At 73.9% G+C, this 57,671-nt stretch carries 39 protein-coding genes and 1 pseudogene (1 of these 40 running past the window's edge); 20 read left to right on the forward strand and 20 right to left on the reverse strand.

The features are described 5' to 3' along the window. Positions 1-113: 113 nt before the first annotated feature. Entirely contained in the window at positions 114-1,307 is a 1,194-nt protein-coding gene (locus ABZY91_RS09655; RefSeq protein WP_355401129.1) for a glycine C-acetyltransferase, read from the reverse strand. Between the two features lie 80 nt (positions 1,308-1,387). Next, positions 1,388-2,416 carry an L-threonine 3-dehydrogenase gene (tdh, locus tag ABZY91_RS09660; protein WP_355401131.1) on the reverse strand — a complete coding sequence of 343 codons (1,029 nt, stop codon included), beginning with the start codon at positions 2,414-2,416 and terminating at the stop codon, positions 1,388-1,390. Positions 2,417-2,978: 562 nt separating this feature from the next. Between tdh and ABZY91_RS09665 the strand changes: the two genes are divergently transcribed. Further along, a complete protein-coding gene (locus ABZY91_RS09665; RefSeq protein WP_355401133.1) occupies positions 2,979-4,415 on the forward strand; it encodes a serine hydrolase domain-containing protein in 1,437 nt (478 codons plus the stop codon). A gap of 109 nt (positions 4,416-4,524) precedes the next feature. Here ABZY91_RS09665 and ABZY91_RS09670 read toward each other — a convergent pair whose 3' ends face one another. Then, on the reverse strand, positions 4,525-5,586 hold the full coding sequence (locus tag ABZY91_RS09670) for an ATP-dependent DNA ligase (RefSeq protein WP_355401135.1): 1,062 nt from the start codon (positions 5,584-5,586) through the stop codon (positions 4,525-4,527). A gap of 148 nt (positions 5,587-5,734) precedes the next feature. On the opposite strand from ABZY91_RS09670, the gene ligD reads away from it, so the two are divergent. Both ligD and ABZY91_RS09680 read left to right on the forward strand, forming a co-directional pair. Next, on the forward strand, positions 5,735-6,751 hold the full coding sequence (gene ligD / locus ABZY91_RS09675; RefSeq protein ID WP_329884150.1) for a non-homologous end-joining DNA ligase: 1,017 nt from the start codon (positions 5,735-5,737) through the stop codon (positions 6,749-6,751). Positions 6,752-7,061: 310 nt separating this feature from the next. Continuing rightward, positions 7,062-7,925: an aminoglycoside phosphotransferase family protein gene (locus ABZY91_RS09680; protein ID WP_355401137.1), complete on the forward strand. Its 864-nt coding sequence runs from the start codon at positions 7,062-7,064 to the stop codon at positions 7,923-7,925. Positions 7,926-8,087: 162 nt separating this feature from the next. On the opposite strand, the gene ABZY91_RS09685 is transcribed toward ABZY91_RS09680, so the two are convergent. Together ABZY91_RS09685 and ABZY91_RS09690 are read right to left on the reverse strand one after the other, a co-directional pair. Further along, positions 8,088-8,762, reverse strand: coding sequence for a hypothetical protein (locus tag ABZY91_RS09685; RefSeq protein ID WP_355401139.1), 675 nt, complete (start codon positions 8,760-8,762; stop codon positions 8,088-8,090). Between the two features lie 133 nt (positions 8,763-8,895). After that, positions 8,896-10,092 carry an 8-amino-7-oxononanoate synthase gene (locus tag ABZY91_RS09690; protein WP_355401141.1) on the reverse strand — a complete coding sequence of 399 codons (1,197 nt, stop codon included), beginning with the start codon at positions 10,090-10,092 and terminating at the stop codon, positions 8,896-8,898. A 387-nt stretch (positions 10,093-10,479) separates the two neighbouring features. Between ABZY91_RS09690 and ABZY91_RS09695 the strand changes: the two genes are divergently transcribed. Continuing rightward, entirely contained in the window at positions 10,480-12,990 is a 2,511-nt protein-coding gene (locus tag ABZY91_RS09695; RefSeq protein WP_355401143.1) for a DUF3516 domain-containing protein, read from the forward strand. 151 nt (positions 12,991-13,141) lie between these two features. On the opposite strand, the gene ABZY91_RS09700 is transcribed toward ABZY91_RS09695, so the two are convergent. Beyond that, positions 13,142-13,978 (reverse strand): hypothetical protein, encoded by an 837-nt coding sequence (locus tag ABZY91_RS09700; RefSeq protein ID WP_355401145.1) that lies wholly within the window; start codon positions 13,976-13,978, stop codon positions 13,142-13,144. Between the two features lie 210 nt (positions 13,979-14,188). On the opposite strand from ABZY91_RS09700, the gene bioB reads away from it, so the two are divergent. The 5 genes from bioB to ABZY91_RS09725 all read left to right on the forward strand — a co-directional run bounded on the left by bioB (position 14,189) and on the right by ABZY91_RS09725 (position 19,008). Beyond that, positions 14,189-15,538 carry a biotin synthase BioB gene (bioB, locus tag ABZY91_RS09705; protein ID WP_355401147.1) on the forward strand — a complete coding sequence of 450 codons (1,350 nt, stop codon included), beginning with the start codon at positions 14,189-14,191 and terminating at the stop codon, positions 15,536-15,538. A 43-nt stretch (positions 15,539-15,581) separates the two neighbouring features. Then, positions 15,582-16,886 carry an adenosylmethionine--8-amino-7-oxononanoate transaminase gene (locus ABZY91_RS09710; RefSeq protein WP_329884094.1) on the forward strand — a complete coding sequence of 435 codons (1,305 nt, stop codon included), beginning with the start codon at positions 15,582-15,584 and terminating at the stop codon, positions 16,884-16,886. After that, positions 16,883-17,620: a dethiobiotin synthase gene (bioD, locus tag ABZY91_RS09715; RefSeq protein ID WP_355401149.1), complete on the forward strand. Its 738-nt coding sequence runs from the start codon at positions 16,883-16,885 to the stop codon at positions 17,618-17,620. The genes ABZY91_RS09710 and bioD overlap by 4 nt, the downstream gene beginning before the upstream one ends. Positions 17,621-17,808: 188 nt before the next feature. Next, entirely contained in the window at positions 17,809-18,252 is a 444-nt protein-coding gene (locus ABZY91_RS09720) for a hypothetical protein (RefSeq protein WP_329884096.1), read from the forward strand. A gap of 141 nt (positions 18,253-18,393) precedes the next feature. After that, positions 18,394-19,008, forward strand: a complete 615-nt coding sequence (locus tag ABZY91_RS09725; RefSeq protein WP_355401151.1) for a hypothetical protein — start codon at positions 18,394-18,396, stop codon at positions 19,006-19,008. 61 nt (positions 19,009-19,069) lie between these two features. Here ABZY91_RS09725 and ABZY91_RS09730 read toward each other — a convergent pair whose 3' ends face one another. Both ABZY91_RS09730 and ABZY91_RS09735 read right to left on the reverse strand, forming a co-directional pair. Then, positions 19,070-20,008: an aldo/keto reductase gene (locus ABZY91_RS09730; RefSeq protein ID WP_355401153.1), complete on the reverse strand. Its 939-nt coding sequence runs from the start codon at positions 20,006-20,008 to the stop codon at positions 19,070-19,072. A 161-nt stretch (positions 20,009-20,169) separates the two neighbouring features. Further along, positions 20,170-20,511, reverse strand: a complete 342-nt coding sequence (locus ABZY91_RS09735) for a deoxyxylulose-5-phosphate synthase (RefSeq protein WP_355401155.1) — start codon at positions 20,509-20,511, stop codon at positions 20,170-20,172. Between the two features lie 304 nt (positions 20,512-20,815). On the opposite strand from ABZY91_RS09735, the gene ABZY91_RS09740 reads away from it, so the two are divergent. After that, positions 20,816-21,976: a N(5)-(carboxyethyl)ornithine synthase gene (locus ABZY91_RS09740; RefSeq protein ID WP_355401157.1), complete on the forward strand. Its 1,161-nt coding sequence runs from the start codon at positions 20,816-20,818 to the stop codon at positions 21,974-21,976. Positions 21,977-22,097: 121 nt separating this feature from the next. On the opposite strand, the gene ABZY91_RS09745 is transcribed toward ABZY91_RS09740, so the two are convergent. The 3 genes from ABZY91_RS09745 to ABZY91_RS09755 all read right to left on the reverse strand — a co-directional run bounded on the left by ABZY91_RS09745 (position 22,098) and on the right by ABZY91_RS09755 (position 25,019). Further along, a complete protein-coding gene (locus ABZY91_RS09745) occupies positions 22,098-23,531 on the reverse strand; it encodes a pyridoxal phosphate-dependent aminotransferase (RefSeq protein WP_355401159.1) in 1,434 nt (477 codons plus the stop codon). A gap of 234 nt (positions 23,532-23,765) precedes the next feature. Further along, on the reverse strand, positions 23,766-24,203 hold the full coding sequence (locus ABZY91_RS09750) for a GNAT family N-acetyltransferase (RefSeq protein WP_329884107.1): 438 nt from the start codon (positions 24,201-24,203) through the stop codon (positions 23,766-23,768). A 126-nt stretch (positions 24,204-24,329) separates the two neighbouring features. Then, a complete protein-coding gene (locus tag ABZY91_RS09755) occupies positions 24,330-25,019 on the reverse strand; it encodes a 50S ribosomal protein L11 methyltransferase (protein ID WP_355401161.1) in 690 nt (229 codons plus the stop codon). 244 nt (positions 25,020-25,263) lie between these two features. Here ABZY91_RS09755 and ABZY91_RS09760 point away from each other — a divergent pair, with 244 nt between their 5' ends. Next, positions 25,264-26,046: an SDR family oxidoreductase gene (locus tag ABZY91_RS09760; RefSeq protein WP_355401163.1), complete on the forward strand. Its 783-nt coding sequence runs from the start codon at positions 25,264-25,266 to the stop codon at positions 26,044-26,046. A 415-nt stretch (positions 26,047-26,461) separates the two neighbouring features. Next, positions 26,462-27,649, forward strand: coding sequence for an ROK family protein (locus ABZY91_RS09765; protein WP_329884113.1), 1,188 nt, complete (start codon positions 26,462-26,464; stop codon positions 27,647-27,649). A gap of 95 nt (positions 27,650-27,744) precedes the next feature. Here the strand turns inward: ABZY91_RS09765 and ABZY91_RS09770 are convergent, their stop codons facing one another. The 3 genes from ABZY91_RS09770 to ABZY91_RS09780 all read right to left on the reverse strand — a co-directional run bounded on the left by ABZY91_RS09770 (position 27,745) and on the right by ABZY91_RS09780 (position 37,018). Further along, the gene (locus ABZY91_RS09770; protein ID WP_329884115.1) at positions 27,745-28,344 is read right to left on the reverse strand and encodes a hypothetical protein; all 600 of its coding nucleotides are present in this window, start codon (positions 28,342-28,344) and stop codon (positions 27,745-27,747) included. After that, the gene (locus ABZY91_RS09775) at positions 28,331-35,944 is read right to left on the reverse strand and encodes an RHS repeat-associated core domain-containing protein (RefSeq protein ID WP_355401165.1); all 7,614 of its coding nucleotides are present in this window, start codon (positions 35,942-35,944) and stop codon (positions 28,331-28,333) included. Before ABZY91_RS09775 ends, ABZY91_RS09770 begins: the two co-directional genes overlap by 14 nt. Positions 35,945-36,244: 300 nt before the next feature. Then, complete coding sequence (locus ABZY91_RS09780) at positions 36,245-37,018, reverse strand: GntR family transcriptional regulator (protein ID WP_329884152.1); 774 nt, start codon at positions 37,016-37,018, stop codon at positions 36,245-36,247. A gap of 273 nt (positions 37,019-37,291) precedes the next feature. Here ABZY91_RS09780 and ABZY91_RS09785 point away from each other — a divergent pair, with 273 nt between their 5' ends. Continuing rightward, positions 37,292-38,095 (forward strand): exodeoxyribonuclease III, encoded by an 804-nt coding sequence (locus tag ABZY91_RS09785; protein WP_355401167.1) that lies wholly within the window; start codon positions 37,292-37,294, stop codon positions 38,093-38,095. A gap of 432 nt (positions 38,096-38,527) precedes the next feature. Here the strand turns inward: ABZY91_RS09785 and ABZY91_RS09790 are convergent, their stop codons facing one another. Continuing rightward, complete coding sequence (locus tag ABZY91_RS09790; protein WP_329884121.1) at positions 38,528-38,707, reverse strand: hypothetical protein; 180 nt, start codon at positions 38,705-38,707, stop codon at positions 38,528-38,530. A 149-nt stretch (positions 38,708-38,856) separates the two neighbouring features. After that, on the reverse strand, positions 38,857-39,207 hold the full coding sequence (locus ABZY91_RS09795) for a hypothetical protein (RefSeq protein WP_329884123.1): 351 nt from the start codon (positions 39,205-39,207) through the stop codon (positions 38,857-38,859). Positions 39,208-39,369: 162 nt separating this feature from the next. On the opposite strand from ABZY91_RS09795, the gene ABZY91_RS09800 reads away from it, so the two are divergent. After that, positions 39,370-40,368 carry a LuxR C-terminal-related transcriptional regulator gene (locus ABZY91_RS09800; RefSeq protein WP_355401240.1) on the forward strand — a complete coding sequence of 333 codons (999 nt, stop codon included), beginning with the start codon at positions 39,370-39,372 and terminating at the stop codon, positions 40,366-40,368. A gap of 167 nt (positions 40,369-40,535) precedes the next feature. Here the strand turns inward: ABZY91_RS09800 and ABZY91_RS09805 are convergent, their stop codons facing one another. The 3 genes from ABZY91_RS09805 to ABZY91_RS09815 all read right to left on the reverse strand — a co-directional run bounded on the left by ABZY91_RS09805 (position 40,536) and on the right by ABZY91_RS09815 (position 44,701). Beyond that, entirely contained in the window at positions 40,536-41,876 is a 1,341-nt protein-coding gene (locus tag ABZY91_RS09805) for a VCBS repeat-containing protein (RefSeq protein ID WP_355401170.1), read from the reverse strand. 57 nt (positions 41,877-41,933) lie between these two features. After that, positions 41,934-43,244: a VCBS repeat domain-containing M23 family metallopeptidase gene (locus ABZY91_RS09810; RefSeq protein ID WP_355401171.1), complete on the reverse strand. Its 1,311-nt coding sequence runs from the start codon at positions 43,242-43,244 to the stop codon at positions 41,934-41,936. A gap of 113 nt (positions 43,245-43,357) precedes the next feature. Further along, positions 43,358-44,701, reverse strand: coding sequence for a VCBS repeat-containing protein (locus ABZY91_RS09815; protein WP_355401173.1), 1,344 nt, complete (start codon positions 44,699-44,701; stop codon positions 43,358-43,360). Between the two features lie 885 nt (positions 44,702-45,586). On the opposite strand from ABZY91_RS09815, the pseudogene ABZY91_RS09820 reads away from it, so the two are divergent. After that, positions 45,587-46,054 (forward strand): annotated as a pseudogene (locus tag ABZY91_RS09820) (DUF4157 domain-containing protein); the annotation flags it as partial. Between the two features lie 1,575 nt (positions 46,055-47,629). Here ABZY91_RS09820 and ABZY91_RS09825 read toward each other — a convergent pair. Then, the gene (locus tag ABZY91_RS09825) at positions 47,630-49,000 is read right to left on the reverse strand and encodes a hydrolytic protein (protein WP_355401175.1); all 1,371 of its coding nucleotides are present in this window, start codon (positions 48,998-49,000) and stop codon (positions 47,630-47,632) included. Between the two features lie 149 nt (positions 49,001-49,149). On the opposite strand from ABZY91_RS09825, the gene ABZY91_RS09830 reads away from it, so the two are divergent. The 5 genes from ABZY91_RS09830 to ABZY91_RS09850 form a co-directional block, all read left to right on the forward strand. After that, on the forward strand, positions 49,150-49,935 hold the full coding sequence (locus ABZY91_RS09830; protein ID WP_355401177.1) for a response regulator transcription factor: 786 nt from the start codon (positions 49,150-49,152) through the stop codon (positions 49,933-49,935). Positions 49,936-50,076: 141 nt separating this feature from the next. Further along, positions 50,077-53,400, forward strand: coding sequence for a hypothetical protein (locus tag ABZY91_RS09835; RefSeq protein WP_355401179.1), 3,324 nt, complete (start codon positions 50,077-50,079; stop codon positions 53,398-53,400). After that, entirely contained in the window at positions 53,397-54,101 is a 705-nt protein-coding gene (locus ABZY91_RS09840) for a DUF4255 domain-containing protein (RefSeq protein ID WP_355401181.1), read from the forward strand. The genes ABZY91_RS09835 and ABZY91_RS09840 overlap by 4 nt, the downstream gene beginning before the upstream one ends. Then, positions 54,098-56,206, forward strand: a complete 2,109-nt coding sequence (locus ABZY91_RS09845) for an ATP-binding protein (protein WP_355401183.1) — start codon at positions 54,098-54,100, stop codon at positions 56,204-56,206. The genes ABZY91_RS09840 and ABZY91_RS09845 overlap by 4 nt, the downstream gene beginning before the upstream one ends. A gap of 262 nt (positions 56,207-56,468) precedes the next feature. Beyond that, a protein-coding gene (locus tag ABZY91_RS09850; RefSeq protein WP_355401185.1) for a phage tail sheath family protein crosses the window boundary here: on the forward strand, positions 56,469-57,671 show its 5' portion. It continues 354 nt past the right edge of the window; only the first 1,203 of its 1,557 coding nucleotides appear in the window; its start codon is at positions 56,469-56,471; its stop codon lies beyond the right edge, outside the window.

Below are 57,671 nucleotides of genomic sequence, written 5' to 3' on the forward strand. Positions count from 1 at the left end.
GCGGCTTTCGGAGCCCGTGGCACGTCCGGTTCCGAGCGGACGTGCCACGGGCGGTCAGCGGGGAGCCGGCCCGGACGGGGGCCGGCTCCGCGGGGTCCTCCCCCGCTGCCGGGCTACTTCCCCAGCGCGGCGCGCGCGTCGACGAAGGCGGCGACGGCGCGCTCGACGTCCTCGGTGGAGTGCGCGGCCGAGAGCTGCACCCGGATCCGGGCCTGGCCGTGCGGCACGACCGGGTACGAGAACCCGATCACGTACACGCCGCGCTCCAGCAGCAGCTCGGCGAGCCGGCCGGCCTCGGCCGCGTCGCCGATCATCACCGGGGCGATCGGGTGGTCGCCGGGCAGGATCTCGAAGCCGGCCTCGGTCATCTTCGACCGGAACAGCGCGGTGTTGGCCACCAGCCGCTCCCGCAGGTCGGTGGACTGCTCGACCAGGTCGAGCACCTTCAGCGAGGCGGCGGCGATGACCGGCGCGAGCGAGTTGGAGAACAGGTACGGCCGCGAGCGCTGGCGCAGCAGGGCGACGATCTCGCGGCGTGCGGCCACGTAACCGCCCGACGCTCCGCCGAGCGCCTTGCCGAGGGTGCCGGTGATGATGTCGACGCGGTCCATCACGCCGTGCAGCTCGGGGGTGCCGCGCCCGCCCGGGCCGACGAAGCCGACCGCGTGCGAGTCGTCGACCATGACCATCGCGTCGTAGCGGTCGGCCAGGTCGCAGATCTCCCGCAGCGGGGCGACGTAGCCGTCCATCGAGAACACGCCGTCGGTGACGATGAGGCGGCGGCGGGCGCCCTGGGCCTCCTTGAGCTGCTGCTCCAGGTCGGCCAGGTCACGGTTGGCGTAGCGGTGGCGGCGCGCCTTGCAGAGGCGGATGCCGTCGATGATGCTCGCGTGGTTGAGGGCGTCCGAGATGACCGCGTCGCGCTCGTCGAGCAGGGTCTCGAAGACGCCGCCGTTGGCGTCGAAGCAGGAGGAGTAGAGGATGGTGTCCTCCTGGCCGAGGAACGCGGAGAGGCGCTCCTCCAACTCCTTGTGGACGTCCTGGGTGCCGCAGATGAAGCGGACGGACGCCATGCCGTAGCCCCAGCGGTCGAGCGCGTCCTTGGCGGCGGCGATCACGTCCGGGTGGTCGGCGAGACCGAGGTAGTTGTTGGCGCAGAAGTTGAGCACCTCGCCGGGGGTGCCGCCGCCGGTGACGGTGACGGCGGCGCTCTGCGGGCTGCCGATCACCCGCTCCGGCTTGAAGAGGCCCGCCTCGCGGATCTCGTCGAGGGTGGCGGCCAGGTCGTCACGCACGTTGTCGATCACAGCAGACTCCTACACGAGTGAGCGAGGGCGAAGGGGGTCGCGGACGGTCTCGTCCGTTCCCGGGCGGGCTCGTCCGGTGGTCAGACGGTCCAGTCGAGGATGATCTTGCCGCAGCGGCCGCCGGCCGCCTCGTCGAACGCGGCCTCGTAGTCGGCGGCGGGGTAACGGCCGGTGATCACGGGGCTGAGGTCCAGCCCGCCCTCCAGCAGGACGGACATCGCGTACCAGGTCTCGAACATCTCGCGGCCGTAGATGCCCTTGATGGTGATCATCGAGGTCACGACGGAGGCCCAGTCGACCGGGAACTCCTCGGCGGGCAGGCCGAGCACGGCGATCTTCCCGCCGTGCGTCATGTTGGCGATCATCGACTGGAGCGCCTCGGGGCGGCCGGACATCTCCAGGCCGACGTCGAAGCCCTCGCGCAGGCCGAGCTTCTGCTGGCCCTCCTCGATGGTGTGCTCGGCGACGTTGAGCGCCAGCGAGACACCGACCTTGCGGGCGAGGTCGAGCCGGTAGGGCGAGACGTCGGTGATCATCACGTTGCGGGCGCCGGCGTGCTTGGCGACGGCGGCGGCCATGATGCCGATCGGACCGGCGCCGGTGATCAGCACGTCCTCGCCGACCAGCGGGAACGAGAGCGCGGTGTGCACGGCGTTGCCGAACGGGTCGAAGATCGCGGCGACGTCGAGGTCGACCGGCACCCGGTGCACCCAGACGTTGGAGGCGGGCAGCGCCACGTACTCGGCGAAGGCGCCGTCGCGGCCGACGCCCAGGCCCACGGTGTTGCGGCAGAGGTGGCGGCGGCCGGCCAGGCAGTTGCGGCACTTGCCGCAGACCAGGTGGCCCTCGCCGCTGACCAGGTCACCGACGGCGATGTCCGCGACGGCCGAGCCGATCTCGGCGACCTCGCCGACGAACTCGTGGCCGAGCACCAGCGGGGTCTTGATGGTCTGCTGCGCCCAGCCGTCCCACTTGCGGATGTGCAGGTCGGTACCGCAGATGCCGGTGCGCAGCACCTTGATGAGCACCTCACCGGGGCCGATCACCGGGGTGGGGACGTCCACCAGCCAGAGTCCGGGCTCGGCCTTCTGCTTGACGAGTGCCTTCACGGCGGTGGCTCCTGACGCACGGTGGGTGGCGGCCCGGTGTGGGCAGGCCGACGGGGCCCGGCGGGGAGTGGCGGTTCCTTGCAGGCTTCCAGGAGGTCCTGGTGTCCGCATTCCGGGCAGGCAGCAATCTGCCTGGTGAGAGGGGGTGCGGTCCATCGAGGAATTCTTAAGGGCCGCCACAGCTGGGCTAAACGATCGTGCCCGAGCTGGGGTCGGGGGCCCTCGCGGCATGCCGGTGGCCACTCGTACGGCGGAGCGCACGGGGTGGTCCTGCGGGGTCGCGGGGTGTCCCGCCGGGGTCGCGTCGGCCGGCGGTGGCGGTGGCCGGCGGCGTGGGTGCGCGCGGCCGGGCCGCGGGGAGGGCGGCGGCCGGCGGGATGGGGAGACGGCGCCCGTCCGCGAGCGGGACTGGGGCGGGCGGCTGAGCCTTGGGTCCGTTCGGGCCAGCGGGACGACGGCCGGCGCGCGGGCCCGCGGCGGCGCGCATACGGTGGCGATCGCTCCCCCAGGGGCCCGTGGAGCGCTGCTCCGGGTCCGTCCGGCCCAGAGAGGCGCCTCGAAGATGACGACGAATTCCGCGGCGAGTCCCCGCCCCCCGCGCCCCGCCCCCCAGCGGCGGCGCACCCGGTCGGCCCCGGCGGTGCTGGCGCTGGCCGGGCTGCTGGGCGCGGCCGGCTGTTCGGGCGGGGCGGCGTCCGATCCGCCCGCCGCGGGGGCGGTGACCGCCGTCCCGGCGGCGCTGAGCCCGTCGGCGACGGCCTCCTCCTCCGGGCCGTCGGCGTCGGCGAGCTCCGGCGGGGCGGTGGTGCCGATCACCTCGGACGTCACGGCGCGGCTGGACACGGCCGTGCAGCGGGTGCTGCGGGAGGCCTCGATCCCCGGTGTGATCGTCAGCGTGTCGTCCCCGGGCGGCAACTACCTCAAGGCCTTCGGCGTCTCCGACAAGGTCGCGGGCACGCCGATGGTGACCGGTCTCAACATGCGGATCGGCAGCGAGACGAAGACCTTCACGGTCACCGGACTGCTCAAGCTGGTCGACCAGGGCAAGGCGGGCCTGGACGACCCGATCGGCACGTACGTGTCGGACGTGCCCAACGGCGACACGATCACGCTGCGCCAGCTCGCGGCCATGCAGAGCGGCCTCTTCTCGTACACCCAGGACGAGGAGTTCGTGCAGACCCTGGAGGCCGACCCGGACCGGGTGTTCACGCCCCAGCAGCTGCTCTCCTACGCGTTCAAGCATCCGGTGAACTTCGCGCCCGGCGCCAAGTTCGAGTACTCCAACACCAATACGGTGCTGCTCGGCCTGGTGATCGAGAAGCTCGGCGGGCAGCCGCTCGGGACGTTCCTGAAGCAGCAGGTGTTCGAACCGGCGGGCCTGGGCCGGACGGTGTTCCCGGTCGGCAGCGAGTTCCCGCAGCCGCACGCCCGCGGCTACACCAACCAGACGCCGAACGGGGCGATCGCGGACGCCACCGACTGGGACCCGTCCTGGGCCTGGGCCGCGGGGGCGATCATCTCGGACCAGGCGGACCTCCAGAAGTGGGCCAAGGTGGTGGCCACCGGAACGCTGCTGACCCCGCAGACGCAGGCGCAGCGGCTGAAGCCGCAGCCCTCGACGGTGCCCGACACCTGGTACGGGCTCGGGATCTTCTACGACCACGGGTGGATCGGGCACAACGGCTCGCTGCCGGGCTACCAGAGCGTGGTGGTCTACCTGCCGTCGGCGCAGACCTCGCTGGTGGTACTGCTGAACACCGACGTGTCGTTCCAGGGTCAGGAGCCGTCGACGCTGTTCGCGCAGGCCGTCACCGAGATCATCTCGCCCGCGAACGTCTACACGCTCCCGGCGGCGCCGGCCGGCTCGGGGTCCCCGTCCGCCACGTCGTCGGCGTCGTCGGCGTCCCCCTCCAAGTCCCCCTCGCCCTCGTCGGGGTCCCCGTCGTCGAAGTCGCCCTCGCCGTCCCCGAAGTCGCCCTCGTCGAACGCGAACGCCTGACCGGCGGGTCCTCCGTGCGCGGCGCCGGCCGCGCCGACGGCCCGCACGGCCCGCACGGCCCCGCCCGAAGCCTGGGAATCCGGCTTCGGGCGGGGCCGTCGAGGTCCGGTCAGATGCCCAGGACCTGCGCGAGGTCGTAGGAGACCGGTTCCTCCAGCTGCTCGTAGGTACAGCTCCCGGGGGTGCGGTCGGGGCGCCAGCGGCGGAACTGGGCGGTGTGCCGGAAGCGGGTGCCCTCCATGTGGTCGTAGCGGACCTCGGCGACGCGCTCCGGGCGCAGCGGCACCCAGGAGAGGTCCTTGCCGCCGGTCCACCGGCTCTGCGCGCCGGGCAGCCGGGCGTCCGCGTGGGCGGCCTCGTCGGCCCAGGCACCCCAGGGGTGGGCGCCGGTGTCGGCCATCCGCAGCGGGGCCAGCTCCTCGACGAGTTCGCGGCGGCGGGCCATCGGGAAGGCCGCACAGACGCCGACGTGCTGGAGGCGGCCGTCGGCGTCGTGCAGACCGAGCAGGAGGGAACCGACGATCGGACCGCTCTTGTGTTCGCGGTAGCCGGCGACGACGCAGTCCGCGGTTCGCTCGTGCTTGATCTTGTACATGGCGCGCTCGCCCGGCCGGTAGGGCTGGTCGAGGGGCTTGGCGACGACGCCGTCCAGACCGGCGCCCTCGTACCGGGCGAACCAGGTGTCGGCGAGGTCGCGGTCCGTGGAGGCGGGGGCCGTGAAGACGGGGTCGGCGGCGTCGGCGAGGGCCGCCTCCAGGGCGGTGCGACGCGCGGTGAGGGGCTCGTCGATCAGCGACCGGTCACCGAGGGCGAGCAGGTCGAAGGCGACGAAGGAGGCGGGGGTGCGTTCGGCGAGCAGGGCGACGCGGCTGGCGGCGGGGTGGATGCGTTCGAGGAGCTCCTCGAACCGGAGCCGGCCCTCGCGGGCGATGACCACCTCGCCGTCCAGCACGCAGCGCGGGGGTGTCTCACGGCGCAGCGCCTCGACGAGCTCGGGGAAGTAGCGGGTGAGCGGCTTGCCGGTGCGGCTGCCGAGCTCGATCTCGTCGCCGTCGCGGAAGACGACGGTGCGGAAGCCGTCCCACTTGGCCTCGTACTGCATTCCGGGCGGGATCTTCGCGACCGACCTGGCGAGCATCGGCGCGACCGGCGGCATGACGGGCAGGTCCATGGTCCCGATCCTCGCGCCGAAGGCCCGCCGCCGCGCGGCAGCGGACCCTGGACGGCGGGCGGGGCGCGTGGGCGGGGCGCGTGGGCGGGGCCGCCTCGGGGCGCGCCGCGGGCGGGGCGCGCTTAGCGTGAGAGGCATGGGCTCTGCCGTGGAACTGGATGTCGCCGGGCGCAGTGTCCGGCTCTCGAACCCCGACAAGGTGTACTTCCCGGAGCGTGGCTTCACCAAGCTGGACGTCGCCGAGTACTACCTGGCGGTCGCGGACGGGGCGCTGCGCGGGCTGCGGGACCGGCCGACCACGCTCCAGCGGTTCCCGGACGGGGTCGAGGGCGAGTTCTTCTACCAGAAGCGGGCGCCGAAGGGCCTGCCGGACTGGCTGCCGACCGCCCGGATCGCCTTCCCGAGCGGGCGGTCGGCCGACGAGATCTGCCCGACCGAGCCGGCCGCCGTCCTCTGGGCGGCCAATCTGGGCTGTCTGACCTTCCACCCGTGGCCGGTGCGGCGCGGGGACACCGAACACGTCGACGAGCTGCGGATCGACCTGGACCCGCAACCGGGGACGGACTTCCGGGACGCGGCACGGGTGGCGCACGAACTGCGGGCGGTGCTGGAGGAGCACGGGTTGCGCGGCTGGCCGAAGACCTCGGGCGGGCGCGGGCTGCACGTGTACGTGCCGCTGGTCCCGGAGTGGACGTTCACGGACGGGCGGCACGCGGTGATCGCGCTGGGCCGGGAGCTGGAACGGCGGCTTCCCGGCCGGGTGACGACGGCCTGGTGGAAGGAGGAGCGCGGCGAGCGGATCTTCGTCGACTACAACCAGATGGCGCGGGACCGCACCATCGCCTCCGCCTACTCGCTGCGCGCCCGGCCGCGGGCTACGGCGTCGACACCGCTGCGGTGGGACGAGGTGGACGACGCGCTGCCGGAGGACTTCGACCTGCGGACGGTGCCCGCCCGGTTCGCCGAACTCGGCGACCTGCAGGCGGAGATGGACGAGGAGGCGTTCCGGCTGGAGAGCCTGCTGGAGCTGTACGAGCGGCAGGTGACGGACGAGGGGCTGGGTGAACTGCCGTATCCGCCGGACCACCCGAAGGCGGCCGGGGAGCCGACCCGGGTCCAGCCGAGCCGGGCCCGGAAGAAGGCCGACGAGGAGCATCCGGCGTGATCGCGTAGGCTGTCGCGCCACGAAGATCACCCGGCCTCCGGCGGCTGCGCCCGCGGGTGCGGGCCGGGGTGCGGACGGGGCGGAAGGGCGTGGACGGGGTGGGTGTGCGGGGGCTGCGGCGGATCCTGGCGGACGCGGCGGGCGGGCTGCGCCCGCCGTCGGACGGAACGGTCCCGGTGGCCGACCGGGCACACCCCCGCGTGGTCACGGCCCGTGTCCGGGCGCTCCCGGCGTTCCCGGCGCTCCCGGCGCTCCGGGCGGCCGGCCGTCGGCCCGTCGGCGCCGAGGCACTGCCGGTCCCGGGGCGCCCGTGAGCGCGCTCGCGGTGGTCCCGGAGGAGGTGCGGGCCCGGCTGCTCGTCCGGTTCGGACCCGGCGCGGAGGCGTGGTGCGAGGAGCTTCCGGCGCTGGTCGCCGCCCTCGCGGAACGCTGGGGCCTGACGGTGCTGGCGGCCGGCGGGGGCGGCACGGCACGGGTCTTCCGGTGCGGGCGGGCGGCGGACGGCGCCGTCGTCCGGATGAAGCTGACGCCGGACCCCGAGGTGGCGGCGCAGGAGGCGACGGCGCTGCGGGCGTGGTCGGGCTCGCCGTGGGTGGTGCGGCTGCTGGAGTACGACGCCCCGACGGGGGCGTTGCTGCTCGCGGACGTCGCGCCCGGCACGACGCTGCGCGAACACGGGTGGCGCCCGGCCGAGGTGGCCGGGCTGCTGGCCGGCCTGCGGTCGGCGCCGGTGGACGGGGTGGCGCTGCCGTCGCTGGCCGAACGGGTGGACTTCCTCGTCGGGCTGACGGAGCGGCGCGCTCCCGGCGTGGTCCCGGCCGGGGCCTGGGAGCCCCTGCGGGAGCTGGCGGCGACCGGCCCCCGGGGCCTGGTGCACGGGGACCTGCACCCCTCCAACGTGCTGCTCGGCCCGGCCGGGCCGGTCGCGATCGACCCTCGCCCCTGCCTGGGCGACCCCGACTTCGACCTGGTCGACTGGGCGCTGGACGGGGTCACCGACGCCGCCGCGCTGTCCTCGCGGATCGGCGAGCTGACCGCCCGGATCCCGGGCACCGACCCCGGGCGGGTACTGGCCTGGTGCCGCGCGGCCTCCGTGCTGACCGCGGCCCCCAGGACGGCCGCCGGCCGGCGGGACGCCGGGACGGCGTTCCTGCGGGGGCTGGGCGGACTCTGACGGCGCGGGCGAACGGCACGGCGGCACTCGCGGTGGCGCGAGGGCCGCCCGGCGACCTCCGCCACCGGCCGACGATCGCACCGGCGAAGGTGGAGAAGGTGGCGAACGCGCCGACCGGCAGGACGACCGGGACGCGGGATCGGCACGGCCGGTTCGGCCGTGTCAGGCACTTCCCCTACCGGTCAGCACGCAGCAGAGGCAGGACAGCCCGAGCATCACGCCGACGCCGACGGAGGCCGGCGTGAAGAGGCGGTCGGCGAGCGGTTCGGCGACGGCCCAGACGATCAGGAAGGCACCTGCGGGCACCGCCGCCAGCCCGCCCAGCAGCACGAAGAGCCACCACGCCGTGGCCCTGAAGCCGGACTCGTGGCACTCCCCCGCTCCGCACCGCACCTGGACGGGGCCCGCGCTGTCCGTCGGGTCCTCGTTCAGGGCGTAGCGGTAGGTGGATTCACCGTCGGCCGGGTCGAACCGCCCGTCGCAGCCGCCCGGCGGGAGGTGCTCCCTCTGGTAGTCGGAGAGTTCGGCCTCGGGCAGGCAGATGCCGCGCATGTACCAGCCCCGCTCACCGGTGGCGCCGACCGAGTAGCCGAGGTGCGGGACGGTGGCCGAGGCGGCCAGCCAGGCGAGCCAGAAGAGCCCCAGGGCCACCGCGACCAGGGTGAGCCTTCCGAGGAAGCGGCGCACCCGGTGCCGTGGCCCGTCGGGCCCGGCCGGCACGGCATCCCGGACCTCGGCGCCCTTCGGCTCCGCGTCGCGCGGCTCCGCACCGCCGGCACCGGTGCCGCCCGGCCCGGTGCCGTCCTCGTCGTGGACCGCCTCACCGTTCGTGGTCATCCGCCCCGCCCGTCCCGCGCCCGCCCGTACCCGCCCGTGCCGTGCCGTGCCGTGCCGTGCCGTGCCGTGCCGTGCCGTGCCGTGCCGTGCCGTGCCGTGGGTCAGGACGCCGGTCGGGTGGCGGCGGTTCCGGTCAGCCGGCGAGCGCGGCGCCCTCCGGGGCGCACGAGGCGATGATCCCGACCGCTTCGGCGATCTGAGTGTCCGTCAGGTCGCCGCGGGCGGTCAGCCGCAGCCGGGAGATCCCGTCGGGGACGGAGGGCGGGCGGAAGCAGCCGACGGCGAGGCCGGCGCGGCGGCAGTCGGCGGCCCAGGCGACGGCGGCCTCGGGCCCGGGCGCGCGGACGGACACCACGGCGGCGTCCGGGCGGGAGGCGTGCAGCCCGGCGGCCGTGAGCCGGGCGGCGAGCGTGCGGGCGACCTCGCGGGCACGGTCGGCACGGTGCGGTTCCGCGCGCAGCAGGCGCAGCGCGCCGAGGGCGGCGCCGACGGCGGCGGGGGCGAGGCCGGTGTCGAAGATGAAGGTGCGGGCCGTCTCGGTGAGGTGGCGGATCACCCGGCGGGGGCCGAGGACGGCGCCGCCCTGGGAGCCGAGCGACTTGGAGAGGGTGACGGTGGCGACCACGTCCGGGGCTCCCGCGAGGTCGGCGGCGGCGAGGGCGCCGGCACCGCCGGGCCCGAGGACGCCGAGCCCGTGGGCGTCGTCGACCAGCAGCGCAGCGCCGGACGACCGTGCCGCGAGGGCGAGTTCGGGCAGCCGGGCGGCGTTGCCGTCGACCGAGAAGACGGAGTCGGTGACGACCAGGGCCCGCCGCCGGGTGCGTTCGGCGAGGACGGCGGCGACGGCGGCGGGGTCGCTGTGCGGGGCGCGGTGGACGTCGGCCCGGGCGAGCCGGCAGCCGTCGATCAGCGAGGCGTGGTTGTACGCGTCGGAGACGATGAGGGTGTCCGGGTCGGTGAGCGCGGTGAGCGCGGCCAGGTTGGCGGTGTACCCGGAGGAGAACACGAGGGCGGCCTCGACGCCGCAGAAGTCGGCCAGCTCGCCCTCCAGTTCGGTGTGCAGGGCGGTGGTGCCGGTGACCAGGCGGGAGCCGGTGGCGCCGCCGCCCCAGCGCAGCGCGGCGTCGGCGGCGGCCCGGGTGACGGCGGGGTGCCGGGTGAGTCCGAGGTAGTCGTTGCCGGCGAGGTCGAGCACCGGGTCCTCGGCGGGCCGGCTGCGCAGCGTCCGGGTGAGCCCGGCCCGGGCGCGCTGCTCGGCCGTCTCGTCGAGCCAGTCGAAGACGGCGGCGGGGGCGACGACGGGCGCCTCGGGCGCAGAGGGGTGGACCATGGTCGGCACTCTGGCACGCCCCGCGCGCACCGGGCAATGTGCGTCTGGGCACACGCCCGGCCCTTTCCTTCGCCCTCGATTCGACGGAATTCGGGAAACGAATTCCTCGAAATTGCCCGGTGATTCCGGAATACGGTGCGGCGAGACCGGCCGGGTGGCCGGCCGGGTTCCCTTCGTGGTCCCGCCTCGGTCCTTTCGCGTTCCGGTCGCCGCCCGGCCCTCTCCCCGTACGGTGGCGGCCACGGCCCGGCCGGGCCCGAGGCCGTTCACGGGGCAGGCCCCCGGACACGTCGCCGCCCGCTCCCCACAGGCGGTCGGCCCCTCCTGCCGGGAGCCCGCGGGGCGCGGCCTTTGCCGGGGGCGGCGACGAGCAGGCAAGATAGCCGGGTGACCCTCCTAGATCTGATGCCGAAGCCCGCCACGCCCGACGCGCTGTACGAGACGTTCGCCGCCTGGGCGGAGGAGCGCGGGATCTCGCTGTACCCGGCGCAGGAGGAGGCGCTGATCGAGCTGGTGTCGGGGAACAACGTGATCCTGGCGACGCCGACCGGGTCGGGCAAGAGCCTGGTGGCGGCGGGTGCGCACTTCGCCGCGCTGGCGGAGGGGAAGCGGACGTTCTACACCGCGCCGATCAAGGCACTGGTGTCGGAGAAGTTCTTCGACCTGTGCAAGATGTTCGGCACCGAGCAGGTCGGCATGATGACGGGCGACGCGTCGGTGAACCCGACCGCGCCGATCATCTGTTGTACCGCGGAGGTGCTGGCACAGATCGCGCTGCGCGACGGGCGCCTGGCCGACGTCGGCCAGGTGGTCATGGACGAGTTCCACTTCTACGCGGAGCCGGACCGCGGCTGGGCCTGGCAGATCCCGCTGCTGGAGCTGCCGCAGGCGCAGTTCCTGCTGATGTCGGCGACGCTCGGCGACGTACGGCGCTTCGAGGAGGACCTGAACCGCCGGACCGGCCGCCCGACCACCGTGGTCCGCAACACGACCCGCCCGGTGCCGCTGTTCTACGAGTACCGGCGCACCCCCATGCACGACACGCTGGAGGAGCTGCTGAAGACCGGCCAGGCGCCGGTCTACGTCGTGCACTTCACGCAGAAGGAGGCGGTGGAGCGGGCGCAGTCGCTGATGAGCATCAACATGTGCTCGAAGGCGGAGAAGGACGCCATCGCCGCGCTGATCGGCAACTTCCGGTTCACCACCAAGTTCGGCCGCAACCTGTCCCGGTTCGTACGGCACGGCATCGGCGTGCACCACGCCGGCATGCTGCCGAAGTACCGGCGGCTGGTCGAACGCCTCGCCCAGGCAGGCCTGTTGAAGGTCATCTGCGGGACGGACACGCTGGGCGTGGGCGTCAACGTGCCGATCCGCACGGTGCTGTTCACCGCGCTCTCCAAGTACGACGGCCAGCGGGTGCGGATGCTGCGGGCGCGGGAGTTCCACCAGATCGCCGGGCGCGCCGGGCGGGCCGGGTTCGACACGGTGGGCCAGGTGGTGGCGCAGGCCCCCGAGCACGTCATCGAGAACGACAAGGCCGTCGCCAAGGCCGGCGACGACCCGAAGAAGAAGCGCAAGATCGTCCGGAAGAAGGCGCCGGAGGGGTTCGTCGGCTGGTCCGAGGAGACCTTCGAGAAGCTGATCTCCGCCGACCCCGAGCCGCTGGTCTCCCGGTTCAAGGTGACCCACGCGATGCTGCTCTCGGTGATCGGCCGGCCGGGCAACGCCTTCGAGGCGATGCGCACGCTGCTCACCGACAACCACGAGGACCGCTCCGCCCAGCGCCGGCACATCCGCACCGCCATCGCCATCTACCGCTCGCTGCTGGAGGGCGGCGTGGTCGAGCGGCTTCCGGAACCGGACTCGGAGGGCCGCATCGTCCGGCTCACCCTGGACCTCCAGGAGAACTTCGCGCTCAACCAGCCGCTCTCGACGTTCGCGCTGGCGTCCTTCGAGCTGCTCGACCCGACCTCGCCCTCGCACGCGATGGACGTGGTGTCGGTCGTCGAGGCGACGCTCGACGACCCGCGCCAGATCCTCGCCGCGCAGCAGAACAAGGCGCGCGGGGAGGCCGTCGGCGAGATGAAGCGCGACGGCATCGAGTACGAGGAGCGGATGGAGCGGCTCCAGGAGATCACCTACCCGAAGCCGCTGGAGGAACTGCTCACCCACGCCTACGAGGTGTACCAGCGGGCGCACCCGTGGATCGGCGACCACCGGCTCCAGCCGAAGTCGGTGGTCCGCGACCTGTACGAGCGGGCGATGACCTTCTCGGACTACGTCGGCTTCTACGAGCTGGCCCGCACCGAGGGCATCGTGCTGCGGTACCTGGCGGGCGCGTACAAGGCGCTGGAGCAGACCGTCCCCGAGGACGTGAAGACCGACGACCTGAAGGACATCATCGCCTGGCTGGGCGAGCTGGTCCGCCAGGTCGACTCCAGCCTGCTGGACGAGTGGGAGCAGCTGGCCAACCCGACCGACCCGCAGACGGCCGAGGTGGCGCTGGACGACAAGCCGGCGCCGGTGACGGCCAACGCCCGGGCGTTCCGGGTCCTGGTGCGCAACGAGATGTTCCGCCGTGTGGAGCTGTGCGCGCTGGAGCACTACGACGCGCTGGCCGAGCTGGACGGCGAGTACGGCTGGGACGCGGACCGCTGGGCGGACGCCATGGACGGGTACTGGGACGAGTACGACGACCTGGGCACCGGTCCGAACGCGCGCGGGCCGAAGATGCTGCTGATCGAGGAGGCGGACTCGTCCTGGCGGGTCCGGCAGATCTTCGACGACCCGGAGGGCGACCACGACTGGGGCATCAGCGCCGAGGTCGACCTCTACGGGTCCGACGAGGAGGGCCGGGCGGTGCTGCGGATCACCTCGGTGGACCGGCTGGGCGGCTGACGGCCCGCCGGCCCGCTCAGGGCTGGCCCCGGTGCGGGGCCGGGCCCGCTCAGGGCCGGGCCGGGCGATCAGGACGGCGGCAGCGGCATCCTGACACCGCGTCGGAAAGGGGCGGGCGGAGTGCACTCCGCCCGCCCCGTCGCATGCGGCGCTACATCCAGACGAAGGGCGCGCCGGCCGTGGCGGAGAGCGCCCGGGTCGCCTCGTCGAGCATCTGCTCGACGCTGGGGGAGCCGGTGGACGGCGCCGGCAGCGGGGTGCCGGCGGAGGCGGAGGGGGTCGGCGAGGCCGCGTGGGCGTCGACCGGCCGCGAGCTGGTGACCGTCACGTAGTGGCCGACCAGCTCGACCCGCGGATCGCCGCCGGGCCGGGCCGCGCCGGCGGCCTGGGCGGGCGCGGCGGAGGCGTCGGGGAGGACGAAGGCCACCGAGCCGGGCTTGGCGCGCAGCGCCTCCGCGGCTCTGGCGGCGGAGGCGGCGTCCGCGAACCGCAGCAGGGTGACGCTGCTGAGCACCGGCTTCTCCTGGCCGGCGAAGCTGACGGCGAGGTAGCCGCGGCAGCCGCCGTCGCGCAGGAGGTCCAGGGTGCGGTCCTGGAGCACCTCGGTGCAGTTGTCGCCCCGGCGGGCGCCGGAGCGCTTGCCCTTGTAGCCGCCCGCCTCGATCAACCGCTGGGCGGGGAAGTAGGCGTCGACGTCCAGGGCTTCGGGGTCGGCGACCGCGCGCGGCGCGTCCCCGACGACCGGTGGCGACTTGGTCGCGTCCTTGCTGGACGGACCGAGCCCGGGTATGAAGTCGCCGGGCGTCGGGCTGGTGATGACCCATCCTCCGGCCGCCACCAGGCCGATCACCACGACCCAGCCGACGACCCGGCGGGCGGTCACTCTCCTGGCCCGGTACGCCCCGACGGGCCGTTCGGACGTCTGGCCTACCGGTCGTTCCGCCGGTCGTTCCGCGGGTGACGGGGCGTGCTCCCCCTGCGTGGTCATGGCGCCGATTGTATGCAGGTCACGCGTGGTGGAGATCACTGGGGCGGGCTCCGGCGGCCGTCGCGCGACGCCCCGATCCGGCCCCGCACCCGACGTGACCTGCACCACTACCGTGAGCTTCGACACTGTGACAACTCGCACATCCTCCCCGGGATCTTCTGGTGGGTTTCCTCTGGCGTCTCTCGCGGGCCAGGAGGCAGGATCAGGCCCATGGATCTGCTCGATACCCTCACCGCCAAGGGCCTGCGTGGGGAGACCCCCACCCGCGAGGAGGCGCTGGCCGTCCTCGCCACCACCGACAACGAGCTGCTGGACGTGGTCGCGGCCGCCGGGCGGGTGCGCCGGCGGTGGTTCGGCCGCCGGGTCAAGCTCAACTACCTGGTGAACCTCAAGAGCGGGCTCTGCCCGGAGGACTGCTCGTACTGCTCGCAGCGGCTGGGCTCCAAGGCCGGGATCCTCAAGTACACCTGGCTGAAGCCGGGCCAGGCCGCCGAGGCCGCGAAGGCCGGAGTGAGCGGCGGCGCCAAGCGCGTCTGCCTGGTCGCGAGCGGGCGCGGTCCGACGGACCGTGACATCGACCGGGTCACCGACACCATCACCGCCATCAAGGACGCCGACCCCTCGGTGGAGGTGTGCGCCTGTCTGGGCCTGCTCTCCGACAACCAGGCCGAGCGGCTGAAGGCGGCCGGCGCCGACGCCTACAACCACAACCTCAACACCTCCGAGGGCACGTACGGCGCCATCACCACCACCCACACCTACGCCGACCGGGTCGACACCGTGCGGAAGGCGCACGGTGCGGGCCTGTCCGCCTGCTCGGGCCTGATCGCCGGCATGGGCGAGAGCGACGAGGACCTGGTGGACGTCGTCTTCGCGCTGCGCGAGCTGGGCTCGGACTCGGTGCCCGTGAACTTCCTGATCCCGTTCGAGGGCACCCCGCTGGCCAAGGAGTGGAACCTCACCCCGCAGCGCTGCCTGCGCATCCTGTCGATGGTCCGGTTCGTCAACCCGGACACCGAGGTGCGGATCGCCGGCGGTCGCGAGGTGCACCTGCGAACCCTGCAGCCGCTGGGCCTGCACGTCGCGAACTCCATCTTCCTGGGCGACTACCTGACCAGCGAGGGGCAGGCCGGGCAGGCCGACCTCGACATGATCCGGGACTCCGGCTTCGAGGTGGAGGGCATGGGCGAGGCCACCCTGCCCCGGCACCGGGCGGACGCCCTCGCGGGCGGCGGCTGCGGCACCGGCGCCGCCACCGGCGGAGGCTGCGGCAGCGGTGCGGCGTCCGGCACCCCGGCCGACGCCGCGGACGCCCCGGCGGGCGGGCCGTGCGGGACGGGCGGCGGCTGCGGCCCGTGCGGAGGACACGGCGGGCACGCCGGACACGGCGGGACGCTCGACGCGGAGCCCGCGGCGTCGGCCGAGGCGCCCGGGCTCGACGAGCCGGCCGAGCTCGTCGAGGTCGCCGGGCCGGCCGGCGGGAGCGGCGACGAGTCGCGCACCGACCTCGTCCGGGTCCGCCGTCGTGGCGCCGGCACCGAGCTCGCGCCCAACGCCTGATCACCCGCCGCACGGAACGGAACGGTACGGAAGTAGACCCCTCATGGCCCAGCTGTCCACGGACACCCTCCTCGCGCTCGACCGGGCGCACGTCTGGCACCCCTACGGACCGATGCCCGGCACCGCCACCCCGTACGTCGTGGAGTCGGCGTCCGGCGTCCGGCTCACGCTGGCCGCGCCGGTCGCGGGCGGCCACCGCGAACTGATCGACGGCATGTCGTCCTGGTGGGCGGCGATCCACGGGTACGGCCACCCGGTGCTGGACGAGGCGGTGCGCGGACAGCTGGGCCGGATGAGCCACGTCATGTTCGGCGGGCTCACCCACGAACCGGCCGTCCGGCTGGCCGCCACGCTGGTGGAGATCACTCCGGAACCCCTGCAGCACGTCTTCCTCGCCGACTCCGGCTCGGTGGCCGTCGAGGTCGCGATGAAGATGTGCCTGCAGTACTGGCAGTCCGTCGGCCGGCCCGAGAAGCGCCGGCTGCTCACCTGGCGCGGCGGCTACCACGGCGACACCTTCCACCCCATGTCGGTCTGCGACCCCCAGGGCGGCATGCACCACCTGTGGGGCGGGGTGCTGCCCGGCCAGCTCTTCGCGGCGCAGCCGCCGGCCGGCTTCGACGCCCCGCTCGACGACGCCTACGTGCAGTCCTTCGACGAGCTGATGGAGCGTCACGCGGGCGAGCTCGCGGCGGTGATCGTCGAGCCGGTGGTGCAGGGCGCGGGCGGGATGCGTTTCCACTCCCCCGCCTACCTGCGGATGCTGCGCGAACTCTGCGACCGGCACGGGGTGTTGCTGGTCTTCGACGAGATCGCCACCGGGTTCGGCCGCAGCGGTGCGCTGTTCGCGGCCGATCACGCGGGCGTCTCCCCGGACGTGATGTGCCTGGGCAAGGCGATGACGGGCGGCTACCTCACCATGGCGGCGGCGCTGTGCACGGCGGAGATCGCCGACGGGATCAGCCGGGGCGAGATGCCGGTGCTGGCCCACGGTCCGACGTTCATGGGCAACCCGCTGGCGGCGGCCGTCGCGAACGCCTCGATCGACCTGCTGCTCGGACAGGACTGGCAGACGGAGGTCAAACGCCTCGAAGCCGGACTGCGGGACGGCCTGGCGGACGCCGCCGGGCTGCCGGGCGTCCACGAGGTGCGGGTGCTCGGTGCGATCGGCGTCGTGCAGCTGGACCACCCGGTGGACATGGCGGCGGCGACCGAGGCCGCCGCCCGGGAGGGCGTCTGGCTGCGCCCGTTCCGGGACCTCATCTACACCATGCCGCCGTACGTGACCGGCGACGAGGACGTGGCGCGGATCGCCGCGGCCGTCACGGCGGCGGCGGTGGCGGGATGAGCGCCCGGATCGTGTTCGTGACCGGGACGGGCACCGAGGTCGGCAAGACCGTGACCACGGCCGCCGTCGCCGCGGCGGCGCTGCGGGCCGGGCTGCGGGTCGCGGTGCTGAAACCCGGGCAGACCGGGGTCGCGCCCGGGGAGGCCGGCGACGTCGAGGAGGTCGCCCGACTGGCCGGCGGTCCGCTGACGCTCCGTGAACTCAGCCGCTACCCCGAGCCGTTGGCGCCGGACACGGCGGCTCGACGGGCGGGTCTGCCGTACCTGGCGGCGGAGGACGTCGCGAAGGCGGTGGCCGAACTGGCCGACCGGCACGACCTGGTGCTGGTGGAGGGTGCCGGCGGTCTGCTGGTCCGCTACGACGGGCAGGGCCGGACCCTGGCCGACCAGGCGCAGGCGGTGCGCGGCCTCGGGCTGCCGGCCGAGGTGCTGCTGGTGGCGACGGCCGGTCTCGGCACGCTCAACACCACCGCGCTCACGGCGGAGGCACTCGCCGCGCGCGGCCTGCCGCTGCTCGGTGTGGTGGTCGGCGCCTGGCCCCGCTCGCCCGGCCTCGCCGACCGCTGCAACCTGGCCGACCTGCCCCGCGCCGCCGCCGCCCCGCTGCTCGGTGCGCTGCCCGAACGGGCCGCCGGCGCGGAGGACTTCCCCGCCGTGGCGGCCGCCTCGCTCGCCCCCGGGCTGTACGGCCGGTGGGACGCGGCCGGGTTCACCGCGGAGCACGGCGCAGGCTGAGCGCCGGCTTTGCGCCGGCCGGGGCGCAGGGCTCTGGCCTCGCGCCCCGGCCCGTGGCCGGCCTCCTCCCGGGGGCCGGTCACCACCGTGCGCGCGCCGGGGCGGGAACGCGATGGTATTCGCTCGAACGGGTGAGATCCCGGCACCACCCGGTCCGCTGCGCGACAGGCCTCAATACCGTTCTCCGCATGACGGATGGCCTGATGGTGGACGAGGCCCTGCGGGCCCTCGCCGCGCTCGAAGCGGCGTGGAAGGACGACGACGAGGCACTGGCCGCGCTGGCCACCCGGGGACCGGCCGAACAACCGCTCGCCGCGCTCGTCGCGGCGTACGGCGAGCACGCCGTGGACACCCTGATGGCGCTGGCGTTCGGACTGCGGTCGAGCATGACCGACGAGGAGCTGGCGGAGCTGAGCGACGCCGTCAGCTCCAACATCGGGGCCCGGATGAGCGCCCTGCTCACCCAGACCCTGCGCGCCTGGGGCGAGACCGCCGGCGACGACCTCGACGTGGTCAAGGTGATCGCGCACGCGGTGATCGACGCGATGCGGGCGGTCACGGAGGAGCCGAGCAAGACGGACGTCCTCCCCCTGCTCGCCACCTTCCGCACGTACGCGCTCAGCAATCCCTGACGGGCCCGACAGGTCACCGCCGGACGGACGGCGTACCTGGCCGGCCGGCGCGCCGTCCTACCGGCCCGTCCGCCTACCCGCCGGCCGGCCCGGGGGCCGTCTCGGGCGGGCTGTGCGGATACCACCTGATTGAATGACGGTATGCACGATCTCCTGCTCCGTCTGCCCGACATCCCCGCGCTCCGCGACCGGTGCCGGGCCCTGGCCATGCTCGACGCCGTCCTCAGCCCCGACTGGGGCGACCGGTACTACTCCTTCGACGCGCACTGGGGCAAGGGCGAGGAGATGGCCTCGATGCGCAACGGGCAGGGCGACGACTGGTTCATGGTCTTCTCGGCGGCCGGCGTGTACGCCCGCGGCCTCGACCACGAGGCGCCCAACGCGCCGCACCTGCTGGCGGAGGTGCCCGAGTCCTTCCGGTCGTACGTCGACGAGCCGGCGTTCGCCGACTCCGAGGGCCGGCCGGACCTCACCGTCTGCTTCTGGCGCGAGAGCGGGGACACCCGCTGGCAGGCCCCGCAGACCGCCCCCACCGGCGGTGTGGAGCTCTTCGGGCTGCTGGCCGACGGCACGGCCACCGCGTACCGGGCGTGGGCCGAGGACTACTACGAGCCCGAGCACGAGCCGGACCTCGCCGCCGTCGAGCACGTCCTGGCGCTCCGTCCGCTCACCGGAGCCGTCGTGTCCGCCCTCAATCCGGAGACGGACCTGGGCGACATCGCCGACGACATCGTCGGGATCGGCTACCCGGCCTGAACCCGGGTGGCCGGACCGCCCCGGCGGCCCGGCGGCGACCGGACCGCCTGGGCTGCCCCGGCTACAGCGCGGCCTCGTCCAGACGGCGGCGCTGCTCCTCGGACAGGGTCACGTCGAGGGCACCGAGCACCTCGTCGAGCTGGGCGATCCCGCTCACCCCGACCAGCGGCAGGATCCGCGGCTCGTGGTCGAGCAGCCAGCTGAGCGCCACCTGGTTGACGGTGGCACCGGACTGCTCGGCGACCTCGCGCAGGGCGGCGAGCCGCCTCGGCGTGCCCGGGTGGTCGTAGGCGGCGCCGATCTCCACCTCGGGGCGGGTGAGGCCGCCGGAGAGGAGCGGGCTGTACGCCCAGAGCCGGAGGTCGCCCTCGGAGCGGACGTAGTCGAGGAGTTCGGACGTCACGTGGACGTGCGCCGAGGAGAGCAGCGGCACGTCGAACCGCGGCTGGAGGTACGAGTAGCGGTACTGGAGGTGGCTGTACCGCGGCTGCGCGCCGGCCAGCGCCCGTGCCCGCTCCACCCGCCAGACCGCGTGGTTGCTGGCGCCGACGGCCCCCGCCTTGCCGGACGTCACGAGGTCGGCGAAGGTCTCCACGGTCTCGGCGAGCGGGACGGACCGGTCCTCGATGTGGCTCCAGTACACGTCCACGTGATCGGTGCCGAGGCGGCGCAGGCTGCCCTCGATACCGGCCCGGATCGCCTTCTCCGAGAGCCCTTCGGCAGCCTCCAGCCCGGCCCCCGGAACGGACGGACGGGCGCCCACCTTGGTGCTGATGACGACCCGGTCGCGGGCGTTGCGGTCGGCCAGCCAGCGGCCGATGACCTCCTCGCTCTCGTCCCCGGTCGCGCCGTCGAGCCAGAAGGCGTAGTTGTTGGCGGTGTCGAGGACGGTCCCGCCCGCCTCGACGAACCGGTCCAGGATCCGGAACGAGGTCTCCTCGTCGACGATCGTGCCGAAGCCCAACGTGCCCAACACAATGGTGCGCTGAGGAACAGTCATGGATGAGCCTTCCGTAGTGGTCTGGACCATCCAAGACCGAATCACGATCACCCGCAACCGCTTATCCCCCGGCTCCGCACGGCCGGTCGCGGCGATCGGCTCGGCGCCGGACGGGCCGGGGAGTCCGGCCCCGGCCCGGCTACGAGCGGGCTACTGGCGGGCTACGGGCGGAAGGCCGGGACCTCCGGGCGGACGAGGGCCCGCGCGAACGGCTCGCCGCCGCGGCGCGCGTACGTCATGCGCTCCTTCACCTCGCGGAGGGTGCGGGGGCGGTAACCGGGGCCACCGCAGCAGCTCTTGTGGAAGCGGACGCCCGCGTGGAGCAGCACCGCGAGCGTCCGCCAGCCGGCGGCGTCGCGCCTGCGCGGGGCCGCGAAGGCGGAGCCCGCGTGGACCATCGGGCCGGCGCAGCGCGGGCAGACCCGACCGCGGTCGCGGTCGTAGGGCTGCTTGTACGAGGCCCGGCAGGGCAGGCAGACGTAGGAGGTCTTCGCGTGGGCCATCCCGCCAGCGTAGGGGCGCCCGGGAACGGCGATTCGACCGGTTTTCCACGCGGCGGCCCGGCCTCCGTCCAGGACGTCGCGGGTACGAGTGCGATGCCGGAGGGGCGGCACCGGAGGGGCGGCGCCGAAGGAAAAGGTCGAACACCTGGCTGCCGGGCCGCGAAACGGAGGGGACCGCCCCCGAGCAGGGCGGACCGCCCCGCCCGAGGGGGTGCCCACGGCACCGGCCGAGCCCCCGGGACCCTCCGTCCGGTCCGGTGACGTGCGGAACTGTGCTAGACCTTGGGTAATCAAAGGGGCCCACGTGCACCAGCTCAACCTCGGAGTCATGGCACAGTCGCGCAAAGAGAACGAGCGCCGACTGCCGATTCATCCCTCACACTTCGAGCGGATCGACCCCGACCTCCAGGGGCGCATCTTCCTTGAACACGGCTACGCCGAAGGTTTCGGCGTCCCGGACGAACAACTGGCACCACTGGTCGCCGGCTTCCGCTCACGCGAGCAACTGCTCGCCGAATGCGGCGTCATCCTGCTGGCCAAACCGCAGGCGGCGGAACTCGTGGAGTTCCGCGACGGACAGGTCCTCTGGGGCTGGCCGCACTGCGTCCAGGACGAGGAACTCACGCAGATCGCCATCGACCGCCGGTTGACCCTGATCGCCTTCGAGGCGATGAACCACTGGACCAACGACGGCTCGTTCAACCTGCACGTCTTCCACAAGAACAACGAGCTTGCCGGGTACTCCTCGGTGCTGCACGCCCTCCAGCTCACCGGCTCGACCGGTGACTACGGCCGCCGCCTGCGGGCCGTGGTCCTGGGCTTCGGCGCGACGGCCCGGGGCGCGGTGACGGCGCTCAGCGCGCTCGGCGTGCACGACGTCGACGTGCTCACCCAGCGCGGGGTGACGGCGGTCAGCTCACCGATCCACTCCACGCGGATCGTGCAGTTCGACCGCGACGAGAACGACGACCGGCGCAGCTTCGTGCTGTCCGAGGACGGCCGGGTGCCACTGGCCGGGTTCCTCGCCGAGCACGACATCATCATCAACTGCGTCCTGCAGGACACCGCCGCTCCGCTGACCTTCCTCGACGAGGAGGATCTCCGGCTGCTGGCACCCGGCACCCTCATCGTCGACGTGTCCTGCGACGAGGGGATGGGCTTCAGCTGGGCCCGTCCCACGTCCTTCACGGAGCCGACGTTCCAGGTCGGCGACAACGTCCGGTACTACGGCGTCGACCACAGCCCGTCCTACCTGTGGAACTCGGCGACCTGGGAGAACAGCGAGGCACTGCTGCCCTTCCTGCGAGCGGTGCTCGCCGGTCCGGGGGCGTGGAGCTCCAACGAGACCCTGCGGCGCGCGATCGAGATCCGCGACGGAGTCGTCCAGAACCCGAGCATCCTGGCCTTCCAGCACCGCTCGGCGGACTATCCGCACCGGTCCCTGGGGCTGTCGGCCGCCGCCTGACGCGACTCGCCCGCGCCGGCTCCCGGGAACGGGCCGGGCACCGCACGCCGACCGGTCGGCGAAGGGCTCCGGCCGGCCCCGGAGGCCCCGTCCTCCGGGGCCGGCTGCCGCCGTGCGCCGGCTACCCCGGGGTGACCAGCTTGCTCAGCGCGAGGCCGATCCGGTCCACGGCCTCACCGACCTCCTCGGGCTGCCGGGCGGTGAAGCAGAGCCGGAAGAACCCCGGCGCGGGGCTGTGCATCGTGCCGCCGGGGAGGAGGGAGACCTCCGTGGGAGGGCCGGCCAGGTGGTTGAAGAGCCACAGCTCGTCCCGGTCCAGCCCGCTGCCGGCCGTGACCGGAAGCGGGGCGTCGCCGTGCGCGCCCTCCGGCGGGCGCTTGCCGAGGTACTCCTGGAGGTCGAGCCAGAAGAACTGGGCCGGGTTGTCACCGTCCAGGTACACGAACTCGATGTCGTTGGCGACCAGCCGGTCCTTCACCTTCTCGAAGCTCCCGCTCAGCAGCTCGCGGTAGCGCCGCATCGCGTAGTCGGTGTACAGCTCCGAGCCGGCGCCGTTCACCGTGCTCGACAGGAGCGAGCCGATCACGTAGTGCTTCAGCGAGTCGAAGGGCGTGAACCAGGACTGCGGGTGCTTCTTTTCCTCGATGCCCGTCGTGCCCAGCATCGCCCGCTGCACCGGCCCGTACTTGGAGACCAGGAAGCCCGTCCGGAACCCCGACAGCCCGAAGTCCTTGGCGAAGCCCCACACCACGTGGATCCGCTCGGGGTTCCGCCGGTAGGCGTCCAGGGCCACCGCGCTGGTGAACGGGATCCGGCCGCCGTCGACCTGCGAGTGGCAGTAGATCTCGTCGGAGACGATGTGCAGGTCGGTCTCGTCGATCGCCCAGGTGTAGATCTCCTCCAGCAGTTCCTTGCCGTAGTTGACGCCCAGCGGGTTGTGCGGGTTCGTCAGCACCAGCAGCCTCGGCTGCCGGGCGGTCTGCCGCTCGTACTCCCGGAACCGCTCCTTGATCAGGTCCAGCGTCAGCCGGAACCGTCCGGGGCCCTCCGTCGGCAGGTCCACCGGGACGCACGTGAGCCTGGGCCGCTGTTCGAACGACCAGTTGAACCCCTGCCAGTACGGCGCCGGCAGCAGCACGGCGTCCCCCTCGACCAGCGGCGGCGGGCCGGGCTCGCCGGGCCTCGGTGCGTCCTGGAGCGCGAAGGCGAGGCACTCCAGCGCCGAGGCGACGCCCGCCGTCCCGAAGACGTCCCCCGCCGCCACCGGGGCGTCCCACGCCTTGGCGAGCAGCGCCGCCACCTGCCCCCGCAGTTCCGGCGTGCCGTACGCGGACATGTAGTGGATGTACGGCTCGGGGAGCAGGGCGGTGTGGTCGAACACCGCCTTCTGCATCGAGTCGTCGTAGACGAGGACGTTCTCCGCCACGGAGAGGTCGACGGCGGAGTCGGGCGCCAGGTGGCGGTGGTAGAAGGCGAGTGCCTGCTCGAAGTCGGGGATGCGCGCGAGCAGCTCGGCGGCCTCGTTCGGGCCGGTGGGGGTGACGGGGGTGGTCATGGTGGGGAGCACTCCTCCGGGTCGGCCGGATTCGCCGGATTCGCCCGCCGGTCACGGAACGTGGCGACATCGGCATGGTTCGCATACAGATAGTGTCAGCGCACCACGCCCCCGAGACCCCCGCCAGCGATCGGCACCCATCCGGCGACGGCCGGCGGCCGGCGGCACCCGTCACGCCGGGACGACCCGTACCGGCGGAGGTCGCGCGAAGGTCGGGCCGACGTCGGGGCGAGGTCAGGCCGACGCCAGCGGCTTCGCCCAGCGGGTCCACTGCGGCTGCGGCCCGTACCCTGCGGCCTGCCAGGTCCGGTGGCCGAGGAGGTTCTCGTCCAGCACCATCGCGTCGGCCCGCCGCCCGCCGAGAGCGGCGAAGCGCTCCTCCGCGGCGGCCAGCAGGGCGGCGCCGATGCCCCGGCGACGGTGATCCGGGTCGACGGCCAGACGGTAGAGGTGACAGCGCCAGCCGTCCCACCCGGCGATCACCGTGCCGAGCAGGACGGCCGGATCGTCCGCCCGTACCGCGACGATCAGGCACTCCGGGTCGCGGGCCAGCAGCGCGGCCACCCCGGCCGCGTCGTCGGTGATGCTGGTGCCCTTCGCCGCGCGGGCCCAGAGGGCGAGTACGGCGGGGATCTCGTCGGGGGTGGCGGTGCGCAGCGCGTGGTCGGTCATGCCGCCGTGTCTACCAGGGCGTTCGCACCCGCCGCCGGGAATTCCGCGGAGCGGGACGGGCCCCGGCCGGCCGCAGCAGACCCGCAGCAGGCCCCCGGCGGTGCGGGATGCGCGGCGGGGCGGCCCTCAGCCGCCCGCCAGCGACCACACGGTGGTGGTCTTCAGCGCCGCGTCCTCCAGGTCCGCGACCACCGGGACCTCGTACTCGGCCAGCTCGGTGAACCGTCCGCGCGGCAGGTAGGCGCGGCCCGGGTCGCCCACGATCACCACCGCGCCCCGGGCCCGGGCGCGCTCCAGGAAGGGCAGGAAGCGGGCCGCCATCGCCCGCTCGTAGAAGACGTCCCCGGCGAGCACCACCTCGGCCGGGGCGCCGTCGCCGTCCAGCAGGTCCGCGAACGCCGCGTCCACCCGGACGCCGTTCGCCTCGGCGTTGACCCCGATCGCGGCGACCGCGTACGCGTCGATCTCGGCCGCCCGCACCGAGGCGGCCCCGCGCAGCGCCGCCGCGATCCCGACCAGCCCGGAGCCGGCCGCGAGGTCCAACACCGTCCGGCCGCCGACCAGTTCCGGGTGGTCCAGCACGTAGCGGGCCACGCCGACCCCGCCCGCCCAGGCGAACGCCCAGAACGGCGGCGGCAGTCCGCGCTCGCCCCGCGCGTCCTCGGTCGTCTCCCAGAGCGCGATGGCGTCCTCCGCCATGTGCAGGTTCACCTCCGGCACGAACGGCACGGGTCGGACCACCGTCTCGCGGCGCACAAACTCCCGGTCCGACCGGGCAGTTGCGGCGGACTCGGCCGGTCGCGTCTCGTTCAGCATGCGTGCAGCATAGAGCCCGTGACCAGGTGCTCCGCCCACCCGACCACTCGGACGGCCCCGGCCGCGCCCGGTCCGCGCCCCGGCCCGCGCCCCGGCCCGTGTCCCGGACACCGGTCCGCGAGGTGCTCCCGCTCCGTGTCCCGGACGGCCGAAAGACGACCCGCGGACCCGGCCGAACGGCCCCGCACAACGGGTAGGTACTCCGCGTGGTCGGCACGGGGCCGGCCGGAGACGGGGGTCGGCGATGTCGGACAAGGCGCTCACGGGCAAAGCGCTCACGGACAAAGCGCTCGCGGGCAAGGCGGCGGTCGTCACGGGCGGCTCGCGCGGGATCGGGCGGGCCGTCGTCGAACGGCTGACGGCGGACGGGGCGGACGTCGTGTTCGCGTACGCGGGCAACGAGGCGGCCGCGGCCGAGGTGGTCCGCACGGTGCGGGCCAACGGTTCCGGCCGGGCGCACGCGGTACGGGTCGACCTGGGCGAGCCCGACGGCGCGGAGCGGCTGATGACCGCGGCCGAGGAGCACCTCGGCGGGCTGGACATCCTCGTCAACAACGCGGCGCTCACCTTCACCAGGGCCACGCTCGCCGAGACCGACCCGGCCGACTTCGACGCCGTCCTGGCCGTCAGCGCGCGCGCCGTCTTCCTGACCCTCCGCTACGCGGCCCGGCGGATGCGCGACAACGGGCGGATCGTCAACATCTCCAGCCTGAACACCCGCCGCCCCACCGACGGCATCGCCGCCTACCTCGCCGGCAAGGGCGCCCTCGAACAGCTGACGGCCGCCGCCGCCCTCGAACTCGGCCCGCGCGGCATCACCGCCAACACCGTCTCCCCCGGTCCGGTCGAGACGGACCTGCTGCGCGCCGTCAACCCGCCCCACGCCCTGGAGGTGGTGGCCGGGCTGACGCCGCTGCGGCGGCTCGGGCAGCCGTCGGACATCGCGGACGTGGTGGCCTTCCTGGCCGGACCGGACGGGCGGTGGGTCTCCGGGCAGAACCTGGGGGCCACCGGCGGACTCGGCTGACGGGGTGACGGGGGCCGCAGGCCCCGGCGCGCCGGGGCCGCCCGGGTCCGGCGCGGCCCGGGTGGTCCGGCCCGCCGGGAGGGGCCGGGCCACCCGGGCCGCGCGCCGCCACCGACGCGGTGCCGGCCGGCACGCGACCGGCCGCGTGCCCCGAGAGGTGCCCGGCGCAACCCGGATCACGCACCGCCACCCGATGCGTACCATTTCGATACCGAAGCCTGGGTGAGCTGCGAAGATGCTCGCTCCCCGGGGCCGGGCACGGGTAGCATCCGGCACATGCCATCCGGCCCGGTGCAGGCGGCTCAGCGCTGCCCTGCCGGCCTGCCGGGCGGCGGACTCGCGCGGGCCGGTCGGTGGTGCCCGCGTACTCGGTACGCGCGCCAGGGCAGTCGCGCGAACGGCGAAGGGCAGCGTCTTGGCGGATCGACTCACCGGTGGCGACTCCTCACTACTGCGGCGGATCAACGCCGCGGTGACCCTCCGGGCGCTACGCGCCGGCCACGCTGTGACCCTCACTCAGCTGGTCGGCGACACCGGACTCTCCCGGCCGACGGTCGAGGGCGTGATCGAGGGACTGGTGGAGACCGGCCTGGTCGCCGAGGTCGAGCAGCCGCAGAACGGCAGCCAGCCCGGCGGCGGCAGGCGCGGGCGGCCCGCCCGCTGGTTCAGGTTCCGCGCCGAGGCCGGGCACATCCTCGGCATCGAGATCGGCGTCCACGACATCCGGATCATCCTCGCCGACCTCACCGGCGAGGTGGTCGGCAGCCACTTCCGGCCGGTCGAGGAGACCCTCGACGCGGAGGAGCGGCTCACCGCCGTGCGGTCGGTGGTCGCCGAGGTGCTGCGCAAGGCCGGTGTCTCCCGGGACAACCTGTGGGCGGTCGGTGTCGGCACCCCCGGCATCGTCGACCGCGACGGCACCGTACAGCTCGGCACCGCCATGCCCGGCTGGACCGGCCTCGACCTCGGCGCCCGCCTCCGGCGCTCGTTCCGCTGCCCGGTCCTCATCGAGAACGACGCCAACCTCGCCGCCATCGCCGAGCACTGGCAGGGCGCCGCGGTCGGCGCCGACGACATGGTCTTCGTGATGGCCGGCCTCAGCCCCGGCGCCGGCTCCCTCATCAACGGCCGGCTGCACCGCGGCTTCGGCGGCGCGGCCGGCGAGATCGGCGCCCTGCACCTGCTGGGCCAGGAGGTCACTCCCGAGCGCCTCCTCTCCACCACCGGCAAGCCGCTCAACCCGCTCGACGAGGCGGCCGTCGCCCGGGTCCTCAAGCTCGCCCGCGAGGGCGACGAGGTCGCGCAGGTCGCCATGGACCGGTTCCTCACCCGGCTCGTCCAGAGCGTCGCCGCCCTCGTCCTCGCCATCGACCCCCAGCTGGTGGTGGTCGGGGGCTGGGCGGCCGGCCTCGACGGCGTCCTCGACCCGCTGCGCCAGCGCCTCGCCCAGTTCACGCTGCGCGCGCCCGAGGTCGCCCTCGCCGCCCTCGGCTCCGAGGTCGTCGCCATGGGCGCCCTCCGGGTGGCCCTCGACCAGGTCGAGGAACAGCTCTTCGCCGTCAACCCGCCGGCCACGGACCCGGCGGCCCCCGCCCGCGTGTGAACGGAGCGGCGGCCGACGGGAGCTCCTCCCGTCGGCCGCCGCACGTGGTCCCGCCCCCGGCGGGCGTTCTCTCCCGCCCTGCGGCGGGCGCCCGTTCAGCCCTCCGGCGGCTGCCGGTCCGGGCCGGTCAGGAGCACCAGTCCCGGGTCGAGCTCCCGACGGACGGCCCCGGACGGGAGGCCGTGGAGGGCCCCGGCGGCGGCCGGGTCGAGGACCAGCGCCTCGGGCATGGCGCCGAGCACCGCGGTGTCGCCGCGCACGACCGCGTCCCAGTCGAACTCGACGGTCCGCCCGGTCCGGTCGACCACCAGCGCCACCGTCTCGCCGGGGTGGTCCCGCACCTCGCCGAGGAGGACCTCCTCGACCGTGCGGGCCTCCTGCGGCGTCAGGCCGTCGAGGTGGTAGGTCTGCTTCTCCCAGCCGAAGGGCTCGTGCGCGAAGGAGCAGATCACGTTCGTGTCCGCGTCGAACCACCACTCGACGGTGAGCGGTCCGAGGGCGAACCCGACCAGTTCGGCCACCCGGTCGGCGGGCAGCCGGACCTGGTCGCCCTCGACGTCCAGCAGGACCGCCGTACCGAGACCCGGGTGCACCAGGGTGACGCCCGCCCGGCCGAACGCTCCGGCCAGCGCCTCGAACCGGTGGCGGGAGGTCCGGGTGCGGTACCAGGCCACGAACGCGTCATTCGTCGTCACAGTCGTCGTCCTCCATGCTGAAGAGGAACACGTTGTCCTTGCCGAACACCTTCTCCGCCTTCCGGATGACGGAGTCCGGCGTCGTCGCCTCGTCAAAGTAGTAGATCGCCTTCACTCCGGCCATGTCCGCCGCGTACTTCCCGATCTTGAGGGCCTGCCCGAACTTGGAGGCGTTCAGGGCCTTCGCCCCGCCCCCGACGAAGACGTACTCGCCGTTGGGACCGTACACGTCGAGACCGGACGAGCCGACGTTGGGCATGACGATCTTGATGTCCTGCCCGTTCGCGCCCTTGGCGACCGTTCCACCGATCATCCGGGCGACCCGCTCCTCGCGGCTCAGGCCCAGCCCGTTGGGGTCGTAGGGCGACCCGTCGCAGGACGGGGCGTCGACCGTCGGCGGCTTCTTGCCGCCCCTGCCCTCGCCGTCCGTGCGCGGGGTCCCGTCGAGGGCTCCGAGCGGGAGACGGCCGGCGGCCTGGGAGTCGGCGCAGGCGTCGAGGGTGCCTCCGGTGCCGCAGCCCGCGCCGGGATCGGCGGGGTTGTCGATGTGCGGGTCGGGGCTGCCGCTGTCGAGCGGGGTGGGGAGCTGGACGGGGTCGGAGAAGTCGATCAGCAGCCGGCGGAGCGTCTCCCAGAGGTGCCGGATGCTGACCTGCGGCCCGCTCTTGGTCCAGGAGCCGTCGGAGTAGTGGGAGGTGATGAAGGTGGTGTCGGTGGTCCAGGTGTCGGTGCGGGTGTAGAGGTAGGTGTCGTCCCACCAGTGGCTGACCTCGGTGCGGACGTCCTGGGTGACGGCCCGGGTGGTGCCGGTGAGGTACGGGGGCGGGGGCGGTGTGGGCCGGGGCTTGGGCGGCTGTGCTCCGGTGCCTGTGCCTGTGCCTGTGCCTGTGCCCTTACCCGTTCCGGTGCCCTTGCCGGTACCGGCGCCGGTGACCCCGACCGCCTTCGGCACCCCGCTGGTGCCCGGGTCGGTCGCGGCCTGCGGGCTCGCGCCGGTGCCGGTGGAGACCGGGGTCAGGCTGCCGTCGGCGTTGACCAGCTCGTAGATGAGGTAGCCGGCGACGGCCACCACGACGATGGTGCCGACGACGAGCGCGACGACGCAGCCGACGCTGCAGAGGGCGGCCGCTCCGGCCGCCTCGGCGACCGTGGCCCCGGCGGCGATGATCTCGCCGCCCGCGACGGCGACCGTCTCGGCGGCGACGGCGCCCGCGCTGAGCGCCGTCTCCACGACGGCCGCTCCCGCACCGGCGAGGGCCCGGAGCCCGGACGTGATGGCCCCCGCACTGATGTTGAACCCGCCGATGCTGAAGTGGCCGCTCGGGTCCCAGTTGCCGACCGGGTCGGCGTTGCCGTACGCGTAGCGGTTGGTGGCGGCGGCGGAGCCGAGACCGGGCACGCGGTCGTCGGCGGAGGTGAAGGTACCGGTGCCCGGGTCGTACCAGCGGGCCTGGGCGTGGACCCGGCCGGTGGCGGGATCCGTCCAGCCGCCCTGGTACCCGAGGTCGGGGGCGCTGCCGGAGGAGGCGGTGCGCTTGCCGAAGGCGCTGTAGGAGCGACCGGCCGCCAGCGCGCCGCTGCCGGTGTCGGTGGTGCCGAGGACGTCGTGGTGGGCGTTGGTGAGCAGGGTGCGGGCGGTGCCGCCGCCCGCGGGGGCGGCCGCGAGCGGGGTACCGTCGAGGGTCCGGGCGTAGGCGTAACTGCCGTCGGAGTCGGGCTCCTTGGCGAGGCCGGGGTAGGTGAACGCGGCGGCAGCGGCGCCACCGGCGGTCGCGGCGGTGAGCCGGTCGAGGGCGTCGTAGGCGTAGGAGCGGCCGTCGACGCCGGTCAGCCGGCCGAGCGCGTCGTAGCGGTTGGTGGAGGAGCCGGTGACGGCGCCGGACGCGTTCTTCGTCGTGGCGGTGGCGAGGGTGCCGCGCGGGGTGAACGTGTAGGCGGCGGTGGAGCCGTCGGGCGCGGTGGTGCCGGTCAGGCGGTTGCGCGGGTCGTAGGCGGCCGTGGTGGTCCCGGTGGTGGTGTGCTGCGCGGGCGTGCCGGTCCAGTCGACGACGGAGGTGCGGTTGCCGACGGCGTCCCAGGTGTAGTCGGTGCCGGTGGCGGCGGTGGTGTTGTGCGTCCGGGTGAGGCGGCCCGCCGGGTCGTAGCCGTACTGCTCGCCGTGCGGGTCGGCGGTGCCGGTGGAACCGCTGGTGAGCATGCGGCCCGACGGGTCCCAGCTGTAGGTGAGCTGGGTGGAGACGTGGCCGGTCGGGTCGGTGACGGTGTCGGTGGTGATCCGGCCGAGCCCGTCGTGGCCGAGGGTGCGGGTGGGGCCGGGGGTCTGGCCCGAGCGGCGCTGTTCGGTGGTGACCTGGCCGGCCAGGTCGTGGGTCAGGGTGCGGGTGAGGCCGGAGAGGCTGTCGGTGACGGTGCCGAGGTCGTCGTTGCCGCTCCACGTGTAGGTGACGCGAGCGCCGCCGGGGGCGGTCTCGGTGAGCGGACGGGCCGCGGTGTCGTAGGTGTAGGCGCTGGTGCCGAGCGGGCCCTGGCTGCCCTTCAGCAACCCGCGGTCGTCCCAGGCGAACGTCTGGGTGCCGCCGGGCGCGGAGGCGGAGGTGATGCGGCCGGCGAGGTCGTAGCCGAACGCGCGGGAGGCGTCGGCGTCGCCGCCGGTGCCGTTCTCGGCGACCGTCCGGCCGAGTCCGTCGTACGTGAACGCCCTACGGACGCCGCCGGGTTCGGTGACGGTGACGGGCTGTCCGGCCGCGTCGTAGGCGCTGGTCGTGGTCCGGTCCGCGGCGGACTGGTCGGCGGCCACGGCCGGCAGGGACTGCGCCTCGGCCAGGCCGAGGGTGTTGTACCGCTGGTGGGTCGCGTTGCCGTTGGCGTCGGTGATCCGGGTGAGCCGGCCGAGCAGGTCGTGGCCGAGGCCGGTGACCGGGGCGGACGCGGCGTCGCCGGGGCGGACCTGCGGGTCCGTGAAGGAGGTGGCCTGGTTGCGGGCGTCGTACGCGGTGCGCCAGACCTGGCCGCCGGGGTCGGTGAGGGTGACGACGTTCCCGGCCGCGTCGTAGCCGTAGCCGGTCCGGGTGAGCACGGTGCCCGCCTGGTCGGCGGACGACGTGGCGGTGGCCCGGCCGGCCAGGTCGTACGTGGTGGTGGAGGTGCGGCCGAGCGGGTCGGTGACGGTCGAGACGCGGCCCGCCAGGTCGTAGGCGTAGCGGGTGGTGCCGCGGCCCGCCGGGGTGCTGGAGGTCAGCTCGCCGAGCTTGTCGTAGGTGTAGCCGGTGGAGGTGTCGCCGAGGGTCTCGGAGAGCACGTCGCCGAAGTCGTCGTAGGTGTAGGTGGTGGTGTACCGGTCCGGGGTGGCGGTGCCGTTGCGGACCACCGAGGTGGCGGAGAGCCGTCGGTCCATGCCGTCGTAGACGGCGAGGGACTGGGCGCCGGACGGGTCGATGACCGACAGGACGTTGCCGTTGTCGTCACGGGCGACGACGGTGACGCCGGGCGTGGCTCCCGGGGCGGCCGGCGGGAGGGTGGTGCGGACGAGCCGGTCCCGCAGGTCGTAGGTGAAGGTCGTGGTGCGGCCGAGCGCGTCGGTGGCCGAGGTGGTGTTGCCGTCCGCGTCGTACGTCCACTTCCGCACCGGGTTCAGCGCGGTGCCCGCGCCCGGCGGGGTGTAGGCCGGCAGCCTGGCCTCGGTCCGGTGGCCCTGCTTGTCGTAGAGGTAGCGGGTGACCAGGCCGGTGGCGTCCCGGACGTCGGTCAGTTCGCCGAAGGTGTTGTAGCCCCGGGTGCCGGTGGCCTGCTGGGCGGCGGGGGCGGCGCCGGGGGTGCCGTCCTCGACCGGGGTCGCGGGGGTACTCGTGGCGGAGAGCCGGCCGAGCAGGTCGTAGCCGTGCGTGGTGGTGTACGCCGGGTCGGCCTGGCCTGGGGCGCCGGGCTGCGGCATGCCGCGCGGGTCGGTGGTGGCGAGGACCCGGCCCTGGGTGTCCCGGCGGAAGCCGGTCACCAGGGCGGTGCCGGCGTCGGGCCGGACGAGCGTGCGGACGAGCTGGCCGGTGGTCTGGTCCCAGACGTTCTCGCGGGTCTCGGTGCGGGTGCCGTCGCTGATCGTGGTCGCGGTGACCAGCCCGGCCGTGTCGTAGGCGCTGGTGGCCGTCCGGCCGAGGCCGCCCGGGTCGGCGGTGGTGGCGGTGAGGCGGTTGGCGGCGTCGTAGGCGTAGGTCGTGGTGCGGGCGGTCGGACCGCTGCCTCGGACGTCCTTGACGACGTTGCCGGCCTTGTCGTACGTGAAGGTGTGGAGGGTGATCTCGCGGGTGCTCGTGCCCGCCTGGTTCACCAGGGAGTAGGTCTCGGTGAGCACCAGGTCGTCGGCCGTGTAGGTGTACGTGACCAGGTGCTGCATGGCGTCGGTGGCTGCGGCGAGACGGCCGCCGGCGTCGTAGGCGAAGGTCTGCAGCCGGACGCTGCGGGGCGGCGAGTTGGCGGCGGGGTCGTCGACGAAGTCCTTCAGGTCGACGGCGACGAGTCGGCCGTTGGTGTCGTAGCCGTAGACGTAGTGCGCGCCGTTCGGGCTCCAGGTGTCGGTGACGTTGCCGAGCTGGTCGTACGTCACGCGCTTGGTGGTGACGCCGTCCTGGGTGACGGTGGTGAGCCGGTCCTGCGCGTCGTAGCCGTAGGTGGTGGTGCGCGGCGCGTCGCCGCCCTGGGCCTGCGCGGTGAGGTCGGTGACGGTGCGGCTCGCCAGGTTGTTGTCCGGGTCGTAGGCGTAGGTCGTGCGGGCCTGGTGGGTGACGCCGGTGACCGGGTTCGTCACGGCGGCGCCGGTCTCGGTGGCCAGGCGGCCGGCCTTGTCGTAGGTGTAGGCGGTGGCCACGCCGTCGGGGTGGGCGGCGTCGGCGACGGTGCGCCGGACCACCCGGCCGAGGTCGTCGAAGAAGGTGTTGAGGATCTGCCCGGCGGGGGTGGTGACCTGGGACTGGTCGCCGCGGTGGGTGTAGCCGTAGGTGGTGGCCCGGCCCGCCGGGTCGGTCACCGACACGGGGACGTTGCAGGTCGAACCGTTGTACTGCGGGGTGGAGTTGACGTTGGGCGGGCTGAGCACCTCCTGGCAGGCCCAGGTGGTGGTGGTCACCCCGCCGGCCGGTCCGGTCTCGGTGCGCCGGCTGCCGGCCGTGTTGTAGGTCAGGGTGGTGGTGTGGCCGTTGGCGTCGGTGACCTCCAGCGGCACGCCGTTGCGCGGGTCACCGGCCCAGTCGCCGTTGCCGTAGTAGGTGGTCCGCTCGGTCAGCGGCTCCAGCGCGGTCCGGTACCGGGTGGTGGTGGTCAGCTGGTTGGTCCCGAAGTTCCAGCCGTACCGGACGACGTTGCCGTTCTCGTCGACGGCGGACGTGAGGTGCCCGAAGGCGTCGTACCCGAACATCCGGGTCCGGCCGGGCGGCGGCGTCGGCGTGCCGTACCAGCGGTAGGCCAACTGGCCTTCCTGGTTGTACTGGTAGTAGGTGTGGATGCCACGCGGGTCGGTGCGGTGGACGACCAGGTTGGGGGTCGGACCGCTGGTGTCGGTGGTGCGGTCGTACGTCCAGCCGTTGTCCACGCCGGTGGCGGCGTTGTCGGCCCTGCCCACGTGCTGGACCAGGTTGCCGTCGTAGGCGACCGTGGTGACGTTCTCCGCGCGGGCCTTCTGGACCTTGACCAGCCGGTTGGGGCCGCCGGACCGGGACGTCTCGTAGGTGTACGCGGTGCAGTTGCCGCCCGGATCGCAGACCTTGGTCAGGTAGTCGCCGGTGTAGGTGTAGTACCAGGTGACGGCGCCGGTCTCGAAGTGCCGGGAGCTGGTGGAGACCGAGGTGACGTGGCCCCGGTTGTCCCAGTTGAGGAAGAGCCGGCGGTCGGACGACGCCAGGTTGAGCTGCGAGGTGGAGAGCTGCGAGCCCACGTAGTCGCGGTCCAGCCGCAGGTTTCCGGCCCCCTGCTGGCGGGTGATCTGGCGGACCCTGTCCCCCAGGTAGTAGTCCATGCCGCTCATCCGCAGGTGGCCGGCGTCCACCCACTCGCCGAACCCGCTGCCGCCGAACTCCGGGACGAGGGCGCCCCCGGGGTTCCGGCCGAAGTTGACCTTCCGGCCGTCCTCCAGGGCGAGGGTGGAGATGCCGTTCCCCGCGTCGGTGAGGCCCATGTCCCAGATCGACGTCCAGCCGATCCCGAACGAGCCGTTGGTGGAGCCGGCGCTGTTGTACGTCCGCTTGACCTGGAGTCCGATGCCCGGCTGCGGGAGGTCGAAGTCGGTTTCCTGGCGGGTGTAGTTGCCGAGGTAGAGGTTGACGCCGGTGTCGTCCAGGGCGCCCGGGTCGAGGCCCAGGTGGGCGGCGTCGTTCGGCGGCGGGACGACCACCGCGAACATGCTCATCTCGCTGAACGGCGAGGTGTAGCCGGCGTCCTGGACGCGGACCCGCCAGTAGTAGGCGGTGTTCCAGCGCAGCGCGTCGGCCGGCGGCGTGAAGCTCGCGATCGTCCCGAAGGCGCCGGGGTGTGCGGCGACGTTGACCATGCCGGAGCCCCAGCAGCCGCCCACCGCCGGGTCGCTGGTCGGGCAGATCTGGAACTCGGCCGAGGTCTGCGTCGTGCCGTCGTCACCGACGAAGGCGGAGACCGTCGGGGTGCGGGTGGAGACGGTCGCACCGACCGCGGGCCAGCCGTCGCTCGCGGTGGGCGCGTAGTGCGGCACGGTCAGCGCGGCGGCCTGGGAGGCCGGCACTCCGTGGGACGAGAAGAAGCCGGCGCCGTTGGTCCGGTCCGCCATGTCGTAGACCAGCAGGAAGTTCCCGGCCCCGAGGAAGGGGATGACGGCGCTGAGCGTGACGGACTGGCCCGGGGCGACGTCGAACGGCAGGGCGGTGAACGAGGCGGTGTAGTTCACCAGGGTCTGGTCGGACCGGTACAGGTGCAGGCCGAGGTGCTGGCCGGCGGGGGTCCAGGTGAAGTTCGAGGTGTTGGCGACGGTGAGCTGCAGGTATCCGATGGCGTCGTAGCGGGGGGCCAGTTGGAGCTGACCGATCTGGTAGGTGGCTCCGTAGGACTGGGCGGTGGTCTGCGCCGGTGCCTGCGGGGCCGCCTCCGCCTTCGGTGCCGTCTCCGCCTTCGGCGCGGCCAGTTGCTCCAGGGTCAGCGGGGCCGGGCCGGCGGGCGAGCGGCGCCGCTTGCCGGTGTCGTCCACCTCGGGCTGCGGGATGCGGTACTCGGGCAGCGCCTGCCGGGCCGCCAGCTCGTCGAGCTTCCTGCGGTGCTCCTCGGCGTCCGGCGCCGCGGCCGGCCCGGGGGCGGGCTTGCGGGGCGCGTCGGCCGCCTTGATCTCGGCGGCGATCCGGGCGCGCTCCTGCCCGAGCGGGCTGTCGTCGGCGGCCGGCACCTGCGTCGGCGGCGGCTCGGGGGTGCGCGGATCCGCGCTCACCCGGCCGGGCGGCAGCGGTGCGGAGACCACCGCGCGGTCCTTGGGCGCGGCCCAGGCGGCGGCCGGCGGGATGCCGAGACCGACGGCGACCAGCGCCAGGATGAGCAGTTGTGCGACACGACGCGCGGCCGGGCCGTCGCCGATCTTTCCGTACCAGTGCGAGTTCACGGCCCCACCCCAGGATCGCCGGACGCTTGGGTTGCCCGGAACGCTCGGGTCTCACGGAGCGCTCGGGTTGCACAGAGATCGTTCGGAACCTACCGATCCTTGTGCCACAAGCCCAGGGGCGCCCCCGAACGGTTCCCTCCCGTTCAGGAACCCGTGACAACTCCGCGACCGGCGGGGCGGGGGTCGGCGCGGCGGCCGGGCCGGGGCGGACCGCGGTGGTCGCCGCGGCACAAAAACGGCCCGGGCCAGGACGCCTGTGGGAGCGTCCGGGCCCGGGCCTGAGGGTTTTCCGGGAATGGTTCAGGAGGCGGCGGCACCGACCGGGGTCGCGCCGACCGGGGTGACCTCGACGAGTCCGGTCTCGCCGAAGGTGAGCTTGCAGGTGTCGGCCCGGTAGGTGGAGACCGCGAGGGCGACCAGGCGGCCGGCCGCCGCGTACTGGGTGGTCATCACCAGGACCGGGGAGCCGGGCGGGCGTTCCAGCAGCGCGGCCTCGCCGGCCTCGGCGACGCCCAGCTCGACCGAGCGGGACTCGCCGTCGACCTCCAGCCGCTCCAGCTGGCGCAGCACCGAGCGGGCACGGTCGCTCTCGGCCCGGAAGCCGGGCAGGTGCGGCAGCGCGGCGGCGGGCACGTGCAGCGACTCGCTCGCCACGGTCTGCCCCTGGACGAGGCGGACCCGGCGGACGGTGTGGACGGTGGCACCCTCCGGGACACCGAGCGCCACGGCCAGCCGGCCGGCGGCCGGGGCGGTGGTGCAGTCGACGGTGCGCCACGCCTGGCTGCGGGGGGCGCCGGGCCAGCCCTCCTCCTGCCGGTTGACCGGCACGCCGACCCGGGGGGCGGCGATCAGGGTGCCGATGCCGCGCCGGCGGACCAGGCGGCCCTCCAGCTCCAGCTGGTCGAGCGCCTGCCGCAGGGTGGCCCGGGCGACGCCGAAGCGGGCGGCGAGCTCGCGCTCGTTGGGGAGGATCTGACCGGTGGAGAACTCCGTGTCGATGGCGCGGAGCAGCACCGTGCGCAGGTGCCAGTACTTCGGTTCCGGTACGGCCGTGAGCTGCCCTGTCGTCCCCACCGCGTCCTCCACCCTGTTCTCTTCAGTCTGCCGAAAGAGGGCGGATCCGGCCCGCTGTCCGCTGTTGCGGCAGGTGGGAGAGCGGGCTTTTTCCGTCCTTCTTTATTAAAGGTCCTTGCAGTAAGTGACACTAGGGGCTGTGCCGGGAGATGGTCAAGACCAATGGCGGCGCTCGACGTGGTTGCCGCACAGTTTCATGGTGCGTTCACGACAGCTCCGCAAGCGGACGCGTCGGATGACACCCCCCGCCGGGCCTCTCGGTAGGCTGCTCGGGTGATCGTGGTGACGAGTGTGAACGTGAACGGAATCCGGGCTGCGGCCAAGAAGGGCTTCATCGAGTGGCTGGCCGCCACCGAGGCGGACGTGATCTGCCTGCAGGAGGTGCGCTCCGAGCCCGGGCAGCTGCCGGTCGAGCTGCGCGACCTGGACGGATGGCACGCGGCCTGGGCCCCGGCCGCCACCAAGGGCCGGGCGGGCGTCGCGGTGCTCTCCCGCCGGGAGCCGAGCCGCACGGTGGTCGGCTTCGGCTCCGAGGAATTCGACAATTCGGGCAGATATCTCGAAATCGACCTCCCCGGCCTGACCGTGGCCAGCCTCTACCTCCCCTCCGGCGAAGTGGGTACCGAACGCCAGGAGGAGAAGGAACGCTTCATGGCGGAATTCCTCACCCACCTCGGCGCCCTCCGCACCCGGGCCGCCGCGGAGGGCCGGGAGGTCGTGGTCTGCGGCGACTGGAACATCGCCCACCGCCCCGAGGACCTCAAGAACTGGAAGGCCAACCAGAAGTCCGCCGGATTCCTCCCCGAGGAGCGCGCCTGGCTCTCCCGCGTCTTCGACGAGGCCGGCTACGTGGACGTCGTCCGCCGCCTCCACCCCGACGGCACCGGCCCGTACACCTGGTGGTCCTACCGCGGCCGCGCCTTCGACAACGACACCGGCTGGAGGATCGACCTCCAGGTCGCCACCCCCGGCCTGGTCGCCAAGGCCACCGACGCCCGCGTCGAACGCGCCGACACCCACGCCGAACGCTGGTCCGACCACGCCCCGGTCACCGTGGCCTACGACCTCGAGTCCTGACCACCCGTTGACGGCCGCCACAGCGTGTTCACCCACGGTGCACGCACGGCGACCCGGGAATCGGAGCACGGCATGAGCGGCCGTTCCCTGACTACTCCTCACCGGAGCCGATAGCCCTCAGCGCCGACGGGGAGTCGGTGGCCGAGGTCGTCCACCGCAGACCGGCCGACGCCCTCGGGCCCCCGGCCGGGGATGCCGGTGAAGGCCGTGCCGTCCCGGCCGAAGACGTCGCACGCGACGGCCCCGGGAGCCCGGCGTGGCGGGCGGTGCCGCCCGGGGCGGCCTCGGCGAGAGCCGGCGCCCGCACGGGCAGCGCCCTCGCCTGCGGGGCACGGAGCCCGACGGAAGGCAGGCTGTCCGGTCGGGCCGCCGCATCGCGGAGCGCGGGTGCGGCGGCAGGTTCCCGGTGCAGGGCCGCGGGCGGCCGGGCGGTCAGCCCCAGATCATGTTGTCCGCCGGGGTGGCGGTGGGCTGCGGGGTGGCGGTGGCGGTGACAGCGATCGGCGTGGCACCGTCGGTGTCGGAGGCCAGTGCCGGCGAGCAAGCCACCGCGGCGGCGGCGAGGGCGAGGGCGGAGACCGCGGCGGCCTTGGCGAGGGCGGTACGAAGCATGGCGGTGTCCTTCGGAAGAAAAGGGGCGGCGGCGACGTGGATCCGGCTCGCGTCCCGCGGTGACGCTTCGTCCGGCCCGCCGCCCGGAAGCGGTGCTCCCTGGCGGCAGTCACTAGCTTCGCCGCAGCTCAGGGCAGGTGGAAGGGCATTCAGGTGGACGGAATCGTCCCTGGACCGTTCCGGCCAGCGGGGCCGGGATCGGCCGGCAGCCGCTCGTGGAAGGCGGCGACCAGGGGCACCTGCCCACACTGCACCCGCCAGCCGGTGAGCCCCGGCGACACCGCCACCGCCCGCCGGCAGAACGCCTGGGCACGCTGCTCGGCGTCCTCCAGACGGTCGGCGAGCACGAACACCCCCAGCACGGGGTGCGGCACGGCACCGGCGTGGACGCTGACGTGCTCGATCCCCTCCTCGGCGGCGGCCAGCAGCAGCTCACGGGCGTCGTCGGGCAGCTCGGCGGGGCCCGCGGGGGCCTGCAGGGAGACATGAACCAGGTACATGGAACGAGGGTGCCGAATCGGGCAATTCCCATACAGGGGAAAAACCTGGACGGTTCGGGCCCCGGCCGGAACCGTCCAGCCTTCCCCCTGACCCGTCCATTCCAGGAGCACGCTGTGACATGATTCGCTGAACGCGTGTACGAAGAATCCCTGGGGGGACACGTGCTGACCGCACTGGGTTTGGACACCGCCGCCGAGGCCGTCTACCGCGTGATGCTCGCCCACCCCGACGACGGCGTCGCCGCCATCGCGCACCGCCTCGGCCAGGACGAACACCACGTCAGGACCGCCCTCGACCGGCTCAGCGAACTCGCTCTGCTGCGCCCCTCCGCCGAACGCCACGGCCGACTGCGCGCCGTGTCCCCCGACATCGGCATGGAAATCCTGATGGCCCGCCAGCAGGCCGAACTCGCCGCCCAGCAGATGCGCGTCGAAGCCTCCCGCGCCGCCGCCGCCGAACTCATCGCCGAGTACGCGCAACTGCGCCCCGCCGCCGGCAACCCCGGGGTCGAGCAACTGGTGGGGCTCGACCAGATCCGCGACCGCCTCGCCACCCTGACCCGTGAGGTGCGCGAGGAGGTGATGACCTTCGCCCCGGACGGGGGCCAGCAGCCGGAGAACATCGAGGCTGCCAAGCCCCTGGACGCGGCTCTGCTGGACCGCGGGATCCGGATGCGCACCGTCTACCTGGACAGCGTGCGCAACAGCCCGCACACGGTGGAGTACGTGAACTGGCTCGCCGAACGCGGCGGCCGGGTACGCACCGCGCCCTCGCTGCCGACCCGGATGATCCTGGTCGACCGCGCCACCGCCGTCATCCCCGTGCGTGGTGACGACACCGCCGCCGGCGCCGTGGTCCTGACCGGCCACGGCACCCTCGTCGCCCTGTGTGCGCTGTTCGAGAACGTCTGGGCCGGCGCCCAGCCGCTCGGCGAACAGGCCAGCCGCGACGAGCGCGGGCTCAACGCCCAGGAAGCGGCCTGCGTCCGCCTCCTCGCCGAAGGACACACCGACGACGCCATCGCCAAGCGTCTGGGCGTCTCCCCCCGCACCGCACGCCGCGTCGCCACCGACCTCATGGAACGCCTCGGCGCCCGCAGCCGTTTCGAAGCCGGCGTCCGCGCCGTCCAGAACGGCTGGCTCCCCACCCGCCGCACCTGACCGATCACCCGCCACCGCCCGCCCCTCACCCGACGCACAACCCCGGGCGGCTGGACCTTCCTCGCGCTCCTCCCCTGCGGGCCGAAGCGGCGCGGCCCCGACGCGGGAACCCGCCGGGACCGGGGCCCGGCGGGTTCGCGCAGTTTCGGCGGGTGCCTCATCAGGACCTACCAGTCGGTGCCGATGGTGCTGCGGTTGCCGAAGGTGTTCTGGCCGGTGCCCGGGTAGAGGTACATGTCGCCGGTGGACCCCTGAGGCGCCTGGACGGCGGCGACGTCCGACCTGCCGTCGGCGTTGAAGTCACCGCCGACCAGGTCACGCATGATGTTCCAGCCCGTGCCGGCGCTGACCGGGGCCGCGAACCAACCGGTTCCGGTACCCGGGAAGACGTACAGCCTCCCGTCACCCTTGCCGACCGCCGCGATGTCCGCCCTCCCGTCGGCGTTGAAGTCACCACCGGTGAAGCGGTCCAGGTCGTTCCAGCCGTTGCCGGCGTTGATCGGAGCCGCGAAGTACCCGGTCCCGGTACCCGGATACACGTACAGGTTCCCGTCAGCCTTGCCGACCGCCGCGATGTCCGCCCTCCCGTCGGCGTTGAAGTCACCGCCGACGAAGTGGTCCAGACTGTTCCAGCCCGTGCCCGCCGACCAGGACGCGCCGAACGCCCCGGTGCCGGTGCCCGGGTAGACGTACAGCTTCCCGTCGCCCTTGCCGACGGCGGCGATGTCCGCCTTCCCGTCACCGTTGAAGTCACCCGGCGTCATATTGGCCAGCGAGTCCCAGCTGGTACCGATCAGGCTCCGCTCACCGAAGGTACCGACCCCGGTGCCCGGGTACAGGAACATCTTCCCCGTCGCCGCGTCCACCGCGGCCAGGTCGGTCCTCCCGTCGCCGTTGTAGTCGGCCGGCGCGAAGCCCGTCATCCCCACCGGGGTGGCCGGCGGAGGGGTGCTGTTGTCCTCGACGACCTTGTTGTACCGCAGGGCCACGTAGCTGCTCGCCGGGTAGCTCGATATGTTTCCGCTGTAGACGTTCCCACTCCCATAGGTCATGTCGGTCCGCGAGTTCGACTGGTGGAGGTAGGTGAAGTCCCCGGTCGCCTGGTTGTTCCACCGCACGAAGAGCACGACATGGTCGCTGATGTTGTCCAGCGCGTCGCCGGGGCGCAGGTCGCTCTTGTTGATGCGCGCGGTCAGCGACCGGCTGTCGAGGGTCTGGGTGGTCGCCGAGCCGAGGCCGGTGGCCGACAGGTGCCAGGCCATCGCGATGAACCCCGAGCAGTCGGTGCGGTACGAGTGGCCGTCGCCGTCCCCGTACGTCGCACCCTGGTTGTACTGGACGTCCTGGGCGTCCCAGTACTGGGCGCGCGACAGGATCTCGGACCGGTTGACGGGGCCTCCGAGGGAGGAGCCGGCCTGGGCGGGCGGTGCGCTCAGGCCGGCGGCGGCCATGGCGGCGAGCAACGGGGCGAGCACTGACGGGCGGCGGAAGACGCTGGTCCTGGGCATGGCTGACTACCTCGATCTGCTGAAGGGTGGGTGTCGGAGACTGGTGCGGGGAGCCGGCTACCAGTCGGTGCCGATGGTGCTGCGGTTGCCGAAGGTGTTCTGGCCGGTGCCCGGGTAGAGGTACATGTCGCCGGTGGACCCCTGAGGCGCCTGGACGGCGGCGACGTCCGACCTGCCGTCGGCGTTGAAGTCACCGCCGACCAGGTCACGCATGATGTTCCAGCCCGTGCCGGCGCTGACCGGGGCCGCGAACCAACCGGTTCCGGTACCCGGGAAGACGTACAGGCTCCCGTCACCGATGCCGACCGCCGCGATGTCCGCCCTCCCGTCGGCGTTGAAGTCACCACCGGTGAAACGGTCCAGGTCGTTCCAACCGTTGCCGGCGTTGATCGGAGCCGCGAAGTACCCGGTCCCGGTACCCGGATACACGTACAGGTTCCCGTCAGCCTTGCCGACCGCCGCGATGTCCGCCCTCCCGTCGGCGTTGAAGTCACCGCCGACGAAGTGGTCCAGACTGTTCCAGCCGGTGCCGGCCGACCACGGGGTACCGAACGCTCCGGTGCCGGTGCCCGGGTAGACGTACAGCTTCCCGTCCCCCGCGCCGACCGCAGCCAGGTCGGACTTCCCGTCACCGTTGAAATCACCCGGCGTCACGTTCCCGACCGAGTCCCACCCGGTGCCGATCAGACCCGGCCGACCGAAGGTGCCGACGCCCGTGCCCGGGTACAGGAGCATCGTCCCCGTGGCGGCCTCCATCGCGGCCAGGTCCGTCCGCCCGTCACCGTTGAAGTCGGCCGAGGCGAAGCTCGTCATGCCGACGTCCTCGGCGGGGGGCTGCGGTGTGGTCGGGCAGTTACGGCTCCTGAGCGTCGTGCCGTCGACGAACGCGGATCCGTTGAGCACGGACTGGGTCACCGTGCCGTTGAGCCTCTGCTCGTAGTGCAGATGCGGCCCCGTCGAGTTTCCGGTGCTGCCGACCGAACCGATCTTGTCACCGGCCTCCACCTGTGCGCCCTGGCCGACGTTGAAGCCGGCCAGGTGCGCGTACAGGGTCTGCCAACCGCCGCCGTGGTCGATGACGATGCGGTTGCCGTAGTTGCCGGCACTGGAGACCAGGCTGACCGTGCCGCTCGCGCTCGCCACCACGGCCTGGTTGACCGTGGTGCCGGGGCCGCCACGCGTCCAGTCGATGGACAGCGGCGGATTGTGGTTGCTGCGTACGCTTCCGGTCCAGCTCTGGTCGCAGACGAAGGGAAGCTGAAAGCCTGGCGTGGCGGCGTGGGCCGGCTGCGGGGAGACACCGACGGCGGCGGCACTCGCCACGGCGATCGCGGAGACGGCGCGGCCCAGGCGGATGGCGGCGGGCATGAGGAAACTCCAGGTCCGAGGTCTTGGAAGCGGGGAGCTGTGCTGGGCGCAGGCCGGGCCCGGAACGGATCACGGGCCGGGCCGACGCCGTTGTCGGGACCGGGTCGGGCCGGCTACCAGCCGGTGCCGATGGTGCTGCGAGTGCCGAAGGTGTTCTGGCCGCTGCCGGGGTAGAGGTACATGGTGCCGGCGGCGCCTCGGGGGGCCTGGACGGCGGCGATGTCGGTCCTTCCGTCGGCGTTGAAGTCGCCGCCGACCAGGTCGCGGATGATGTTCCAACCCGTACCGGCGCTGACCGGGGCGGCGAACCAACCGGTTCCGGTGCCCGGGAAGACGTACAGGCTCCCGTCACCGATGCCGACCGCCGCGATGTCCGCCTTCCCGTCGGCGTTGAAGTCACCTCCGGTGAAACGGTCCAGGTTGTTCCAGCCGTTGCCGGCGTTGATCGGAGCCGCGAAGTACCCGGTCCCGGTACCCGGATACACGTACAGGTTCCCGTCACCCGTGCCGACCGCCGCGATGTCCGCCCTCCCGTCGGCGTTGAAGTCACCGGCGGAGAAGTTGTCCAGACTGTTCCAGCCGGTGCCGGCCGACCAGGGGGTACCGAACGCTCCGGTGCCGGTGCCCGGGTAGATGTACAGCTTCCCGTCCCCCGCGCCGACCGCAGCCAGGTCGGTCTTCCCGTCACCGTTGAAGTCACCCGGCGTCACGTTGCCGACCGAGTCCCACCCGGTGCCGATCAGGCTCGGCTGAGCGAAGGTGCCGACCCCGGTGCCCGGGTACAGGAGCATCTTCCCCGTGGCCGCCTCCACCGCGGCCAGGTCCGCCTTCCCGTCACCGTTGAAGTCGGCCGACGCAAAGCCCGTCATCCCCACCGGAGTTGCGGGGGCCTGGCCGATGGCGTCGACGATCCGCTGCGCGTCGGCCACCTGGTACTGGTAGCGGTCGGGATAGGCCGAGCGCTGGACGCCCTGGCAGACCTCGCCGATCGGCTTGGTCATCCAGGAGTTGTTCGGATATGTCGAGAGCAGCGCATTGATGAACTTGCGGGTCGTCGTCGCCGGATCGAGCCTCTGCGCGGTGCTGCCCCACGACGCCCGCTGCTGGAACAGACCGACGCTGTCGTGGTCCTCCATGTTCGGGTTGTTCCGCAGGGTGGATTCCACGATCGCCGTGGTGATCGCGATGACCTCGGCCTGCTGCGGCACTCCGATGGCCCGCACGGTGTTGACGATGGCCCGGGCACAGGACATCCGGTACGCGGTCATCGCGTTCCGCAGGGTGCCGGTGAGCTGCTGGTTCAGCTGGGCGGCGGCGGTGGTATCGGCGGAGGAGATCGTGCCGCAGGACACGTCGGGCAGGGCCGCGTACGCGGGGCTCGTCGCGGCGACGGTCCCGCCGGCCAGGACCGCGCTCACCGCGAGGAGTTGAAGGGCCTTGCGCAGAGTCTTCTTCATCGGAAAACGCTTCCTTCGTTCGCAAGCTTCGTTCGCTCGGTCGGATGTTCCGTCGCCGGGGAGTTGGGCCACGACAGGTTTCGAAGGTGCTGAGGGAATCGCCGTCGACCGTGCGCCGGACAGGGCAAGGCCCGGCCGGACACGCGTGCGGTGCGGAGTGGGAGCAGAGAGTGGGAACGTCCCGGTTCGGCGGCGTCCGGGTGGAGCCCGAAGCGGGCCGCTACTGCCGACCCGTGGCGTCGGTGCTCACCCGGGGCGGAAGCGGGGCGGTGACCGCGACGGGCTTCGTGCTGCGGGAGCGGATCACGGCGGGGCTCCTTCGGGGCACACGCACAACACGGGTGTGGTCCGGATCCGGCGCGTCCCGCAGTGACGCTGTCCCGGCTCCTCTCGGCTGCTCGTCGCCGCCGTCGAGTAAGAGCCTGCCCGCCGGCCGGTGGCCGGACCAGGGGCCGGCGCTGGCCCGAACCGGCCTTGGCCGAGTCCGTCCACCGTGGTCGGCCGCGGACGCCGCCCGACGCCCCGCGCCAGGCCCATCCGGCCACCGGGCGGCCTCCGACCGATCGTCAGTGCTGGTCACCACGAGGCAGATGTGGACGACGGCGCCGTACCCGTCGATCCGCCCCTCGCCAGCGAGGGCGCCGGGCGGTCGGGCAGCCCGGGACCGCCCGGGTCGGGCAGGGGGTGTGGCCCCGGGGGTGCACTTTCGGGGATGGGAGCGGCGGGTGCCGGCGGTGTAGGGAGAAGAGGCAAGGCAGCGGTAGGCGACCGGGAGGGCCAGTGCGCGCGAGGGCGGACGATCGCAGGGGGAACGGCGGCGAGCGGGCCGGCGGAGGTGACCGCAAGGCCCGGGAGACGCGGGTGAGCGGGCCCGTGGCGGAGGCGATGTCCCCGGAGCAGGCCCGTGAGCTGCAGCGGAGCATCGGCAACGCGGTCGTGGCCCGGATCGCGCGGGGCGGGCGGGGCGCACACGATTCGGACCCTGTCCAGCGGTCCGGTGTGCACGAGGTGCTGCGGGGGGCCGGGCGGCCGCTCCAAGGGCAGGTGCGCGAGGAGATGGAGGGGCGGCTAGGGGCGGACTTCTCCGATGTGCGGCTGCACACCGGTGCGGCGGCCCAGCGGTCCGCCGCCGAGATCGGTGCGCGGGCCTACACGTCCGGCAGGGACGTCGTCATCGGGCACGGGGGCGGCGACCGGCACACCCTCGCGCACGAGCTGACGCATGTGATCCAGCAGCGGAAGGGGGCCGTCGCCGGTACCGACCGGGGGGACGGGCTGCGGGTCAGCGATCCCGGTGACTCCTTCGAACGCGACGCCGAGGCCAACGCGCGACGCGTGATGGCGCGGCCGGCCGGTCGGCCGGATGCGGTCCGGCGGGCGGAGCCGGGCGGCGGCGCCGCAGGGGACGGCGGGCCCGCCGTGCAACGGAAGCTGGGGTTCGAGACGGAGATCGACATGCCCGTCGAGACGTCCGGTGGCGCGGCGTACGAGGGCGACACCGACCTGGCCCAGAGCACCGCGGGGGACTTCAAGCTGGTCTCCGACAAGCGGTCGTTGCGCAACGGGGCCGACTACTCGAACGTGGAGTTCGTGACCGGGGCCGTCCCGGTGGTCGGCACGGGGAGCGAGTCCGGGCCGGCGGCCCTCGATCGGCTGGTCGACGAGATCAGGACGGTGCGCGAGGCGTTCTACCGGGAGACCGAGAAGACCCCCTTGGCGGACCTGGGCCTGGAGCTGGAGATCCTGCCCGCAGGGCAGGACGCCCGGATCGCCCCGGATCTCGACTTCCCGAACTACGCCGGCGCCCAGGGCATGGGCGACGGGCTGTTCGTCCACTACTCGGTCGGTGTGCCACTGGCCGGGATGCCGATGTTCTTCGACCACCTCCGGGGTGCCGCTCCCCACGTCCAGGGGGCGCCGCTCCCCCGCGCCCGGTTCCGGCTCTCGCAGGCGAGGACGTTCGCCGGCCAGGTCGTGGCCCGGTACGAACAGGGCCGGGAGTCGGCGCGCAAGCGCAAGCGGCTGGAGACGGACGCCCTGGACGGCTACAGCCAGCTGTTCTTCACCCAGGTCGCGGCCATGGCCGACTACCTCGCGCAGGATCAGGACCAGGGCCAGATCAAGAACCTGACGGTCGTGCTGTCCCGGTCCCGGCTCACGGACGTCCGCGCGCTCCTCGACCCCGGGTTCCAGGACTTCCTGCGGGACGACAGCGAGGTGATCGTCGACCTGCTCGCACAGTTCCAGGAGGATCCCGGCGACGGCAGCGCGAACCTGGAGTTCCGCGACGAAGCCACCCGGGAGATCGACGGCCTCCCGGTGACGCTCCTCGAATTCGCCGAGTCGACGCTGAAGGGCGTCCCCCAGGTGCCCCAACAGAGCGTGTTCGGCGGGATGAACCAGATCGACCCGCACGAGGAGGAGGGCGCCATGATGGTCCCCTTCGAGATCCGGACCATGGGCTCCCTGATGAAGACCTGGGACGAGCTCAAGGCCGAGCTGCGCGACCTGGCGGGCTGGGCGGAGGAGGCGTACCGGCACGACCGGACGCTGGCCGGCGACACGGCCCGCAGGCGCACCGGTTCGTGACGCGCACCGGTGCGTGACACGTACCGGCATCCGGCGAGGGCCGGCCCGTGACACGGGCCGGCCCTCGGTACTCTCCGACACGCCCGGGACGGCCGCTGCCCCCACCGGCGCCCGAACGGTCGGACGGGCGCCGGGAGGGATCGGATTCAGCCGTATTTGAGTGACCGTCAGATTCACGGTCGGACGCCGGGCCGGAGCTTCCCAGGGCCGCCGAAATGAGAATGTACAGTCACGATCAGGGTGCCTTCCCAGCCTCCGAACCGTCGGTTTTCGGCCGGAACGAGTGAGGCTCACCTTTTCTCACGGGACAACCTGACAGACCATGCGTGTGGCATCTGTTCACCTGAGGTCGCTCAACACACCGCTCACGTTGAGGACCTCGTGGCACTCCTGGGCCTGCACGCCGGTGGCCGGAGTGCCCGGCTTCGCGCAGGTCACCTGGACCGTCACGGTCTGGTTCTCAGTGATCCTGATGGGGGTGACCCAGTGGTAGTCCTGGTTACGGAACGTCTCCAGCGCGATCGTCGTGATCTTGCGGTCGCCGAAACCGATCGTCACGACGCCCTCGTCGCCCTGGAAGTTGGCGACGACGATGTCCGTGATCCCGAACGTCTTGCCCACGGGCACGACGTAGGTGCCGACCTTGGTCTCCCCTGCGGCCGTCGTCAGGTCGATGGTGGCCGAACCCTGCTGCCCGCCCCCCGGTCCGGTCCCGGTGTCGCCGCCCGTTCCGGTACCGGTACCGGTACCGGTACCGGTACCGCCCGCGCCGGGCAGGGCGCTCCCGGCCCCGGAGCCCGGCTGCCCGGGGCTCGCCACCGGGGTCCGGCCGCCGGCCGGCGCCTCGGTGGGGGTCGACTGCTGCTGGACCGCCTGGTCGGCGGCCTCCCTCGCGGTGCTGCGCACGGCGGGACGCACCAGCAGGAACCAGGCCAGCAGCAGCGCGAGGAGCGCCGCCAGGGCCGCCAGCAGCCAGGTCGGGAAGATCGGTATCTGGACGAACTCGGCCTCCGGCCGCGGCCGCTCCCGGTCGTCCTCGCCGGCGTCGTCGGCCCGGTCCCCGGCCTTCGCCCCGGCCTTCGCCTCGGTCTCCGCCACGGTGACGGTGAACGGCCAGGTGGCCGGCTTCCCGAACCACACGGGCTTCCCGGCGCGGACCCGCAGCGCCACCTCCACCGACTCACCCGGCTCCAGCTTCGGAGCCGCGGGGCGGACGTCGAACTTCAGGTCCTCACCGGGCTGGGCCGGGGTGAATCCCACCTGGACGGGGCGGTTGCCCTCGTTGTGGACGGCGAGGCGGTAGCGTCCGCGCAGCCAGCCGCGGCGGCGCTTGGGGGCGCTCTCGGCCCGAAGCTGCCGGAATCCCTCGACCCGCACGGTGGTCTCGGGGACCTTGACCGCCTCGGGGTGCTCGGTGGGCAGGACCCGTACGGCCAGGGGCACCTCGCCCGCCCGCACCCGCGGCGAACGCGGGGGCGCCAGGCGGATGGTCACCGTCTCCGAGGTGCCGGGGTAGAGGGAGACGCGGTCGGGCTCGACCGTCGTCCAGGCAGCGCAGTCACCGACGACTTCCAGGCGGTACGCCTCGACGATGTCGCCGTCGTTGCGAACGGTCAGGCTGGTGGTCGCGGTACCGCCCGGTGTCACCGTCACCGACGGGATGTCGAGGCCGGGCGCGCCGGGGCTGGGAGTGGCTGCTGGGGTCGTCACGCCGCGACGCTACGCCGCCGCCCCGCCCATCTCCACGGACGCGGGGGCAAGGCCCCGGGCAGCCGCGATGCCCCCGCGAACTCCGCCCAACTCCTGTGTCCAGGAGCTTTGTTGCCTTTGGACCCCGCAGTACTCCCCTCATACGCATCATGGAACAGGTACGCCTCATGCTCCACACCGACCTCATCGGCACCGTCCACCCGTCCGGCACCGGCACCACGCGGCCGACCGTCCCGCCCCAGGGCCGCGCCCCGGCCCACAGCCCGGCCCACGCCCGGGCCCCGCACGACGCCGCGGCCGGCGAGCCCGGCGGACGGGTCACCGTGGCCGTGTACGCCTCGGACCCGGTCCTGTACGTCGGGATCGTCCAACAGCTGCGCCAGCGGCCCGAGGTAGAACTGGTCGACGACGCCGACGCGCACGAGGCGCGGGTCTCGCTCGTCGCCGTGGACAGCGTGGACGACGAGACGGCCGCCCTGCTGTACCGGCTGCGCCACAACTCCGCCACCCGCACGGGACTCGTGGTCGGCACCTTCGAATCGGGTGACGCCTTACAGCGCGCCATCGAGTGCGGAGTCACCGCGGTGCTGCGGCGCGCGGAGGCCGACCAGGACCGGCTGCTGCGGCTGGTCCTGGCGATGGCGAACGGTGAGGGCGTCCTACCCGGCGACCTGCTCGCGAAGCTCCTCGACCACGTCGGCAGCCTGCAGCGGTCGGCCCTCGACCCGCACGCCGCGTCCCTGTCCACGCTGACCCCGCGCGAGGCGGACATGCTGCGCCTGGTGTCGGAGGGCCTGGACACCGCGGAGATCGCGCGCAACACCTCGTACTCCGAACGGACCGTCAAGAACGTCCTGCACGAGGTCATCACCCGGCTCCAGTTGCGCAACCGCTCCCACGCCGTCGGCTACGCGCTGCGCAACGGGCTGATCTGACCGGACCGGCACCGGCTGCCCGAAAGCGCAGCCGGTGCTTCCCCCGAGCGCGGCCCCGGGGCCCTGCCGGTCCGCGGCCGCGGACCGGCAGGGTGGCACCGTCGGACATGGATGCTGGACCGGACTGTGAGGTGGACCGTGATGGGCACGGGTGGCTCCGGCCGTCGGCGAGACCGCTGGGGCAGGGCCGGTGCGGCGCTGCTGCTGGTGCCTCTGCTCGCGGTGACGACGGCCGCCGGCCCGGGCGGCGCCGGGGACCGGCCCCCCGCGGACGGCACCGGGGCCCGGGCCGCGGCGGCCGATGCCGGGGAGAGCCGGATCGCGTACGCCGGTACCCGCCACCGGAGCCTCGGCCGGGTGGCGACGGACACGACGAGCCCCCCGCTGTTCGGCGAGGGCCCGGCGCACTTCGACGTCCAGCCCGCCGCCCTGGGCGACCGGCTGGTCTTCGCGAGCCGCCGCGACGAGCAGGCCCCGCAGGTCTACCTGCGCTCCGCCGACGGCTCGGTGCACCGCCTGACCAGCGGTCTGGACGCGGCGAACCCGCGGCTGACGCCGGACGGCCGGTCGGTCGTCTTCGACGCGGCCCGGCCCGCCGGGGCCGGTGGCACCCAGCGCGACCTGTGGCTGGTGCGCACCGACGGCACCGGCCTCACCCGGCTGACCGACACCCCCGCGAACGAGGAGCACCCCACGGTCTCGCCCGACGGCGCGCGGCTGGCGTACTCCTCCGACGCCGATCGGGCCGCCGGCCGGCAGGTCTACGTCCGGCCGCTTCGGGGCGGGCCCGCCACCCGGGTCTCCGACCCCGCCGACGGCGCGGGCACCGAGCCCGTGTGGAACCCGGTGGACGGGCCGGCGACCCGGGACCGGATCGCCTACACCGCCACCGGACCGGACGGGCCCCGGCTGCGGTGGACCGACGGGCGCACCGGCGGGCCGCTGCTGGCGGGCCCGCGGGCCCAGTGGCGCACGCACGGGGCAGCCTGGCTGCCCGACGGGAACGACCTGCTCTTCCTCAGCCCGGACCGGACCTGTAGCTGTGAGGGCGACTGGGACCACGTCTTCCGGGTGGGAGCGCTCTCGGAGGACGAACCGAAGGTGGTGCTCAGCGAGGACCGCGAGGTCGGACCGGCCACCTGGCTCGGCCCGCTCCAGGGCGGTGGCGCGGTGGTCGAACGCGTCTCGGCGGACGGCCCGCACGTGGTGACCCTGCAGGACGTCCGGCCGGACGGCTCCGACCCCCGTGACCTCAACCGGACCGTCCTCAAGGAGGACCCGGCGGCCGACACCGAGACGGATCCGGCGAAGGACCCGCTGTTCCGGCCCGCCGCCGGGTACGACCCGTGGACCGAGCGGCAGAACTACACGCCCGACGGCCGCCGGATCGTGGTGACCCGCTTCGAGGACGCGCCGGCCGGACCGAACCTGCCGGCCGGGCGGATCGAACGGATCTGGATCGCGGACGCCGACGGCTCCGGCCCGACGGCGCTCCCGCTGGCGGGCCGCGGCCCCAGGGACTGGGACACCGATCCGACGTTCTCCCCGGACGGCCGGTACCTGGCCTTCACCCGGACCTCCCCCGGCGGGGTCGGCGGCGCCTCCGGCCCTGGACGGATCCTGATCGCGGACGCCGCCACCGGCGCGGTCCGGGGCGTGATCGTCCCGCCCGAGGGGCAGCTCCAGGGCGGCGACGCCCAGCCCACCTGGTCCTCCGACGGCTCGACCCTGGCGTTCACCCGCAACCAGGTGATCAACGGTGGCGGGGGCAACAAGCACGTGTGGACCGTGCCCGTGGACCGTCTGGACCGCCTGGACCGGCAGCGCGACCTGAGCGCCGCCCACTGCCCCGGCGCCTGCGAGGTCATCGACGACAGCCCGGCGTTCTCACCGGACGGCGCCACCATCGCCTTCAACCGCAAGAACGGCGCCGGCCGGGTCGACGAGCGCAACGGGATCCTGCTGGTCGCCGCGGCGGGCGGCGCCTGCCGGGTACTGCTGCCCGACGCGGCCCGCGACCGGCCGGGGGCCTGCGGCCGGGAACTGCCCGACACCACCTCCACCGGGCCCTTCCAGCCCCGCGACGCCGCCTGGAGCTCCGACGGCAGGACGCTGGTGATCAGCTCCCGGGCCGCCCTCGCCGCCAACAGCCCGGAGAAGCTGTCCCTGGTGGACGCGGTCTCCGGGGCCCGCACCCCGCTCACCGCCGGGCTGCCGGGCCGCCAGAAGGAACCGGGCGTCCAGCAGTCCGTGGACCTCGCGGTCCAGGCACCCGGCACGGCCGCGCCGCTCACCGCGGGCGACTCCGGGACCGTCCGGGTGGACGTCGTCAACCACGGCCCGGCCGCCTCGCCCGGGACGAGGCTGACCGTCGCGCCCCCGGCCGGGGTGATCGTCACGGGCCTCGCCGCGCCCGGCGCCGTCTGCGACGCGGCGGCGCTGGTCTGCGCCCTGGGCGTGGTGCGCCCGGGCGACACCGTGCCGGTCACGGTCACCGTCACGGGGGTCGAGCCCGGCGACCAGCCGCTGGACTGGTCGGTCACCGGCGCCGTCCTCGACCCACGGCCCAGCGACAACACCGGCCGGACCGTGGTGCCGGTGCGCCCGGCGCCGGCCCCGCCGACACCCGGTCCGACCCCGACCCCGACCCCGACCCCGACCCCGACGCCGGCCCCGACCCCGGTCCCGACGCCGCCGGCGGATCCGACGCCGAACCCGGTGCCGCCGCCCCCGGTACTGCCGCCGCCTCCGACACCCGCCCCCGCCCCACCGGCCCCGCCGCCGATCCGCACGCCCCCGCCACTGCCGCCCGAGCCGCCGGCCGGCCCCGGGCTGAGCCTCACGGCGCAGCCGAACCCCGGCTACGTCGGTGGTCGCGTGGTCCTCACGTACACCGTTCGCAACGGCCGAGAAGGGCTGGCCACCGGTCTGCGGCTCCGCGTGGGCCTGCCCGGGGGCGTGCCCCACGACGGGCCGCCGCCGGGCTGCGACCGGGCCTGGGTGTGCGCGCTGCCCGACCTCGCCCCGGGCGCCCGGACCGTCGTCCAGGTCGTCCTCAGCCCCGATCAGGCCCTCACCGGCCTGGTGACCGGCTCCCTGACCACCACCGGCACGGACGCCGACCCCGGGGACAACGAAGCCCGTCAGCAGCTGCGGATCCTCCAGCCGCGCATCGTCGCGGTCCCGCCGATCGGCAAGCCCGGTTTCGTCACCTCGGTACGCGGTGAGGACTTCCCGCCCGGCGCGCCGGTGCGGTTCACCTGGCAGCCGGGCATCACGGCCGCGGCGGCGCCGACCGTCCCCGGCCCGGACGGCCGGTTCATCGGCCAGTTGCTGATCCTCGCCAAGGATCAGACCGGCCCCCGGGTCATCACCGCGAACGGCCCCGGCTTCTCCCCGGTGCGGACCGGCTTCCTGGTGGTCAGCGGCACGGTCCAGCCGCCCAACGAGATGATCCGCCGATGATCCACGAGGTCGACGAGGGGTTGCGCCGGCTGCTCGCGGAGTCCGGTCTGGACGCGTCGGGCGTCGACGTGGTGTTCGACGCGCCGACCCGCGACTGGGCGGCCCGCCGCAGCGCCCCGACGGTGTGCGTGTTCCTGTACGACGTCCGCGAGGACCACACCCGGCGCGCCAGCGGCGCGGGTGAGGTGTACGACGCGGACGGCTTCCTCGCCGCGCGCCGCGCCCCGGCCCGCTGGTTCGAGCTGACGTACCTCGTCACCGCGTGGGCGAGCCGGCCGCAGGACGAACACCGGCTGCTCTCCCAGGTGCTGACGTGTCTGGTGTCCACCGACGCGCTGCCACCGCGCCTGCTCACCGGCTCGCTCGCCGAACTCGGCCTCATCGTGGGCCTGGACGGCGGCGGCGCCGGGCTCGACGCGCCCGCCGCCTCCGACGTGTGGTCGGCGCTGGGCGGCGAGCTCAAGCCGTCGCTGGGGCTGCGGGTGAGGGCGCCGCTGGCCGGGGCCACCACTGCCGTCGCCCCACCGGTCACCGAGGGGCTCGTGGTCCGCGCCGCGGCCAGGACCGCACCGGAGGAGCCGGGGGCCGCGCGGCGCCTGCGCTACACGGAGGTGGCCGAGCCCGGTCCGGAGGGCTTCGGCGGCTCCCGGGAGCGGGGGCCGGCCCCCGCCCGCCGCCGACGCGGGGAGCGGCAGCCGTGACGCGGACCCTGGAACCCGCGGCCGCGACGCCGACCCCGGTCCCGTATCTGTGGGCGCGGCTGCGGGTCGTCGAGGAGCGGGTGCGCGAGGCCGTCGCGATCCGGCGCGCGCTCGATCCCGATCCGGACGATCCGTACCGCGGCCAGTTCCTCACCCCCGAGGCGGTCGCCCGCGTCCTGGACGAGGGACACCGGCCCGCTCCGCCCGCCCTGCCCGGTCCGGACGCGCCGCCGCCCGGCTCGCCGCTGGCCGTGCTCGCCGCCCGCTTCGCCCTGGCGCCCCTGGACCTGGACCTGCTGCTGGTGGCCTTGGCCCCGGACCTCGACACCCGCTTCGAGCGGCTCTACGGCTACCTCAACGACGACCTGACGCGCCGCCGGCCCACCGTCGGACTCGCCCTCGAACTGTGCGGGCACCGCGGGGTGGCGGCGGCCCGGTTCCGGCTGGCTCCCTCCGCGCCGCTCGTCGCGGGAGGTCTGCTGGAGGTCACCGAACCCGAACGGCCGCCCCTGTCACGCGTGCTGACCGTCCCGGACCGCGTCACCTCGCACCTGCTGGGCGACACCGCGCCCGACCCGCTGCTGACCGGAGTGCTCGGCCGTCCGGCCGGTGATCCGGCCGTCGACCCGGCCGAGCTGCGCCGGGCCGCCGCCGCGGCCGGGACCGGCAGCGGCCATGTCCACCTGCGCAGCCGGGGCGGCGATGCCGAGGGGCTGGCCGTCGCCGCGCTGCAGGCGGGCGGGCTGCCGCCGCTGGCCCTGGACCCGGCGGCGCTGTCCCATGCCCCCCGGGGCGTGCCGGACGTCGCCCGGGCCGTCGCACGCGAGGCCCGGCTGCTGGGCGCGGGCGTCCTGTTGGGGCCGCTGGAGGAGCTCCCCGACCGGCCCGACGAGCGGGCCAGGGTCCTGCGCACGCTGTGCGACGCCCTGCGCGGCCTCCCCTTCCTCACCCACGGGACCGGCGGCTGGGAACCCGCCTGGGCCGCCGACACCCCCGTCACCCTGACGGTGGCGGTCCCCGCCCCCGACCGGCAGGTCGCACGCTGGCGGCACGCACTGGAGCGGGCCGGCGAGCAGCACGGCGCGGGGGGCGACGAGGGCGTCGGCGAGGACGGGGCCGAGGCGCTCGCCCGGTCCGTCGCCGCGCACCGCCTGGACGCCGGGCAGCTGCGGAGGGCCGCCGGCACCGCGGTGCGCACGGCCGCGCTCGACGGCCGCCCGGTCTCCCCCGACGACCTGCGCACGGCCGTCCGGGCCCAGAACGGCGCGGGGCTCGCCCGCCTCGCCCGCCGGGTCGAACCCGCGGTGGGCTGGGACGACCTGGTGCTCCCCGCCCCCACCCACCGCAGCCTGCGGGAGCTCGCGGTGCGCGCCCGCCACCGCGAACAGGTGCTCGGGCAGTGGGGCATGCGGCCCGGCGGCGGGCGGGGGCGCGGGGTGATCGCGCTGTTCGCGGGTTCGTCCGGTACCGGCAAGACGATGTCGGCCGAGGTGGTGGCGGCCGACCTGGGCATGGACCTGTACGTGGTGGACCTCTCCACGGTGGTCGACAAGTACGTCGGTGAGACCGAGAAGAACCTGGAGCGGATCTTCACCGAGGCCTCCGCCGTCAACGCGGTGCTGCTGTTCGACGAGGCGGACGCGATCTTCGGCAAGCGTTCGGAGGTCAAGGACGCCCACGACCGGCACGCCAACATGGAGTCGGCGTACCTGCTCCAGCGGATGGAGTCCTTCGACGGCATCGCCGTCCTGACCACCAACCTGCGCGCCAACCTGGACGAGGCCTTCACCCGCCGCCTGGACGTGGTCGCGGACTTCCCGGTGCCCGACGCCGACCAGCGCCTCGCCCTGTGGGACCGCTGCCTGGGCGACCGGGTGCCCCGGGGCGACGACCTCGACCTCCCCTTCTGCGCGGACCGGTTCGACCTGGCCGGAGGCTCCATCCGGGCCTGCGCGGTGAGCGCCGCGTACCTCGCCGCCGAGTCGGGTGGACCGCTGACGATGGCCCAGACGGTGGCGGCGGTCGCGCAGGAGTACCGCAAGCTCGGCCGGCTGGTGCTGGAGGGCGAGTTCGGACCGTACGTGGCCCAGGTCACGCGGGTCTGAACCGGGGCGGCCGGCGGGCCGTCGCGGCGGGCCGGGGAGGGCCGGGGAGGGCAGCGCCCTTGCCCCCGGGCAGGTCCCCCGGTCCCTCCCGCCGGCCGCGGCCCGCCGGAAAGGCTGGGGGCGGGGCGCGACGGCGCGCGACCGGGTCCGTCGACGGCGTTCAGCCGTCCGCCGTCCGCCGTCCGTAGAACCTGGCCGGAGATCCACCGAAGACCGTCCACCGAAGCTGTCCACCGAAGACCGGTGACACGAAGGAGCGAGCATGCCGACGTACCTCACCCCGGGGGTCTACGTGGAGGAGGTGCAGTCCGGTGCCCGCCCGATCGAAGGGGTCGGCACCGCCGTCGCCGCGTTCGTCGGGTTCGCCCGGACCGGCCCGTTCCACGAGCCGACGCTCGTCACCAGCTGGGACCAGTACTCCCAGCGCTTCGGCGGGTTCACCGAGGGCGCCTACCTGCCCCACGCGGTCTACGGGTACTTCGCCAACGGCGGCGGCGCCGCGTACGTCGTCCGGGTCGGCGGCTCCGACCGGGACAGCTCCGCGCCCGCCGCCGCGGGCCCCGAGCAGCCCGCGGCGGAGCCCGTCGCGCTCGGCGGGTTCCTGGTCGCGGCCCGGCCGGGCGTCACCGGCCTCTCGGTGGAGATCGCCGACGCGGACGGCGAGAACCCGCCCGAGGACCGGTTCAGGCTGCTGGTCCACCGCGACGGGGCGGTGGCCGAGACCTTCGAGGTGTCGGCCCGCCGGAACGTCAAGGGCTACCTCGTCACCCAGGCCCGCGGCTCGGCGCTGATCGAGGTCACCGAGCAGCGCGGCACCGCCCAGGGCCGGCCCGCGAACCAGACCGCGGCCCTGCCCGACGCCCCCACAGCCGTACCCGCCCCGGCCGCCGGCCAGGGCACGGCGGCCCGGCTCGACCCGGCCGAGTACGTCGGCGACGCGGCGGCCCGCACCGGGCTCGGCGGCCTGGAGACCATCGACGAGATCACCATGGTCGCGGTGCCCGACCTGATGGGCTCCCACCAGCGCGGTGACATCGATGCCGAGGGCGTGCGCACCGTCCAGCTCGCCGTGATCTCGCACTGCGAGCAGATGGGCGACCGGGTCGCCGTCCTGGACGCCCCGCCCGGTCTCTCCGCACAGCAGGTCCGGACCTGGCGCAACGACGAGGCGGGCTACGACTCCCGCTACGCCACCCTCTACTACCCGTGGATCCGGGTCTTCGACCCGGCCGCCGGGCGCAACGCCACCGTCCCGCCGAGCGGCCACATCGCCGGCGTGTGGGCGCGCAGCGACGCCGAGCGCGGGGTGCACAAGGCCCCCGCCAACGAGGTGATCCGCGGCGCGGTCGACCTGGAACTGCGCCTGAGCAAGGGCGAGCAGGACCTGCTCAACCCGATCGGGGTGAACTGCGTCCGGGCCTTCCCCGGCCGGGGCATCCGGATCTGGGGCGCCCGCACCCTCTCC

This window comes from Kitasatospora sp. NPDC002965, assembly GCF_040611255.1.
Classification (GTDB): domain Bacteria; phylum Actinomycetota; class Actinomycetes; order Streptomycetales; family Streptomycetaceae; genus Kitasatospora.

Excerpts from the sequence above, each read along its gene's own strand:
- ABZY91_RS09670 (WP_355401135.1), bottom strand. The coding sequence starts at position 5,586 with ATGGACCTGCCCGTCATGCCGCCGGTCGCGCCGATGCTCGCCAGGTCG.
- bioB (WP_355401147.1), top strand. The coding sequence starts at position 14,189 with ATGGATCTGCTCGATACCCTCACCGCCAAGGGCCTGCGTGGGGAGACC.
- ABZY91_RS09725 (WP_355401151.1), top strand. The coding sequence starts at position 18,394 with ATGCACGATCTCCTGCTCCGTCTGCCCGACATCCCCGCGCTCCGCGAC.
- ABZY91_RS09840 (WP_355401181.1), top strand. The coding sequence starts at position 53,397 with ATGATCCACGAGGTCGACGAGGGGTTGCGCCGGCTGCTCGCGGAGTCC.
- ABZY91_RS09790 (WP_329884121.1), bottom strand. The coding sequence starts at position 38,707 with ATGCTTCGTACCGCCCTCGCCAAGGCCGCCGCGGTCTCCGCCCTCGCC.
- ABZY91_RS09665 (WP_355401133.1), top strand. The coding sequence starts at position 2,979 with ATGACGACGAATTCCGCGGCGAGTCCCCGCCCCCCGCGCCCCGCCCCC.
- ABZY91_RS09810 (WP_355401171.1), bottom strand. The coding sequence starts at position 43,244 with ATGCCCGCCGCCATCCGCCTGGGCCGCGCCGTCTCCGCGATCGCCGTG.
- ABZY91_RS09700 (WP_355401145.1), bottom strand. The coding sequence starts at position 13,978 with ATGACCACGCAGGGGGAGCACGCCCCGTCACCCGCGGAACGACCGGCG.
- bioD (WP_355401149.1), top strand. The coding sequence starts at position 16,883 with ATGAGCGCCCGGATCGTGTTCGTGACCGGGACGGGCACCGAGGTCGGC.
- ABZY91_RS09710 (WP_329884094.1), top strand. The coding sequence starts at position 15,582 with ATGGCCCAGCTGTCCACGGACACCCTCCTCGCGCTCGACCGGGCGCAC.
- ABZY91_RS09815 (WP_355401173.1), bottom strand. The coding sequence starts at position 44,701 with ATGAAGAAGACTCTGCGCAAGGCCCTTCAACTCCTCGCGGTGAGCGCG.
- ABZY91_RS09830 (WP_355401177.1), top strand. The coding sequence starts at position 49,150 with ATGGAACAGGTACGCCTCATGCTCCACACCGACCTCATCGGCACCGTC.
- ABZY91_RS09795 (WP_329884123.1), bottom strand. The coding sequence starts at position 39,207 with ATGTACCTGGTTCATGTCTCCCTGCAGGCCCCCGCGGGCCCCGCCGAG.
- ABZY91_RS09735 (WP_355401155.1), bottom strand. The coding sequence starts at position 20,511 with ATGGCCCACGCGAAGACCTCCTACGTCTGCCTGCCCTGCCGGGCCTCG.
- ABZY91_RS09690 (WP_355401141.1), bottom strand. The coding sequence starts at position 10,092 with ATGGTCCACCCCTCTGCGCCCGAGGCGCCCGTCGTCGCCCCCGCCGCC.
- ABZY91_RS09835 (WP_355401179.1), top strand. The coding sequence starts at position 50,077 with ATGGGCACGGGTGGCTCCGGCCGTCGGCGAGACCGCTGGGGCAGGGCC.
- ABZY91_RS09755 (WP_355401161.1), bottom strand. The coding sequence starts at position 25,019 with ATGCTGAACGAGACGCGACCGGCCGAGTCCGCCGCAACTGCCCGGTCG.
- ABZY91_RS09760 (WP_355401163.1), top strand. The coding sequence starts at position 25,264 with ATGTCGGACAAGGCGCTCACGGGCAAAGCGCTCACGGACAAAGCGCTC.
- ABZY91_RS09750 (WP_329884107.1), bottom strand. The coding sequence starts at position 24,203 with ATGACCGACCACGCGCTGCGCACCGCCACCCCCGACGAGATCCCCGCC.
- ABZY91_RS09730 (WP_355401153.1), bottom strand. The coding sequence starts at position 20,008 with ATGACTGTTCCTCAGCGCACCATTGTGTTGGGCACGTTGGGCTTCGGC.
- ABZY91_RS09745 (WP_355401159.1), bottom strand. The coding sequence starts at position 23,531 with ATGACCACCCCCGTCACCCCCACCGGCCCGAACGAGGCCGCCGAGCTG.
- ABZY91_RS09720 (WP_329884096.1), top strand. The coding sequence starts at position 17,809 with ATGACGGATGGCCTGATGGTGGACGAGGCCCTGCGGGCCCTCGCCGCG.
- ABZY91_RS09805 (WP_355401170.1), bottom strand. The coding sequence starts at position 41,876 with ATGCCCAGGACCAGCGTCTTCCGCCGCCCGTCAGTGCTCGCCCCGTTG.
- ABZY91_RS09685 (WP_355401139.1), bottom strand. The coding sequence starts at position 8,762 with ATGACCACGAACGGTGAGGCGGTCCACGACGAGGACGGCACCGGGCCG.